At 27.0% G+C, this 57,671-nt stretch carries 61 protein-coding genes (1 of these 61 running past the window's edge); 14 read left to right on the plus strand and 47 right to left on the minus strand.

What is annotated here, in order from left to right; genetic code table 11:
- Positions 1 to 786 (minus strand): phenylalanine--tRNA ligase subunit alpha (locus AVBRAN9333_RS04590; protein ID WP_336609511.1); only part of this gene is annotated, 786 nt, incomplete at its 3' end.
- Between the two features lie 84 nt (positions 787 to 870).
- On the opposite strand from AVBRAN9333_RS04590, the gene AVBRAN9333_RS04595 reads away from it, so the two are divergent.
- Entirely contained in the window at positions 871 to 1,233 is a 363-nt protein-coding gene (locus AVBRAN9333_RS04595; RefSeq protein WP_214117523.1) for a histidine triad nucleotide-binding protein, read from the plus strand.
- A 31-nt stretch (positions 1,234 to 1,264) separates the two neighbouring features.
- Here the strand turns inward: AVBRAN9333_RS04595 and AVBRAN9333_RS04600 are convergent, their stop codons facing one another.
- The 13 genes from AVBRAN9333_RS04600 to mobB all read right to left on the minus strand — a co-directional run bounded on the left by AVBRAN9333_RS04600 (position 1,265) and on the right by mobB (position 14,103).
- Positions 1,265 to 2,293, minus strand: a complete 1,029-nt coding sequence (locus AVBRAN9333_RS04600) for a cytochrome-c peroxidase (RefSeq protein WP_214117524.1) — start codon at positions 2,291 to 2,293, stop codon at positions 1,265 to 1,267.
- Positions 2,294 to 2,557: 264 nt separating this feature from the next.
- Positions 2,558 to 3,751, minus strand: a complete 1,194-nt coding sequence (locus tag AVBRAN9333_RS04605; protein WP_336609512.1) for an argininosuccinate synthase — start codon at positions 3,749 to 3,751, stop codon at positions 2,558 to 2,560.
- A gap of 9 nt (positions 3,752 to 3,760) precedes the next feature.
- Positions 3,761 to 4,477 carry a transporter substrate-binding domain-containing protein gene (locus AVBRAN9333_RS04610; RefSeq protein WP_214117526.1) on the minus strand — a complete coding sequence of 239 codons (717 nt, stop codon included), beginning with the start codon at positions 4,475 to 4,477 and terminating at the stop codon, positions 3,761 to 3,763.
- Between the two features lie 308 nt (positions 4,478 to 4,785).
- On the minus strand, positions 4,786 to 5,481 hold the full coding sequence (locus tag AVBRAN9333_RS04615; protein ID WP_336607976.1) for a transporter substrate-binding domain-containing protein: 696 nt from the start codon (positions 5,479 to 5,481) through the stop codon (positions 4,786 to 4,788).
- A 9-nt stretch (positions 5,482 to 5,490) separates the two neighbouring features.
- Positions 5,491 to 6,192 carry a substrate-binding periplasmic protein gene (locus AVBRAN9333_RS04620; RefSeq protein ID WP_336607977.1) on the minus strand — a complete coding sequence of 234 codons (702 nt, stop codon included), beginning with the start codon at positions 6,190 to 6,192 and terminating at the stop codon, positions 5,491 to 5,493.
- A 283-nt stretch (positions 6,193 to 6,475) separates the two neighbouring features.
- Positions 6,476 to 6,940 (minus strand): ankyrin repeat domain-containing protein, encoded by a 465-nt coding sequence (locus AVBRAN9333_RS04625; protein ID WP_214120329.1) that lies wholly within the window; start codon positions 6,938 to 6,940, stop codon positions 6,476 to 6,478.
- 1 nt (position 6,941) lies between these two features.
- Positions 6,942 to 8,369, minus strand: coding sequence for a catalase (locus tag AVBRAN9333_RS04630; RefSeq protein ID WP_214120328.1), 1,428 nt, complete (start codon positions 8,367 to 8,369; stop codon positions 6,942 to 6,944).
- A gap of 108 nt (positions 8,370 to 8,477) precedes the next feature.
- Positions 8,478 to 9,878 (minus strand): UDP-N-acetylmuramoyl-tripeptide--D-alanyl-D-alanine ligase, encoded by a 1,401-nt coding sequence (locus tag AVBRAN9333_RS04635; protein ID WP_336609513.1) that lies wholly within the window; start codon positions 9,876 to 9,878, stop codon positions 8,478 to 8,480.
- On the minus strand, positions 9,875 to 10,714 hold the full coding sequence (locus AVBRAN9333_RS04640) for a hypothetical protein (protein ID WP_214117532.1): 840 nt from the start codon (positions 10,712 to 10,714) through the stop codon (positions 9,875 to 9,877). The genes AVBRAN9333_RS04635 and AVBRAN9333_RS04640 overlap by 4 nt, the downstream gene beginning before the upstream one ends.
- A gap of 3 nt (positions 10,715 to 10,717) precedes the next feature.
- Positions 10,718 to 12,589, minus strand: a complete 1,872-nt coding sequence (gene metG / locus AVBRAN9333_RS04645) for a methionine--tRNA ligase (RefSeq protein WP_336609514.1) — start codon at positions 12,587 to 12,589, stop codon at positions 10,718 to 10,720.
- A gap of 8 nt (positions 12,590 to 12,597) precedes the next feature.
- Positions 12,598 to 12,783, minus strand: coding sequence for a hypothetical protein (locus AVBRAN9333_RS04650; protein ID WP_214117534.1), 186 nt, complete (start codon positions 12,781 to 12,783; stop codon positions 12,598 to 12,600).
- Positions 12,770 to 13,633, minus strand: coding sequence for a class 1 fructose-bisphosphatase (locus AVBRAN9333_RS04655; RefSeq protein ID WP_214117535.1), 864 nt, complete (start codon positions 13,631 to 13,633; stop codon positions 12,770 to 12,772). Before AVBRAN9333_RS04655 ends, AVBRAN9333_RS04650 begins: the two co-directional genes overlap by 14 nt.
- The gene (mobB, locus tag AVBRAN9333_RS04660) at positions 13,633 to 14,103 is read right to left on the minus strand and encodes a molybdopterin-guanine dinucleotide biosynthesis protein B (protein WP_214117536.1); all 471 of its coding nucleotides are present in this window, start codon (positions 14,101 to 14,103) and stop codon (positions 13,633 to 13,635) included. The genes AVBRAN9333_RS04655 and mobB overlap by 1 nt, the downstream gene beginning before the upstream one ends.
- A 56-nt stretch (positions 14,104 to 14,159) precedes the next feature.
- Here mobB and AVBRAN9333_RS04665 point away from each other — a divergent pair, with 56 nt between their 5' ends.
- Positions 14,160 to 14,561 carry a hypothetical protein gene (locus AVBRAN9333_RS04665; RefSeq protein ID WP_214117537.1) on the plus strand — a complete coding sequence of 134 codons (402 nt, stop codon included), beginning with the start codon at positions 14,160 to 14,162 and terminating at the stop codon, positions 14,559 to 14,561.
- 19 nt (positions 14,562 to 14,580) lie between these two features.
- Here AVBRAN9333_RS04665 and AVBRAN9333_RS04670 read toward each other — a convergent pair whose 3' ends face one another.
- Genes AVBRAN9333_RS04670 through AVBRAN9333_RS04695 form a run of 6 tightly spaced genes read right to left on the minus strand, consistent with a single transcriptional unit; the run spans position 14,581 to position 19,943 of the window.
- Complete coding sequence (locus tag AVBRAN9333_RS04670) at positions 14,581 to 14,967, minus strand: hypothetical protein (protein ID WP_336609515.1); 387 nt, start codon at positions 14,965 to 14,967, stop codon at positions 14,581 to 14,583.
- A 33-nt stretch (positions 14,968 to 15,000) separates the two neighbouring features.
- Positions 15,001 to 15,438 (minus strand): DUF4149 domain-containing protein, encoded by a 438-nt coding sequence (locus AVBRAN9333_RS04675; RefSeq protein WP_214120461.1) that lies wholly within the window; start codon positions 15,436 to 15,438, stop codon positions 15,001 to 15,003.
- Complete coding sequence (locus AVBRAN9333_RS04680) at positions 15,425 to 16,228, minus strand: HemK/PrmC family methyltransferase (RefSeq protein ID WP_214117540.1); 804 nt, start codon at positions 16,226 to 16,228, stop codon at positions 15,425 to 15,427. The genes AVBRAN9333_RS04675 and AVBRAN9333_RS04680 overlap by 14 nt, the downstream gene beginning before the upstream one ends.
- On the minus strand, positions 16,212 to 17,399 hold the full coding sequence (locus AVBRAN9333_RS04685) for a M48 family metallopeptidase (protein WP_336609516.1): 1,188 nt from the start codon (positions 17,397 to 17,399) through the stop codon (positions 16,212 to 16,214). Before AVBRAN9333_RS04685 ends, AVBRAN9333_RS04680 begins: the two co-directional genes overlap by 17 nt.
- Positions 17,386 to 19,323: a ribosomal protection-like ABC-F family protein gene (gene abc-f / locus AVBRAN9333_RS04690; protein ID WP_336609517.1), complete on the minus strand. Its 1,938-nt coding sequence runs from the start codon at positions 19,321 to 19,323 to the stop codon at positions 17,386 to 17,388. The genes AVBRAN9333_RS04685 and abc-f overlap by 14 nt, the downstream gene beginning before the upstream one ends.
- A 50-nt stretch (positions 19,324 to 19,373) precedes the next feature.
- Entirely contained in the window at positions 19,374 to 19,943 is a 570-nt protein-coding gene (locus tag AVBRAN9333_RS04695) for a hypothetical protein (RefSeq protein ID WP_214150635.1), read from the minus strand.
- A 126-nt stretch (positions 19,944 to 20,069) separates the two neighbouring features.
- Between AVBRAN9333_RS04695 and AVBRAN9333_RS04700 the strand changes: the two genes are divergently transcribed.
- Positions 20,070 to 20,711 carry a thioredoxin domain-containing protein gene (locus AVBRAN9333_RS04700; protein WP_214117544.1) on the plus strand — a complete coding sequence of 214 codons (642 nt, stop codon included), beginning with the start codon at positions 20,070 to 20,072 and terminating at the stop codon, positions 20,709 to 20,711.
- A 56-nt stretch (positions 20,712 to 20,767) separates the two neighbouring features.
- Complete coding sequence (locus AVBRAN9333_RS04705) at positions 20,768 to 21,301, plus strand: hypothetical protein (protein ID WP_214117545.1); 534 nt, start codon at positions 20,768 to 20,770, stop codon at positions 21,299 to 21,301.
- Between the two features lie 27 nt (positions 21,302 to 21,328).
- Here AVBRAN9333_RS04705 and AVBRAN9333_RS04710 read toward each other — a convergent pair whose 3' ends face one another.
- From AVBRAN9333_RS04710 to nhaD, 5 genes are all read right to left on the minus strand, one after another.
- Entirely contained in the window at positions 21,329 to 22,069 is a 741-nt protein-coding gene (locus AVBRAN9333_RS04710; RefSeq protein WP_336609518.1) for a hypothetical protein, read from the minus strand.
- A gap of 16 nt (positions 22,070 to 22,085) precedes the next feature.
- On the minus strand, positions 22,086 to 22,709 hold the full coding sequence (locus tag AVBRAN9333_RS04715) for a hypothetical protein (RefSeq protein ID WP_214117547.1): 624 nt from the start codon (positions 22,707 to 22,709) through the stop codon (positions 22,086 to 22,088).
- Between the two features lie 15 nt (positions 22,710 to 22,724).
- Positions 22,725 to 23,042, minus strand: a complete 318-nt coding sequence (locus tag AVBRAN9333_RS04720; protein WP_336609519.1) for a hypothetical protein — start codon at positions 23,040 to 23,042, stop codon at positions 22,725 to 22,727.
- Positions 23,043 to 23,547: 505 nt separating this feature from the next.
- A complete protein-coding gene (guaA, locus tag AVBRAN9333_RS04725; RefSeq protein ID WP_336609520.1) occupies positions 23,548 to 25,083 on the minus strand; it encodes a glutamine-hydrolyzing GMP synthase in 1,536 nt (511 codons plus the stop codon).
- 12 nt (positions 25,084 to 25,095) lie between these two features.
- Positions 25,096 to 26,391, minus strand: a complete 1,296-nt coding sequence (gene nhaD / locus AVBRAN9333_RS04730; RefSeq protein WP_214117550.1) for a sodium:proton antiporter NhaD — start codon at positions 26,389 to 26,391, stop codon at positions 25,096 to 25,098.
- A 147-nt stretch (positions 26,392 to 26,538) separates the two neighbouring features.
- On the opposite strand from nhaD, the gene AVBRAN9333_RS04735 reads away from it, so the two are divergent.
- From AVBRAN9333_RS04735 to AVBRAN9333_RS04765, 7 genes are read left to right on the plus strand one after another with little or no spacing between them, the layout of a single operon-like run.
- Complete coding sequence (locus AVBRAN9333_RS04735; RefSeq protein ID WP_214117551.1) at positions 26,539 to 27,066, plus strand: hypothetical protein; 528 nt, start codon at positions 26,539 to 26,541, stop codon at positions 27,064 to 27,066.
- On the plus strand, positions 27,035 to 28,807 hold the full coding sequence (gene uvrC / locus AVBRAN9333_RS04740; protein WP_336609521.1) for an excinuclease ABC subunit UvrC: 1,773 nt from the start codon (positions 27,035 to 27,037) through the stop codon (positions 28,805 to 28,807). Before AVBRAN9333_RS04735 ends, uvrC begins: the two co-directional genes overlap by 32 nt.
- Before the next feature lie 51 nt (positions 28,808 to 28,858).
- On the plus strand, positions 28,859 to 30,022 hold the full coding sequence (locus tag AVBRAN9333_RS04745; RefSeq protein WP_214149969.1) for a hypothetical protein: 1,164 nt from the start codon (positions 28,859 to 28,861) through the stop codon (positions 30,020 to 30,022).
- Entirely contained in the window at positions 30,019 to 31,188 is a 1,170-nt protein-coding gene (locus AVBRAN9333_RS04750) for an ABC transporter permease (protein WP_336609522.1), read from the plus strand. The genes AVBRAN9333_RS04745 and AVBRAN9333_RS04750 overlap by 4 nt, the downstream gene beginning before the upstream one ends.
- A gap of 14 nt (positions 31,189 to 31,202) precedes the next feature.
- A complete protein-coding gene (locus AVBRAN9333_RS04755) occupies positions 31,203 to 31,592 on the plus strand; it encodes a hypothetical protein (RefSeq protein ID WP_214117555.1) in 390 nt (129 codons plus the stop codon).
- Positions 31,579 to 32,865 (plus strand): ATP-dependent DNA helicase, encoded by a 1,287-nt coding sequence (locus AVBRAN9333_RS04760; RefSeq protein WP_214117556.1) that lies wholly within the window; start codon positions 31,579 to 31,581, stop codon positions 32,863 to 32,865. Before AVBRAN9333_RS04755 ends, AVBRAN9333_RS04760 begins: the two co-directional genes overlap by 14 nt.
- Entirely contained in the window at positions 32,862 to 33,233 is a 372-nt protein-coding gene (locus AVBRAN9333_RS04765; RefSeq protein WP_214117557.1) for a flagellar basal body-associated FliL family protein, read from the plus strand. Before AVBRAN9333_RS04760 ends, AVBRAN9333_RS04765 begins: the two co-directional genes overlap by 4 nt.
- Positions 33,234 to 33,281: 48 nt before the next feature.
- Here AVBRAN9333_RS04765 and AVBRAN9333_RS04770 read toward each other — a convergent pair whose 3' ends face one another.
- The 22 genes from AVBRAN9333_RS04770 to nadD all read right to left on the minus strand — a co-directional run bounded on the left by AVBRAN9333_RS04770 (position 33,282) and on the right by nadD (position 55,345).
- The gene (locus AVBRAN9333_RS04770) at positions 33,282 to 33,719 is read right to left on the minus strand and encodes a hypothetical protein (RefSeq protein ID WP_214117558.1); all 438 of its coding nucleotides are present in this window, start codon (positions 33,717 to 33,719) and stop codon (positions 33,282 to 33,284) included.
- 60 nt (positions 33,720 to 33,779) lie between these two features.
- Positions 33,780 to 34,442 carry a 7-cyano-7-deazaguanine synthase QueC gene (gene queC / locus AVBRAN9333_RS04775; RefSeq protein ID WP_336609523.1) on the minus strand — a complete coding sequence of 221 codons (663 nt, stop codon included), beginning with the start codon at positions 34,440 to 34,442 and terminating at the stop codon, positions 33,780 to 33,782.
- On the minus strand, positions 34,439 to 35,605 hold the full coding sequence (locus tag AVBRAN9333_RS04780; RefSeq protein WP_336607143.1) for a pyridoxal phosphate-dependent aminotransferase: 1,167 nt from the start codon (positions 35,603 to 35,605) through the stop codon (positions 34,439 to 34,441). Before AVBRAN9333_RS04780 ends, queC begins: the two co-directional genes overlap by 4 nt.
- An 11-nt stretch (positions 35,606 to 35,616) precedes the next feature.
- Entirely contained in the window at positions 35,617 to 37,437 is a 1,821-nt protein-coding gene (gene speA / locus AVBRAN9333_RS04785; protein ID WP_214117561.1) for a biosynthetic arginine decarboxylase, read from the minus strand.
- Positions 37,434 to 38,678, minus strand: coding sequence for a histidine--tRNA ligase (gene hisS / locus AVBRAN9333_RS04790; protein ID WP_239803704.1), 1,245 nt, complete (start codon positions 38,676 to 38,678; stop codon positions 37,434 to 37,436). Before hisS ends, speA begins: the two co-directional genes overlap by 4 nt.
- Positions 38,662 to 39,246, minus strand: a complete 585-nt coding sequence (gene tmk, locus AVBRAN9333_RS04795; RefSeq protein WP_239803705.1) for a dTMP kinase — start codon at positions 39,244 to 39,246, stop codon at positions 38,662 to 38,664. Before tmk ends, hisS begins: the two co-directional genes overlap by 17 nt.
- The gene (coaD, locus tag AVBRAN9333_RS04800) at positions 39,243 to 39,704 is read right to left on the minus strand and encodes a pantetheine-phosphate adenylyltransferase (RefSeq protein WP_214120471.1); all 462 of its coding nucleotides are present in this window, start codon (positions 39,702 to 39,704) and stop codon (positions 39,243 to 39,245) included. Before coaD ends, tmk begins: the two co-directional genes overlap by 4 nt.
- Positions 39,701 to 40,243 (minus strand): UbiX family flavin prenyltransferase, encoded by a 543-nt coding sequence (locus AVBRAN9333_RS04805; protein WP_214117565.1) that lies wholly within the window; start codon positions 40,241 to 40,243, stop codon positions 39,701 to 39,703. Before AVBRAN9333_RS04805 ends, coaD begins: the two co-directional genes overlap by 4 nt.
- Positions 40,240 to 40,848, minus strand: a complete 609-nt coding sequence (flgA, locus tag AVBRAN9333_RS04810) for a flagellar basal body P-ring formation chaperone FlgA (RefSeq protein ID WP_336609524.1) — start codon at positions 40,846 to 40,848, stop codon at positions 40,240 to 40,242. Before flgA ends, AVBRAN9333_RS04805 begins: the two co-directional genes overlap by 4 nt.
- Entirely contained in the window at positions 40,832 to 41,998 is a 1,167-nt protein-coding gene (locus AVBRAN9333_RS04815) for a molybdopterin molybdotransferase MoeA (RefSeq protein ID WP_336609525.1), read from the minus strand. The genes flgA and AVBRAN9333_RS04815 overlap by 17 nt, the downstream gene beginning before the upstream one ends.
- Positions 41,995 to 43,248, minus strand: a complete 1,254-nt coding sequence (gene murA, locus AVBRAN9333_RS04820) for a UDP-N-acetylglucosamine 1-carboxyvinyltransferase (RefSeq protein ID WP_336609526.1) — start codon at positions 43,246 to 43,248, stop codon at positions 41,995 to 41,997. The genes AVBRAN9333_RS04815 and murA overlap by 4 nt, the downstream gene beginning before the upstream one ends.
- The gene (locus tag AVBRAN9333_RS04825; protein ID WP_336609527.1) at positions 43,245 to 43,994 is read right to left on the minus strand and encodes an SDR family NAD(P)-dependent oxidoreductase; all 750 of its coding nucleotides are present in this window, start codon (positions 43,992 to 43,994) and stop codon (positions 43,245 to 43,247) included. Before AVBRAN9333_RS04825 ends, murA begins: the two co-directional genes overlap by 4 nt.
- Entirely contained in the window at positions 43,991 to 45,043 is a 1,053-nt protein-coding gene (locus AVBRAN9333_RS04830) for an ankyrin repeat domain-containing protein (RefSeq protein WP_336609528.1), read from the minus strand. Before AVBRAN9333_RS04830 ends, AVBRAN9333_RS04825 begins: the two co-directional genes overlap by 4 nt.
- Before the next feature lie 211 nt (positions 45,044 to 45,254).
- Entirely contained in the window at positions 45,255 to 47,051 is a 1,797-nt protein-coding gene (mnmC, locus tag AVBRAN9333_RS04835) for a bifunctional tRNA (5-methylaminomethyl-2-thiouridine)(34)-methyltransferase MnmD/FAD-dependent 5-carboxymethylaminomethyl-2-thiouridine(34) oxidoreductase MnmC (protein ID WP_214117571.1), read from the minus strand.
- 9 nt (positions 47,052 to 47,060) lie between these two features.
- Positions 47,061 to 49,025: an N-acetylmuramoyl-L-alanine amidase family protein gene (locus AVBRAN9333_RS04840; protein WP_336609529.1), complete on the minus strand. Its 1,965-nt coding sequence runs from the start codon at positions 49,023 to 49,025 to the stop codon at positions 47,061 to 47,063.
- Positions 49,018 to 50,118, minus strand: coding sequence for a nitronate monooxygenase (locus AVBRAN9333_RS04845; RefSeq protein ID WP_214117573.1), 1,101 nt, complete (start codon positions 50,116 to 50,118; stop codon positions 49,018 to 49,020). Before AVBRAN9333_RS04845 ends, AVBRAN9333_RS04840 begins: the two co-directional genes overlap by 8 nt.
- A gap of 2 nt (positions 50,119 to 50,120) precedes the next feature.
- Positions 50,121 to 51,326 carry a tyrosine--tRNA ligase gene (tyrS, locus tag AVBRAN9333_RS04850; protein ID WP_214120370.1) on the minus strand — a complete coding sequence of 402 codons (1,206 nt, stop codon included), beginning with the start codon at positions 51,324 to 51,326 and terminating at the stop codon, positions 50,121 to 50,123.
- Positions 51,327 to 51,335: 9 nt separating this feature from the next.
- On the minus strand, positions 51,336 to 53,507 hold the full coding sequence (locus AVBRAN9333_RS04855; protein WP_214117575.1) for a RelA/SpoT family protein: 2,172 nt from the start codon (positions 53,505 to 53,507) through the stop codon (positions 51,336 to 51,338).
- A 4-nt stretch (positions 53,508 to 53,511) separates the two neighbouring features.
- Positions 53,512 to 53,724 (minus strand): DNA-directed RNA polymerase subunit omega, encoded by a 213-nt coding sequence (locus tag AVBRAN9333_RS04860; protein ID WP_214117576.1) that lies wholly within the window; start codon positions 53,722 to 53,724, stop codon positions 53,512 to 53,514.
- 14 nt (positions 53,725 to 53,738) lie between these two features.
- Positions 53,739 to 54,449 carry a UMP kinase gene (gene pyrH / locus AVBRAN9333_RS04865; RefSeq protein ID WP_250325143.1) on the minus strand — a complete coding sequence of 237 codons (711 nt, stop codon included), beginning with the start codon at positions 54,447 to 54,449 and terminating at the stop codon, positions 53,739 to 53,741.
- A 45-nt stretch (positions 54,450 to 54,494) separates the two neighbouring features.
- Positions 54,495 to 54,809, minus strand: a complete 315-nt coding sequence (rsfS, locus tag AVBRAN9333_RS04870; RefSeq protein WP_214117577.1) for a ribosome silencing factor — start codon at positions 54,807 to 54,809, stop codon at positions 54,495 to 54,497.
- A complete protein-coding gene (nadD, locus tag AVBRAN9333_RS04875) occupies positions 54,809 to 55,345 on the minus strand; it encodes a nicotinate (nicotinamide) nucleotide adenylyltransferase (protein ID WP_214117578.1) in 537 nt (178 codons plus the stop codon). Before nadD ends, rsfS begins: the two co-directional genes overlap by 1 nt.
- A 58-nt stretch (positions 55,346 to 55,403) precedes the next feature.
- Between nadD and gap the strand changes: the two genes are divergently transcribed.
- The 3 genes in view from gap to AVBRAN9333_RS04890 are tightly spaced (at most 1 nt apart) and all read left to right on the plus strand, a layout consistent with a single transcriptional unit that may run on beyond the window.
- Positions 55,404 to 56,405, plus strand: a complete 1,002-nt coding sequence (gene gap, locus AVBRAN9333_RS04880) for a type I glyceraldehyde-3-phosphate dehydrogenase (protein ID WP_336609530.1) — start codon at positions 55,404 to 55,406, stop codon at positions 56,403 to 56,405.
- A gap of 1 nt (position 56,406) precedes the next feature.
- Positions 56,407 to 57,600: a phosphoglycerate kinase gene (locus tag AVBRAN9333_RS04885; protein WP_214117580.1), complete on the plus strand. Its 1,194-nt coding sequence runs from the start codon at positions 56,407 to 56,409 to the stop codon at positions 57,598 to 57,600.
- Positions 57,600 to 57,671, plus strand: partial view of a triose-phosphate isomerase gene (locus tag AVBRAN9333_RS04890; RefSeq protein WP_214117581.1) — the 5' portion only. It continues 615 nt past the right edge of the window; only the first 72 of its 687 coding nucleotides appear in the window; the start codon lies at positions 57,600 to 57,602; the stop codon falls past the right edge of the window. The genes AVBRAN9333_RS04885 and AVBRAN9333_RS04890 overlap by 1 nt, the downstream gene beginning before the upstream one ends.

Below are 57,671 nucleotides of genomic sequence, written 5' to 3' on the forward strand. Positions count from 1 at the left end.
ACCACAACCGCCGCAGAATACACAAGATATATCAACTTCTGCACTAGGCTCTGTGAATGGGAAAAAGCTTGGACGAAATCTAACTTTTACATCTCCGAACATATATCTTAAAAATTCTTCTAAAACATATTTTAAATTAGCAAAAGATATTTTATCCCCATCTTCAACCACAAGCATTTCTATTTGATGAAACATAGGAGTGTGTGTAATATCAAAATCTCTTCTAAATACGGCACCAGGTGCAATCATTCTAATAGGTGGATTTTGTTTTTTCATAGTTCTTATTTGCACCGGACTTGTTTGAGTTCTAAGTAGTAATTTATCTATAAAATAAAAAGTATCTTGCATATCTCTAGCAGGATGTGATTTAGGTAAATTTAAAGCTTCAAAATTATGAAAGTCGTCTTCAATCAACGGACCTTCTTCAAGACTAAAATTTTGTCTTAAAAAATAATCAATTATCTTATCCATTGTGCTCATTACAGGATGAAGAGCACCAGAATTTGAACGCTCATCAAAATAAGCAAAATTGAAAGCATCTTTTTTAGCTTTTGCTTTTATAAATTCATCTTTTAAATATTTTTGCTTTTGAATAAATTTATCGTTAAATTCATCTCTTAATTTATTTAAAATTTCTGCTTTTTGTTTTTTTTCATCACCTTCTAAGTCTTTTAACTTAGCAAATTCACTTGTTAAATAACCTTTTTTACCAAGAATTTGCACCTTTATTTGCTCTAATTCTTCAAGCGAAGAACAATTATCTAAACTAATTAAAATATCTTCCAAGAGTTAGCCTTTTTATTGATTTTTTACAATTTTAGTGTAAATTACATAAATAAACGATTAAGACTATTAAAAAAAGGAAAGAAAATGAGCGATTTAAATGTTTTTGAAAGAATTGTAATAGGCGAACTCCCATCTAGTAAAGTTTTAGAAAATGATGAATTTTTAGCATTTCACGATATAGACCCAAAAGCTCCTGTTCATATATTAATAATTCCTAAAAAAAGATTTGTAAGTTTTCAAGAAGTTGACGGTGCTACAATGGCGAAAATGACAGATTTTATTCACGAAGTTGCAAAATTATTAGGACTTGATAAAAGCGGATATAAATTACTTACTAATGTAGGTGCTGATGCAGGACAAGAAGTGTTTCATTTGCATTTTCATATGCTAGGTGGATTAAAACTATTTATCCCAAAAGTTGAAGAAAATAAAGAAGCATTATTTTAATTTAAATTCCTAGCATTTAGCTAGGAATGTTTTAATATTCTAAATCAGGTTTGATTGTTTTAGAAGTTGAAGCAGGTAAGCTAGGATATGTAATATCAGGCATTTTACCTGTTAGTGATTTTAAGAATGTAATTATTAATTGTGATTCTTCATCATTTATTTCTATTCCTAATTGGATTTTTCCCATTAATTTAACAGCTTCATCCAATTCCCAAATAGCACCATTATGATAATAAGGTGCGGTTAATTCAATGTTTCTTAATGTAGGAGCTTTAATTAAACCATCGCTATCTCCTTTAAAATCACCTATATTTGCATATTTATATTTATTAGCAACTTCAAATGCTTGTAGTGTCCCACCAAGATTAATGCCTGTATGACAAGCAGTGCAACCTTTATCTATAAATAGTTTTAATCCTTGTTTTTCTTCTTTACTTAAAGCTTTTTCATTACCATTTAAAAATTCATCAAATCTTGATGGAGTTATTAAGGTTCTTTCAAAAATACCAATACTTGTAGCAATTAAATCAAAATCAATTTTTTTATCTCCATAAGCTTTTTTAAAATCATTAACATATTCAGGAATTGAAGTAATTTTGCTCACAACTTCACTTGGTATAGCTGCCATTTCTACTGATGATTGGATAGGTCCTTTTGCTTGGTCTTGTAAATGACCTGAACGACCATCCCAAAATTGTGAAGAATTAAATACAGAATTATAAACCGTTGGAGAGTTTAGATGATGTGGATTAGGAGACCATTTATGCCCTGTACTTGCTGGAACTCCATCAGTTCCACCTAAACCTAAATTATGACAGGTATTACAAGATATAATTCCACTTTTTGAAATTCTTGGGTCAAAATATAGTTTTTTACCAAGCTCAACTCTTTCTTTAGTGGTAGGATATTCTACATAATCAGGTGCATATTGTTTAATTAATTCTTCTAATTTGGCTTTATCGCTAGGTATAGCAACCAAACCTGCTTCTTTTGCTTCATCAATTAAACTAGCAGCATTTAAACCTACTAATAAACTTAAAGATAACATAATTTTTTTCATTATTTTCTCCTTTTAATTAAAGTAAAAAGATTATAAAGTTTTTTAGATAATAAAAAATATTATTTATATAAAATTTTATAGTTTTATAATTTATTTTTTGATAAAAAATATTATTTAATTCATCAATATGCTTTGTGTAAAAATTAAAATAAATATCGTAATAATAGTGTTTTGAATAGCTAGAAAATAGAATTAGATTGTAAATAAAGCAAATATAGAAATAGAATAATTTTAGGTCTTAATGAAAAGACCTAAAATATTAAATTAAGATTTTTTTAGTGCTCTAATTTTTGCACTTAAGCTAAATAGTCTTATAAATCCTGCTGCATCAAATTGATTATAAACTTCATCTTCACTAAAAGTTGCAAAATCTTTATCATAAAGACTATTAGGAGAGCTTTTACTCATTGCATTGCAATTACCTTTATATAATTCTATAATTATTTCTCCATTTAAATCTTTGCTAAATTCATTAATCGCAGCACTAATAGCAGCTCTTGTAGGGCAAAACCACTTACCATCATACACTAAATAGCTCATTTCAAGTCCTAACATAGCTCTTAATTTTAAGCTATCTCTATCAAGAACGATTTGCTCTAACGCTCTTAAAGCAGTATTTATAATTGTTCCACCAGGTGTTTCATAGCATCCCCTTGATTTCATTCCCACAAGCCTATTTTCCACAATATCAATCCTACCAACTCCGTGTTTTGCCCCTATTTCATTAAGCTTATTTAACGCTTCGTAAGGACTTAAGCTAATATTATTTACCTTTGTAACCACACCTTTTTCAATGCTTAATTTTACTAATTCAGCTTCATTAGGAGCTATTTTTGGATTTACACTTAGACAAAAACAATCTTCATTATTAAAAGTTGTTGTGTCTTCTAAAACTCCACCTTCAGTTGAAATATGCCAAGCGTTTGCATCTTTGCTATAGATTTTTTCTTTACTCGCTGTTGTTTTAATATTTTTTAACGCTAAAAAATCAAGCAAATCTTCTCTTGATTTCATATTCCAAATTCTCCAAGGAGCTATAACTTCTAACTTAGGTGCTAGTGCGTTTATAGTATATTCAAATCTTACTTGGTCATTTCCTTTTCCTGTAGCTCCATGTGCGATAGCATCAGCATTAATGCTTATTGCATAATCAACTAAAGCCTTAGCAATTACCGGTCTTGCCATTGAAGTGCCTAGTAAATATGTGCCTTCATATAATGCCCCGCTTAAAATTGTAGGATATATATAGTTTTTAACAAAATCTTCTTTTAAATCAACTACCACACAATCTTTTGCCCCTGAATTAAACGCCTTTTGTTTAACATCTACTAATTCATTTTTATCTTGACCCACATCAGCTACTAAAGCATACACTTCACAATCATAATTTTCTTTAAGCCAAGGAATAATTGCTGAAGTATCAAGACCCCCGCTATAAGCTAAAACAATTTTTTTCATACTTTCTCCTTAATTATCTAAATCGTATTTTTGTAATAATTTTACATAAGTTCCGTTGTCTTTTAGAATTTTTAAGGCATTATTAAAATCATCTTTTAATTTTGTATTACCTTTAGCAAATGCAAAACTCACTCCATCACCTAAAATTGGTGTTTTAGCAAATACGCTAAGTTCAGGATAAGTATTAATATAGCCTTTAGCCACAGCAGCGTCTAATACAAAACCATCTATTTTTTTATTAACCGTTGCTAAAACAAAAACTATTAATTCAGAATTTAAATATGGTTTTACGCCTTTAATTTTACTAACTTCATCAGCTTGTAAAGTGCCTAATTGAGCTCCTAATTTAGCCCCTTTTGATAAATCTTCTAAAGAATTTATATTAGTATTTTCTTTTAATTTAACATAATAATTTACCCCGTTATAATATGAATTAGAAAAATCAACACTTTTTGCTCTTTGCGGAGTTTCATTCATTCCAGAAGCTATAACATCAATTTTTCCCGCTTTTAAAGCATTGATTAAACCATCAAATTCAATAGCAACAAATTCAACTTTAATATCTAGTATTTTTGCTATTTCTTCCACTAAATCCATATCAAATCCAACAATTTTACCATCTTTCATATATTCAAATGGTGCATAACCAGGAGATGTTCCTACTTTTAAAATATCTTGAGCAAAAATTTGTGCAACTAGCGCAAAACCTAAAAATAACTTTTTCATAATTAATCCTTTTAATAAAAATAAATAACTAAATTGCTTAAAGCAAAAAACTAAAATAACCTAAATAACAATGATAAAACTAACAATAATAAAAATTAACAATGATAAAATCTGGGAAATTAAAAAATAGTAGTAAGCATCAACGAAGTCTTAAAAATAATTTAGCAACACTCTTTTGCATTTTTTCTCCTTTAAAATAATTTAAATAATAATATCAATATTTTTTGTTAATGATGATAAAAAATTATTTTTTTTGTTAATTTCGTTACGATTTGTAACAAAATTAACAAAATTTATATTAAAAAATATCACATTTCATATTTTTCTAATAATTTTTCATAAATTCCTTGACTTTTTACAATTTCTAAAGCCTTATTAAAATCATCTCTTAATTTAATATTGCCTTTAGCAAATGCAAAGCTAGTGCCACCTTTTTCTTTTATATCTTTAAATATTTCAATTTCTTTATAGGTATTTAAATATCCTCTAGCTACTAATTTATCAACTATAACAGCATCTATTTTGCCATTTACTAATGCTAGGATTAGATTTGAAATCTCAGAATTTAAAAATGGTTTTGCCGAAGGAATTTCATTAAGCATTGCAGCTTGAATTGAACCTAATTGCACTCCTACTACTAAATTATTTAAATCTTTAATATCAGTTCTTGATTTTAATCTTAAAAAACAATTTGAACCAGTGTAATAAATATCACTAAACTCAACATTTTTTGCCCTTGCAGGAGTATTGCTAAGTCCTGAAGCTATCACATCAATTTTGCCTAATTTAACAGCGCCCATTAAAGCATCAAAATCCATAGGAACAAATTCTACTTTAATATCCAACACTTTAGCTATTTCATTTACTAAATCTATATCAAAGCCAACGATTTTTTCATCTTTTATATATCCAAACGGAGCAAAACCAGGCGACATACCAACTTTAATCAAATCTTGTGCGAAAATTTGCATTACAAATGCTAATAAAATAATTAATTTTTTCATAATTTTTCCTTATTCCATATCATATTTTTTTATTAAATTATCATAAATTCCACTATCTTTTATAATTTTAAGTGCCCTATTAAATTCATCTCTTAACTTTGTATTTCCTTTAGCAAAAGCAAAACTTAGACCATCAGTTTTTTCTTCAGTTTTCTTAAATACAACTAAATTTTTATAATTTCTTAAATATCCTTTGGCTACAGTTTTATCTACTAAAACAGAATCAATTTTGCCACCAACTAATGCTAAGATTAAATTTGAAGTATCAGCATTTAAAAATATTTTTACATCTTTAAATCTAGCTAATATATCAGCTTGAATTGAGCCTAATTGTGCTCCTATAGTAAGTCCATTAATTTCATTAATATCAGTTCTTGAAGATTGTTTTAAAAAATAATTACTACTTATGTAGTAAAAATCACTGAACTCAACGCTTTTAGCTCTTTCTGGTGTATTTCTAAGCCCTGAAGCTATCATATCAATTTTTTTAAGTTTTAAACCACTTATTAAACCATCAAAATCCATAGGAACAAATTCCACTTTAATATCCAATATTTTAGCCATTTCATTTACTAAATCTATATCAAATCCATATGCTTTACCATCTTTCATATATCCAAATGGTGCATATGCTGGGTCAATTCCAACTTTAATCAAATCTTGTGCGAAAATTTGCATTACAAATGCTAATAAAATAATAAATTTTTTCATAATTTTTCCTTTAAAAACAATAAAACAAATTTATTTTCAAGCAAATAAAATAAAGCTATAAAGCTTAAAATGCTAAAAATAAAAAACTAAAAAAAATAAACAATAATAAAAATTGGGAAATTAAAAAATAAGAGTAAGGGTCAATGGGCTTTAGTTAATAATACAAAAGAATTTAGATTGTTACAATTTAACATTTTATCTCCTTTAAAATTTTTTGCAAAATATATCATAAAATAGCAAATAATATTAATTATTTATAAAAAATATTATTTGCTTTTAAATTTTATACTTTTTTGAAGAGTTTTAAGAGTTTTAACGTTAATTTTTTTAATATACTAGATTTTTGCGAAGCTAAATATTCAGCAATTTCAGTTCTTCCAAACATTAAAGCAAATGTGTAAGGAGTCATTCCTAAACCATTGTTTTCATCAATATTCGCTCCATTTTCTACTAGCAGTTTTACGATATTTAAATAACCTTTAAAGCAAACTCCAGCTAGTGGAGTTTGACCTTTATCATTTTTCATATCAACACTTGCACCATTGCTAATAAGCATTTGAGCGCATTCGTAAGAGCCGTTATAACAAGCCAACATTAAAAGTGTGTTTCCACGATGGTCTTTAAAATCAACATTAAATCCTGCCTTTATCATGTTAAGGAGAGTGTTGTAATCATTATTTCTTGCAAAATCCAATGCCATTTTACATAATTCATCGTATCTTGCTAATTCGGCACTACTTAATTGCATTTTATTTTCCTAAAGCTTTTCTTACGCCATTTGCATATTCAGGGCTAATTTTTTCAAAATGTGCTAGAGCTTTTGCAATGATTTCATCTTTTACACCATCAAAACTTGCTGCTAGATTTTTATATAGTCTTTCTTTTTCATCAGCAGGTAAGATATTAAATAGATTTCTTGGTTGTGTATAAAAATCATTATCAAGCGGAGCATATCTAGCTGCACTATTACCTATTGCCAAATCAGGCTCAAGATATTTAGCATTTTCACTTGCACCACCTAAAGTATTTGGCTCATAATAAGCACCATTAGCTAAATTATCACCTATACCAAAATTCATAGCACCTGCAACATTATATGTGCTAACTTCATTTCTAGCTCTATTTACAGGTAATTGATGATAGTTTGCACCAATTCTGTATCTTTGTGCGTCAGGATAACTAAAAATTCTAGCTTGAAGCATTTTATCAGGGCTAAAGCTTATACCTGGAACGATATTGCTTGGGCTAAATGCAGCTTGCTCTACTTCATTAAAGTAATTTTGTGGATTGCGATTTAATATCATTTCTCCAACTTCAATTAATGGAACAATACTATGAGGCCATACTTTTGTTAAATCAAATGGATTAAATCCAAGTTTTTCAACTTCGTTTTCTGCAAGGATTTGAACTTTTACACTCCAAACAGGGAAATTTCCTTTTTCAATATTCTCATATAAATCTCTTTGATGAGATTCTCTATCTTTTGCTATAATTTTTTCTGCTTCTTCATTTGTTAAGCACTTAATTCCTTGTTTGGTTTTAAAGTGAAATTTAACCCAAAATCTTTCATTTTTATCATTAATAAACGAATAAGTATGAGAACCATATCCATTCATATGACGATATGATGCAGGAATTCCTCTATCACTCATAAGAATTGTTACTTGATGTAGTGCTTCAGGAGTTAAAGTCCAAAAATCCCACGCAGCATTATTGCTTCTTAAATGAGTTCTTGGGTCTCTTTTTTGAGTATGAATAAAATCAGGGAATTTGTAAGCATCTCTTAAGAAAAATGTAGGAGTATTATTACCTACTAAATCCCAAATACCTTCTTTTGTGTAAAACTTAATTGCAAAGCCACGAACATCTCTTTCAGCATCAGCTGCACCTGCTTCACCTGCAACTGTTGAAAAGCGTAAGAAAAGTGGAGTAACTTCACCCTTAGCAAAAACTTTTGCTTTTGTATATTTGCTAATATCTTGTGTTATTCTTAATTCTCCATAAGCTCCACTTCCTTTTGCATGAACTGCACGCTCTGGAATTCTTTCTCTATTTTGATGAGCAAGTTTTTCAATCAATTGGTAATCTTGCATTAAAAGCGGTCCCATTGCACCTGCACTAAGTGAGTTTTGATTTGAACCTATTGGGTTACCAAAATCCGTTGTTAATTGTTTCATTATATCTCCTTTTAAAAATGTGAAGTAATAATAAATAAGATAGGATAATAATTGGTAAATAATAAAAATTATTATCTAAAAAATTTTTTAGCTAATAATTTTATTTTTTCATATGAAATTAGGAGCGTCATTTGAGAATATTATTAAATCCTTTTCTTTAGTTTCATTAGCTAAAGTTTCAATTAATTTTGCTTTATCTTTTAGAATGATTTTTTTAATTTTTAAATTCTCATCATATATTCTAGCATTAGTCTCACTTGTAATAATTGCTAAATCAAAACATTCATTAATTACTTCACATAGTTTTTTGTTCAACTCTTCACTTGCTTCAATTATGCCTGGACTAACTAAGACTTTTTTACCTAAGTTATAATCTTTAATTATTCTATAACTATCACTCATACCATCATAATTACCATTAAACCCATCATCAATTATAAATTTTGGCTCACGAGAGATGATTTGTAATCTATGTTCTGTAGCTTTTAAATTAGCTATTTCTTTGCTAATTTGCTCGTAATTTAAACCTAAAGCCTTAGCTAGGTAAATACAAGCACATAAATTACTAGCATTAAAACTACCTAATAAATTAGCAAAATACTTTTCATCATTGCATTTAAAACTAAGCCCATCTAAACTAGCCTTTATCTCACTTAAAGCACTATCATAGCTAAAGCTCTCCCCTACACTACTATGAGTGATTGCTGATTTTAATCTAGTGCTTTTTAGGGCTTCTTTTTTAACTTCTTTAGTATTTTCTATATTTTTAAAATATTCTAAATGAGCTGTGCCAATTTGTCCTATTATTACATAATGTGGGCGAACTAATTTTGTGATTTCTTCTATATCACCCTTTTTTCTAGCACCTGCTTCTATTATTAATAAATTTGTATTTGGGTCTAGGTTTTCATTAATATCTTTAATAAGCCCTAAAAGAGTGTTAATACTACCTTTAGCATAATGAATTTTAAAATAGTTTTGAGTAATACTAGCTAGGTAATGTTTGATACTTGTTTTGCCATAACTTGCAGTGATTAATACTACTTTACAATCTTTTAAATTGCTTATTTTATTGTAAGCTTTATCATAAAAACTCTTATTTACAAAATACTCACAAATATACGAAAGTAAAAATGCAAAAATTATAATATCTAAGGTATGTGGGTTAAGTTTGTAATAAAAATGAATTGGGGTAAATACAAAAGCACCTAATAAATTAAATAAAAATAATCTCTTAATCCTAGCTGTAAATACTAAAGGTTTATCAATATTTTTTGCTAAAAAAATTAAAGCTAAAAGATAAATTATAGCCACTCCTAAGGCTAAAAAATGATTAATATCACAAGTAATTACATAGAGTAAAAATGGTGCTATTAGATAATAAAAATGCCAACGCTTTTTAGAAAAATTAAATAAAACTCTTTTAAATTTATAATTATTTAACTGCAATACTAAAGCTAAATAATAAAGCATCAAAAAAGAAAACGCAAAAGAAACTATATAAATCATAAAAATAACCCTTCGTTAAATACATTTAATTCATTAATAAATTTATTTTTATCGCCTTTATATAACATATAAGTATGATTTTTTATTTCGGTGATTTCAAATAAATTTAAATGTTTTTTGATTTCGCTAATGATTAATTCGTTATTTTCAAAAAACACAACTTTAGAGCCTTCGCTCATTTTGACTATTTCATTATTATCATTTAAAAATATAAAATCTAATAATTTAAGATTTGAATAATTGATATTTAGTTCTTTAAATACATTGATTTTTGCAAATTGTTCTGTAAATATTATAGGTATAAAAACATTGTAATAATACTCATCATTTAATATTAAATCTTGATAAAAAAAACTAGAGCGTTTAATAATTTCATAAGAATACTTTACATTTTCATAGCTTAAGCTTAATTTATCTAAATATTCCTTGCTTGAGCAAAAGATTAAGTTATTTTTTAAAATATTTTCAAAATCATAAAATAAGTCATTTTTTAAAGTAGTAATATTTAGCCTATTTAAACATTCTATGCTTAATTCATCTAATAAAACTACCCTTTTATCAATTGAATAAAACGCAAGCAGTCTTGTTAAAGCAAATTCAAAATCATTTATTTTTAAAAATGCTACTTCTTTATCACTAATTGATAAATCCTTAGTGCTAATTATCGCATAAGCACCTTTTTTAATAGCTTCATTTGCCAATGCTTGTTCATTGGTAAAAAACGCACTAGCATTAGTAACGCTATTTAAATTAAGGCAAAAATCTTTAAGCCTAGAAACACTAGGCTTATTAATAATTTTTGCATTAATTAATTCTGAAAAATTAGTTATTTCCAATTTTTATCCAATCACTGCACCATTTTCACATTTAGTAAGCGGTGTTAATAAAACTAAGCTTTCATCTGAATTTTTAGCACTTAAAATCATACCTTCACTTAAATGCTTAAATACTTTTCTACTCTCTAAATTAGCAAGTAAAATAATTTGTTTGCCAACTAAGTCTTTAGCATTATAATATTTCGCAATTCCGCTTAAAACTTGTCTTTTTTCAGTTCCTAAATCAAGTTGGAATTTTAATAATTTCTCACTACCTTCTACATTTTCACATTCTAAGACGGTTGCTACTTGCATTTTGATTTTTGCAAAATCATCAATTTTGATTTTTGGCTCTTTTAATTCTTTTTTTACTTCTTCTTTGCTTTCAACTTTAAGCTCAACTCTTGAGAATAAATGTTCGCATTCGTTTAAATTAAATTCTTTTTGTAAATTAAACATATCGTTATATGTTTTAGTATCAATATTTACTCCTAAAGCATTAGCTATTTTTGCACTAGCTTTTGGCATAACAGGACTTAATAAAATACTAGCATTTTTTAAAATGTTAAAAATTACTGCTAATAAGCTTTGAGTTTGTTTGCTTTCGTTGTTTTTCATCATAGTCCAAGGCTCATATTTTGAAACCATCGCATTTGCTATACTTAAAGCTTTCATAATTTCGCTTATATATTCATTCATTCTAAGCTCATTTATAGCATTTATACTTGCTTTAAAATATTCATTTGCCTTATTTAATTCTTCGCTAAATCCTGATTCAAATTCCACTTTTAAATCAAAATATTTTTTAGCCATTGATATGCTTCTGCTTAATAAATTACCTAATTCATTTACTAATTCAGCATTTATTTTATTAACCATTGCAAGTTTGCTAAAATCTCCATCATTTCCAAAAGGCATTTGAGATAATAAAAAATATCTTAAAGGCTCATTGCCAAATTCGTTTTTAACATCAATAGGATTTATTACATTTCCTACACTTTTACTCATTTTTTCGCCTTCAACCGTCCACCAGCCGTGCGCTCCTATCATTTTAGGCAACTCTAAATCAAGGCTCATTAAAAAACAAGGCCAATAAATTGCGTGGAATTTTAAAATATCTTTACCAACTAATTGAATATTTGCAGGCCAAAAAGACATTTTTTCATCATTATCTAAATACCCTAAAGCACTCAAATAATTACTCAAGGCATCAAGCCATACATAAACTATATGCTTACTATCATTTAATTCATCAGGTATTTTTATACCCCAAGAAAAGCTAGTTCTAGTTACCGATAAATCCCTTAAGCCTTGTTTTACGAATGCTATTACTTCGTTTTTTTTGCTAGCTGGCATAATGCAAGTAGGATTATCTTCATACCATTTTAATAATCTATCTTGGTATTTGCTTAATCTAAAAAAATAGCTTTCTTCTTTTAAAATTCTAGTAGGCTTTTTGCAATCAGGACATTTATCATTATCAAGTAATTGAGTTTTTGTATGAAAAGTCTCGCAAGATACACAATAATGACCTTCGTATTCATCTTTATAAATATCGCCTTTTTCATACATTTTTAAAAAAATCTTACGAACACAATTTTTATGATTTTCATCAGTTGTTCTAATAAAATAATCATTACTAATTTCAAGTTCAGCCCACAAATCTTTAAAACTTTTGCTAACTTTATCAGCATAAGCTTTTGGGCTTTCGTTATTTTTGATAGCGCTTTCTTCTATTTTTTGACCATGCTCATCAGTGCCTGTTAAAAAGAAAGTCTCATCTCCTTTAAGTCTAGCAAATCTAGCAAGCGTATCAGCAATTATAGTGGTATATGCGTGACCTATATGAGCTTTGTCATTTACATAATAAATTGGAGTTGTAATATATGTTTTCATCTAAATCCTTAAAAATTAAAATCTTGTGAAGCACCTTGCGACATATTTTCATAAGTAGCCTTTACAAAAGCATTTCTTATATCGCACTCACAGAGCTTTTCACAATCTATACAAGATAATTTATTTTGTGTTTTTTGTTGGCAATCTTGCAAATTCTTTTTAGCAATTTGCAAATTACTCTCATAAATATTCATCTAAATATGCCTTTTCACTGATTGAACCAAGATAACAAGGTGTGCTTGCGTGAATTGTGCTAAATTTTAAATTAAGCAAACTCTCATATCCTTTAGAGCCTTTTATCCCATCACTTGAAAATCCACCAGCTTTTTCGTAAATATAAGCGAAAGGAAATACTTCAAATAAAGCCCTAAGTTTTCCTAATTTACCATCATTTAATGTAGCTTCACTTGTATTTGGATATGAAAACAATCCCCCGCCTTTTATTAAAATCTGATGCAAATCACTAACCATAGCACCGCTATATCTTAAGCGGTATCCATCACTAAATATTTTATCAATCATTGCTTTATGAGCTTTACTCCAATCTTTTTGAGTGCCGCCTGTTGCGTTTAATTTGCCTTTTTCATTTAGTTTTAAATCTTTTAAGAATTTAAATTCTTTTCCATCGTATTCATATAATTTTGGCTCATTTATACAAACCACTAATTGGGTTCTAGGACCATAAATTGAATAAATAGCTGCTTTTAAACTATTAGGCTCTGCAGTATTTTCATAGATAGCAAATATACTTCCTACTGCAAAATTAACATCAAATAAAGAAGAGCCATCAAGTGGGTCATACGCAACTATATATTTTGCATCATCGTATAAAAATTGCGGATTTTCTTTTTCTTCACTGATAATTGCTTTAATTGAGCCAATTTTACTAAGCTCGTTTGTAATTATCATATCGCTTAATACATCTTGTTTTAGTTGTAAATCCCCGCTAGCATTGCTTAATTCTGTATAGCCATATTCAGGGTTATCAAAGCTTTGCTTAATCTTTAAAACGCTTTGTTTTATAGCTTCTATTATTTCTTGCATTAAATCTCCTTAGCATTATTCAAAACAAATTCACTAATACTAGCAATATCATCTAAATTAAATTGCTTTAAACCATAATCTTTATTAGAATAACTAGCTAATGCTAAAGAATATTCTAAATAACTCTCATCAACTTCTTTGCAAAACACACATAATCTTGGTAAAGGCAAACTTTTAAGTCCTTCAACTAAAACAATATCAGCACTAAATTGCTTAATTATTTGCTCTATTTCTAAGCTTTCGTGATAAAAAATAGTGGTTTTTACAGGACTTAAAACTGCAACTTCAGCACCCGTTTGATAGAATTTAAAACTATCTTTACCATTTGTATCAAATACTGCTTTATCTTTTGGGTCGTGCTTAATTATTGCTACCTTTAAGCCAAGCTTTTGTAAATGCTCTGAAATTTTACAAATTAGTGTAGTTTTGCCCGAATTTGATGGGCCAGTAAATGCGAATGCTTTTTTCATTGATTAACCTTTTTTATTAAAAATTATAAATTTATAAATTAAACGAAAGAGAAGTAATGAAAAAAGCTTTATTTTTAGTAATTTTGATATGTTTTACAGCTTGTGTTAGGCAAAATGATGAATTTTATAATTCAAAAGAAGAAATAATGCTAAGGTCTTATTATGTAAATGATTGCATTATTAGTTATTTAGGAGTTAAGGATAATAACGATTATTTTGTGATTGCTAGTAAAAATGAAATTGAACATATAATAATTGAAGGGTATTTGGTTCAATTTTTAAAACTGCCAAAAAATGAATTTAATTTGCCTTATAAAAATGATTTTTTATATTTTTACAAAATAATAAATACTGCTAGTAAAAAGACAAATATTGATATGGAAATTACTTTAAATAATGAAGAAACAAGAAGCGCTAAAATACAAAGAATTTCAAAATCTCTTGAATATCAATTTTAAGGGCAAAAAACCCTTAAAATTACGCTAATAATGATGCTATTTGAGTTTGGTTAAAATTAACTTGTTGAGCGTTTTTAAAATTTTCTTCATTTTGCTTTAAAAAATTAGCGTTTAATTTAGAAAAATCTTCATTTTTAAATCTATCGTTATTGTTATTTGCTGTTTTTAAACTATTTTCTATTTTTTCTAAATCATTTTTCAAATCAACTTTATTTGTATTATTATTTTGAATTTTTGAAATCATTTCATCTTGTTGAGTGCTGATTTCTTGATATTTTTTCTCGCTTAATTTTTCTTCACTTACTTTTTTCTCATTTAGTTGTTCTACCGAAGTATCTTCAACTTTTTGAGTAGGTTTATTTTGAGCCATTAAGACATTGCTTTGTATGTTATTGTTAATTTGCATACTAAACTCCTTTTAAATTTTGCCGATTATAGCCTATTTTTCTTTTTTCTTAGTAAAAAATAATATTAATTGTAAAATAACCATAACTTTAAAAATCATTTCACTTTGCTTATGATTATCATTAAAATCTTTACTATCAGTAATGCCTAAAGCCTGCATATCAAGCACATTAGCTGTATGATAAAATACAAACACTAAGGCTAAAATCAAAATTATTAGGCTTAAAATTGGCTTTAAACTAAATAATTTATTTGAAATACTTTCATAAATAATATTTAAAAAGCTTACGAAAAGTAACAAATAATTAAATTTTACAAACACTTGTGTCATCAAAAGTCCGCTTTGAAAGTGGCTTAAAATCCCATCTCCAATAATTGCACTAGGATAAAAAATAATAGGAGCAACAACAATTCCTATGAATAATTCTACAAAAATTATTCCAGCTAATAAAAAATCATTAATTTTTTTCATAATCTAACCTTTCTGCTATAAAAACTCTATCAAAACCATTTAAATCTTTATAAAAACTAGCCTTAAAATTCTTTTCTTTTAGATAATCATTTAGGATTTCTTTTTGATCATATCCAAATTCGCACATTAAAAATCTCACATTTTCTAAATAACATTTATCAATTATTTTAAATAATATCTCATATCCTTTTTTACCACCAAAAAGCGCTGTTTTAGGCTCTTTTAATACTGATTTATCTAAATTATATTCGGTGCTAATATATGGAGGATTTGAGATAATTAGTTCATAGTCTTTAAAATTAACTTTCATAAAATCGCTAATAAAAAAATCACAATTTACATTATGCAATTTAGCATTTTCATTGGCTAGTTTTAAGGCTAATTTGTTTATATCACAAGCTTTTATATTTGCTTTTGTAAATAATTTTAAAAATATACTAATAATCCCACTTCCAAAACCTATTTCAAAAATATTTTTTATATTATTTTGATTTATTAGATTTATTGCTAAATCTATTAGTATTTCAGTATCATTTCTAGGAATTAACACTCCTTTAGCACATTTAAATTCTAAATCTTTTATATAAGTTTTTGAGAATATGTATTGCAATGGAGTGCCGTTTTTGTATTCGTTTGCAATACTTAAAAGTTTAATTTTATCGCTTGGATTTATCACATTTGCCCTTGCGACTGAATATTCAAGCATTGAATATGAAAAATACTCCATTATAATCTGTCTTGCAATTACTTCATTGCTTAGGGCTTTTAATTCGTTAAATGTGGCTATCATTTAATGCACTTATTCTTCTACTTAAACTCGGATGAGTTTTATAAATCATTTCATAAATAGCGTTATGATCTAGCAAGGCTTTATTATGAATAGCTAATACCTTTAAAGCACTTATCATATCGTTTTTGCTAGTTTTTATTGCTCCGTGTTTATCTGCACTAAATTCATTTTTTCTTGAAATAGAATTTAAAATAGGACTTAAAATAAACGAAATTGCCGAGCCTACCATAATAAAAGCAAACAACGGGCTAGACACAAAGCCTTCTAAATTAAATTGATTTTCAAAAAAACTTGAAAAATATCCAAAAAACGCAAAGGTAATTAATAGATTTAAACCACTTATAAAAAGCATTTTTAAAATATCTTTATGTTTAAAATGCCCTAATTCGTGAGCTAATACGGCAAGTAATTCATCTTTACTCATAGCATTGATTAAAGTATCATAAAGAACTACTTTTTTTGCTCCAAACATACCCGCAAAATAAGCATTAAGTCTAGTATCATTTTTACTAGCGTCCATACTAAATACCCCATTACTTTTAAAGCCACATTCATCTAATAATTTTGCAATATCATCTCTTAATTCACCTTCTACAGGGCTTAATTTGTTAAACAACGGAACTATAAAATTAGGATAAATAACCATAGCTAAAAGACTAAAAATAAATAAAATAGCAAAGCCACCTATCCACCAAAACTCGCCTAATTTAGCAATAGCAAAAAGCAAAATATAAACTAAAGCTCCACCTATAATTACTAATAAGATTAATGATTTTAAAAGGTCTTTAAAATACATTTTAGGAGTTTTTTTATTAAAGCCGTGCTTGGTATCAACAACCATAGTTTTATAATAATCTAAGCAAGTTAGAATGCAAGAATTTATAATAAAATACAATAAAACTAAAATAGTATTATCAAGCAATGAATTAGGCTCAAAATGAACCTTTAATACATTAAATAACACCAATATAAATACGCAATTTAAAATAAGTGCTAAAAAATTATTTAGTATTGAAAATTTATGCTCAACTATGGCTATATTTTTAAATTCTATAAATTGCTCATCACTTAAAAAACCTTTATTTGTTTTTGTTTTAATATGATTTATTTCAAGTAATTTAAGTATTGTTTCAATCACAAAAATTACACTAATTATACTAATTATCAACATTTTCTAACCTTTCTGTAAGTTCTAAAACTTCGTAATACTCATTTTCTAAAAGCTCTAATTCCTGATTTAAATTCTCAAGTCTTTCATTAAGAGCCAATATCCCATATTTTTCATATTTTGCAGGGTCACTTAAATATTCATTTAATAATCTAATTTCTTTTTCAATTTCTTCAATCTTAACTGGGTGTTCTTCTAGAATTTTATTTTGTTTATAGCTTAATTTTACGCTTTTTTTACGCTCAACTTTTACTGGTTTTTCTTTATCATTTTCTATTTCACTATTTAACTCGCTTAATTCATCGTTTAATTCTAAAAGTTCACTAAATTTCATAGTTTCAATTTCAATTGATTGATTTGAAAAGGCAAAAAGCTTAGTAGCAAGTCTATCTGTAAAATATCTATCATGACTTACAAATATCAAAGCACCTTTAAAATCCATTAAATACTGCTCTAAAATATTAATCGTAGCAATATCTAAATCATTAGTAGGTTCATCTAAAACTAGTACTTCATAATCTTTTGTAAAAAGTTTTGCTAAAGCCACCCTACTTTTTTCGCCACCACTAAGTGAGCCAATTTTATAAGTAAGTTGTTCTTTAGGAAATAAAAAATGCTTTAAATATCCATATACATGCATATTAGAGCCTTTCACATTGATAGTATCACCGCCATTTGGACAAAAATACTCAATCAAAGTTTCATCATCTTTTAAATCACTTTTTTTCTGGTCAAAATATCCTATATTTATCTCACCTTTTTTTATAAAACCACTGCTAGGGCGAAGCTTTTCAAGTAGAATTTGTAAAAAGCTAGATTTTCCACAGCCGTTTTTGCCTACAATTGCTATTTTTTCACCTTGCAAAATCCTTGCATTAAATGGCTTAAATAATAATTTTTCGCCTAGTGTTAGGCTAATATCGTGTAATTCAAAAAGCATTTTTTTCTTATTTGCTATGAGTGGATTTGATTTTATATCACTTGCACGGGTAAGCTCAACTCTTAGTCTATTCAAAATACTAGGATTTTTTTTAGCCTCTTCACGCATTTTAAAAATACGCTCTTTCCTACCTTCGTTTCGCTTAAGCCTTGCTTTTACCCCACGACGCAGCCATTCTTCTTCGCTTTTTAATTGTTTTACTAAAGTTTCATAGCTTTTATTAAGGCTTTCTAGTAATCTTGCCTTAGCTCGTAAATAATTTGAATACCCACCTTCAAATTCTCTTAATTTTGCATCTTCTATTTCTACGCATTTACTTGCAATGTTGTCTATAAAATATCTATCGTGACTTATAAAAATAACACATTTTTTACTAGCTTTTAACATATCTTCAAGGTATTTACACATAGTTACATCTAAGTGGTTCGTAGGCTCATCTAAAATCAAAACATCAGGAGATTTAAGCAACATACAAGCAAGGCTTAATCTTCTTAATTCCCCACCACTAAGACTTGCTAGATTTCTATTTATAAAACTACTTAATTCAAATTCTTTTAAAGCTCTATTTATTTTGCTATCAATACTCCAAGCGTCCTTGCTCTCTATTAAATCAAATAAAATTTGTTGTTTTTGTAATAATTCTTTATCATTTGGATTAGTTGATAGTTTAGAATTAATCTCATTATATTCGCTTAAAGCATTAAAAATATCGCCTAATTCTAATTTAATATATTCATCTACACTAAGATTATAATCTATATTAATGCTTTGAGAAAGCATAGAAAAATTTATACTTGAATTAATCAACACCCTACCATTATCAGGTTCTATTTCTTTAGTAATTATTTTTAAAAATGTAGATTTGCCCTGCCCGTTTTTACCTATTATTGCGATTTTTTCGCCATCGTTTATACTAAAATTTACATTTTTTAAAATAACTTTTTCGCCGTAAGCTTTATCAATATCAATACAATCTATTAAAATCAATTTAAATAATCCTTAAGTTTTTTAAAGGCTAGTATTCTAGCCTTTAAAGATTATTTAACATCTACATCAAAATAAATTTCAACTTCTTCGTGAGTTTTCTTTCCGTGAAGTGCTGAGATTTGTTTATCAGTTGAAAGTGCTGTGAATGCTTCAGTTGTATTAAAATCAGTATTCATATTGATTACTCCTTTTACAACTAATTTACCATCAGCTACGCTATAAGTCATTGGAATTTCTTTTGTAATATCATTAAATGTGATTACACCTGTAGCACTTCCGCTTGTTTCATCACCTTTTACATCTTTTAAACTAGCTTCAATTTTGCTATTTTTTAGATTTGCAATATATGTTCTATGGATATTGTTTTCACGAATTTTATCTTTTGTATTTTCGTTAGCAAAATCCATACTTGCTTTAGTTCCGTTTAAAATATCTACAACAGAGCCACTTGTTTTGCTAAATTCAAATTTAGCATCATCAATAACACCAGGAACACCTAATTTTTTTTCCATTTTAAAACCAGTAAAATGAGCTTTTACACTAGCTTCATCAATAGTAATTGCATAAGCACTTGAGCCTAAAATCGCAGTAGCGATGATTGAAGAAAATATCTTTTTCATTTTTTTATCCTTTTTTTTAAATTGGACCATTATTATACGATATTTTGTTAATCATTATCATTTCTAATAGAAAATTTTTATTAATTAAAATTTTATATATTTATGCAATTTTTTTAAGGAGAAAAAATGTTAAAACAAATTAAAAAGTTAGCTTTAGTGTTGCTTGTTAGTTCAAACTTATTTGCCTTAAGTGAAGGTGTAGAATACAATGTGCTTGAAAATCCAATTCCAAATTCTGATAATTCTTTAACAGAAATATGGTCTTATCAATGTTCGCATTGTTATTTACACCACAATCACAATACTTTAGGACTAATAAAAGAGCAATTAAAAGATTTGGATATTAGATTAATGATGGTAAAAACTTGGGGAAAATTTGGTCAAGAAATGGCTAATTTACTTGCATACGCACATTATCAAGATGAAAAAAATAAAATTAGTTTGATTGATAAAAATAGCCTATATGATAAAATTAGTAGCGTTTATTTTGTTGAAATGTTTAAAAATAAATCAACTTGGAATAATAATCCTGATGAATTTTATAAATCTGGTCTAAGTATTCTTGGAATTTCAAAGAAAAAATTAGAAAGCTTCTTGCAAAGCCCTGAAGGAAAATATTTGTTAAGCTCAACTGATATTGCAAATGAAATTGCTAATACTTACGGAACTCCAACTTTTATTGTAAATGGAAAATATGTAATCAATTTAGCTTATGCAAAATCTCCACAAATGCTTATAGATATGATAAACGAACTATCTAAAAAATAAGGATTTACTTAGGTAAATCCTAAATATTTCTAATACTTGTATTATGAAGTAGTGAAATGTTGCATAAAATTATAAAACTCTTACAATATTTATCTTATTATTTATCTTGGTTATGCGTAGTTGTTGGTTTGATTGAGCTTTTTATGGGCTTTAATTTTGCTTATTATTTTATATCTGCAATTTTGCTTTCTGCTATTTATGGAAGTATTAAAAAGAGATTAGATGAGATTAAATTTAATAAATACTTTTTAATAATTTTAGCTTTAGTATCTGCTTATAAATACTATGAATTTTTTATAAAAGAGCCAAGTGATTTAATAGCAAAAATCATAAAAGCTAATAAAACTTGCCTAGAAAATCAAAGATATTGCATAACAAATGAAGTTACTACAAAAGAACTCAACGCTGTATTATTAGATAAAAACAATGATGAAATTCTTAAATATCTAAAAGAATATGGATTTAGAAAAAATGAGAAAAATAATATGCTGTATTTTCAAGATACTATTTATAAAAACCCAGTTGATATAGCAATAAAATTGCAAGATAATCAAATAAATAAAATATATTATAAAGCAGATAGAAAATAAATCTACTTTACGCAAAATAAGCAAATCCTACTTATATACCTTATAATGAATTTCTTGGATTACTTTATTTTTATAAATTAAAGTTATAAAAACCATTTTTCCAAATACTACATTTTTATAACAAATATTAGCGTTTTTATAACACCTTAGCATTTTAAATTCTTTAAAATATTCATAAACTTCATAAGGGCTTTTATCCTTTATGTTTTTATTAAGTGCATTGATTAAATCAATATCATCTACTAAAAAATAATCATCAAAATTAATCGTTTTAGCCTTTATAATCTGCATTACAAGTTCATTTGGCAGTTTTAAAAAATAATCATAATATTTATAGGCGCAAAATACTAGCAAGATAGCTAAAACAAGTGCTTGGTATTTAATTGTATTTTTACCAACTAATTTATAAATTATGAAAAATAAAATCGCATAAATAATATCTAAAATAAAATCATTTTTTACATAAAGATTAAATAAAGCATTAGCTAAGGCAATAAACATTATATTAAATGAAAAATATTTTAAAACACTAAAAAATCTATCTTTTAAATATATTTCAAAGTTTTTTAGCCTTTTAGAAATTATGTAATAAAGCATAAAAGATAGACTTGAAATTATCAAATAAATTATAAAATCCAAGTGATTATTAAAACTCAATGGATTTATATAGATTAAATAAAATAAAGCTAAAGCTACGAAAAAGAAAAACCAAGCTAGATAAAAAAGTATATTTTTTATAAATACAATAAAATCATTTTTAAAAGTCATATTTTCTCGCATTATATTATTTTAGTTTTGAAATAATTTTATTGTAAATATAATTTATTGCAAGAGCTAAATACATATAAAACAAATTAATATTTAAAATAACTTCTTTTGAAAATATTTTATAAAATTGTTGATAGTAAGTAATAAAAATAGCAATAGTTAAAAAAAATAAATAAATTGTCTTAACTCTAAAAAAATAACACACAATATGTATTATTAAAGATATAACTAATAAGCTAAAACTAGGAAAAATATTATAAAAAAGATACAATAATGCAACAATAAAAATCAAACTTATATACGCATATTCAATATTGATTTTATGTGAAATTTTATTTTTAAAACTAGCAAAAAACCACATATAAGGTAAAATGAAAAAATGAATAATTGTAAAAATTATGTTGAAAAATATATAGCTATCATTTGAGTTATGTGAAAATGCTTTAGTCAAAAGTCCTAAATCAACAGAATAATAAAGTGATAAATAAAACAAGAATAATAAAAATCTATAAATACTAATCTTCAAATAAGAAAATGGAAAAAACATAGCTTTAAAATAATCAAAATCTATTAAAGCTTTATCCTTGCTATTTAAATTAATAATAACCCAAGATATTAGCATATTAATATAGTTTTTCATTACTTTCCTTTTTTATTAAAATAAATCTTGTATATATTCTATTCCAAGAAATGGCTCGTATTCTATTACAATATATTTCGCTACAATACCATTGTCTGTTTCATTACTAACGAATGTTATATCATAATATTGACCTTTTATAATCTTCTTGCAAGAATAAACATTATTTTTAAATTTAATTTGTTTAAATCCACTATCCTCAAAATATTTTTTAGTATTATCTCTTATTTTTGTATTAACATAATCAAATAAATCTAAATCATTTTTTATCACATAGATATATCCGCCTTTCTTTCCATCTGTAAAATACCCTTTATTAGAACTTATAATCATTTTTATTAATTCATTTGGTTCTTTTATATGTGTTATATAAAATTGTGAAATTATTAGCAAAGTTGATAAAGTAATAAAAATATATAAAACTTTTTTAGAAGGTTTATAATCTCTTATAATCATTGACATTAACAAATAAAGAAAAGCAAAAACTATCGTGCAAAGCAATAATATATCATTACAAACATTGATATAAATTAAAGATACAAGATGTATAAAAAAAATTATGAATAAAGCAAGAAAAATATTTTTCAAAATACCTATGATAAGTTTTAAAATATTAAAAATTTTACCAATACATTTCATAGTTTTACCTTTTTTGCTTGAATAGTATTTAAAATACATAAAATACAATTAAAATTCTAATTTTTATTAATATAATTTATTTTATATTAAAATCTTCTCATTAAAAAGCTTGATATTTTTATAAAAGGATTTAAATGTTTTTAAAAGAGTTTTATTAACCCTAGCTTAGGTATTAATTAAGCTAGGGTTATTTGGAATTTTATTCCCATTCTATAGTTGCAGGTGGCTTACTAGAAATATCATAAACTACTCTATTAATTCCATTAACTTCGTTTATAATTCTTCTACTTACATTCTCTAATAATTCATAAGGTAAATGAGAAAATGTAGCTGTCATACCATCACTTGCATCAACTGCTCTTAAAGCTATCGCGTTATCATAGGTTCTATTATCACCCATTACTCCAACGCTTCTTACATTTAATAATACGCAAAATGCTTGCCAAGTTTTATCATAATAACCATTTGCTTTAAGCTCTTGAATGAAAATATCATCAGCTTCTTTTAAGATATTTAGGCTTTCTTCATTTACTTCACCCATAATTCTAATTGCAAGTCCTGGACCTGGGAAAGGATGGCGATATACTAAGTCTTTAGTAAGACCTAATTCAAGTCCAAGCAATCTTACTTCGTCTTTAAATATTTCTTTTAAAGGTTCAACTAATTTTAAATTCATCTTTTCAGGTAAGCCACCTACATTGTGATGGCTCTTAATTGTTTTTGAGCTACCTACAACGCTACTTTCAATAATATCAGTATATAAAGTGCCTTGAGCTAAAAATTCAACACCTTCTTGTTTTTTTGCAAAATCTTCAAATATTTCAATGAAGGTATTTCCGATAATTTTACGCTTAGTTTCTGGGTCTGTTACACCTTTTAATTTTTTTAAGAAAATTTCTCTTGCATCAATAGTATTTAATTCTATTCCGAATTTTAATTTAAGCATACTTTCTACTTGCTCTTTTTCATTTTTTCTAAGCAATCCAGTATCAACAAAAACTAAAATAGTTTGTTCTTTAATAGCACTAGCAAGCAATGCAGCCACAACGCTACTATCTACACCACCACTAATTGCACAAAGAACCTTTTTATCTCCAACTTGCTCTTTAATTTTTTCAATTTGTGTCTTAGCAAATGAACCCATATTCCAAACGCTTTCGCAATTGCAAACATATTTTGCAAAGTTTTTAAGAATATTTTTACCAAATTCACTATGTTGAACTTCAGGATGAAATTGTAAGGCATACATTTTTTTCTCATCATTACCATATACACAAAATGGACTATTATCACTAACAGCAATAGTTTTAAATCCTACTGGTAAATTCTCAACCTTATCAGAATGGCTCATCCAAACCACTTGAGATTTAGGTAAGTTTTTAAATAAACAACTATCTTCTTGAATGCTAATTTTAGCTTTACCATATTCTTTATGCCCTGCAGGTGCAACAACTGCTCCAAAATGATGAGCCATTAACTGCATTCCATAACAAATCCCTAAAATCGGCAAACCTAAATCAAAAATTTCTTTATCGCAAAAATAAGCATCATTTGCATAAACACTAGCAGGACCACCACTTAAAATAATACCTTTAGGCTCATAATTTTTAATATCATTCGCACTAATATTAAATGGTAAAATAAGTGTATAAACTCCTTGCTCTCTAAGTCTTCTAGCAATAAGTTGGGTATATTGCGACCCAAAGTCAAGCACTAAAATATCTGCTTTTTCCATTAATTTCCTTTCCTAATATAAATCAAAATATTCAAATTGTAACCACCAAACAATAACACTTAGAACATAACCTAATAAAACAGTCCAAGCATATTTCATATGAGAGCCAAAGGTATAAATTCCACGCATTTTTCCCATTACTCCAACCCCAGCAGCAGAACCAAAACTAATTAATGAGCCACCTATTCCAGCTGTTAAGGTTACTAAAAGCCAATCATCTATATTCATATTTGGATTTGCTTTTAAAACCGCACTCATTACAGGCACATTATCAACTACCGCACTTAAAAATCCAACTCCAATATTTGTGCTCATAACTCCAGCAAAATCATATAATCTTGAAGCATAAGCTAGCCAACCTGCAAAATGAAGCGCTCCAACAGCGGCTAAAATACCGAAGAAAAACAACAATGTATCCATTTCAATTTTAGTCATATATGAAAATATATTTATATCTTTTTTGCCACGAGCGACATTAAATCTATAAGTATAAAGACTTAAAAGTGATAAGCCAAACATCATTCCCCACATAGCAGGTAAGCCAAATAATGAGTGCATTAAAACTGCACTAAAAATCGTTAAAGCACCTAAGAAAATAATGATTTTTCCACCATCTTTTATACGCTCAACTTTTAAAGATTTTTCATCAAAATTAGGTTTTACATTTGGAACAAATTTACTTAATAAAAACGCAGTAAGCCACCAACCAAGGAAACTAGCAGGAAATAATGCGAAAAAGTCTATAAAAGGACTTTTACCAGCAGTCCAAACCATAAGAGTTGTAATATCTCCAAAAGGACTCCAAGCTCCACCTGCATTTGCAGCTACAACTATATTTATAGCACCAGGAACTAAAAATTCCTTTTTTTGATTGTCAATTGTAAGTAAAACGGTTGAAAGAATTAAAGCCGTAGTTAAATTATCAGCAACAGGAGATATGAAAAATGCTAAAAGCCCAGTTAGCCAAAATAATTTTCTATAAGTATATCCCTTTGTTACAAGCTTATATTTTAAGGTATTAAATACATTACGCTCAATTAAAGCTTCAATATAAGTCATAGCAACCATTAAGAAAAACACTATTTCAGCAATCTCTTCTATTAAATCCTTTACTTCATGTTCTAATGGCTCTGTGCTTTTTCCATTTAGACACAAATAAAGCCCTAAAATAATAAACATTAAAGTTCCAATAAATATTGCAGGTTTTGTTTTGTTTATATGATATTTATCTTCAGCTGCGATAAAATAGTAACCGATGATAAATATCACTAAACATAAAATTCCCGCCCATGAAAATGTAATTTCCATAAAAGCTCCTTTTAAAAAAATGATAGATATTATTTACTCTAATTCAACAAAGGGTAATTTTTGCGTTTGCGTTGACTTGTTATTATAATAACTTGGGTCGCTTTTATACCCACAAGCAGAAAACAACAAGGCAGCAAGTAAAACAATATGGTGGAATTTAAAAACATTGAAAATATTCATAATATTCTTTCTTCTCATAATAAAAACCTTTTATTTTTAAAGATTAATAAGCAATTAAAATTATTTATTTTAAGTATGCCACCTGACCTTAAATATAAATTAACTCAAAAAGGTGTAGTTTGTGATGTATTTAAAAAATATAATAAAAATTGCTTTAGGATTAGAGTTTATCATCCGACTTTAGCACAAGATTTAAGAAATGATTCAACTATAAAAACATTAAAAGAACATATTAAAATATATAAAAGAATTAATCCAAAGGACGCTGCTATTTTAAATCTATTTGAAGAAGAAATTATAATTAATTCCAATGCTATTTTAAAAGCATATATTGATTATGAAAAATCAAAACAACCAAAAATATTTTTAAAAGATTTAATGTGTGAGAATTTTCAAAATCTAGCGATATATGAAGAACAAAAAATATTAATCAATAATCTAAAAGAAAGTATCAAAAAAACAAATGCAAAAATCAAATCTCTTAGACAAAATTAAATCATTACCAAATTCTTCTGGAGTTTATAGATATTATCATAATAATACCTTGCTTTATGTAGGTAAAGCAAAAGATTTAAAAAAAAGAGTTAAAAGCTATTTTGCCTTTACTCCAAGCCTTAGAGCAAATCCTAAAAACTCTCCTAGAATTATAAAATTAATTGAAGAAGCAAATAATTTAGAATATACCGCTACAAATAGTGAATTAGACGCACTGATTTTAGAAAATTCATTAATTAAACAAATGCGACCAAAATATAATATTTTATTAAGAGATGATAAGACTTATCCATATATTTGCTGTGATTTAAAAGAGACTTATCCAAGATTTGAGATAACTAGAAAGGTTAAAAAAGACCCACTGACTAAATATTATGGGCCTTATGCTAGTGGGGCTAAGGATTTATTAGAAGCATTGTATTTATGTTATCCATTAAGACAAATGAAAAGCTGTAAAAAAAGATGTATATTTTATGATATGTCAAGATGTTTAGCTCCTTGTGAGTTTAGTGTTAAAGATGAATATGAAAATATCTTAAAACAAGCCTTACAAGCTCTTAAAAATCCAAAACAAATGCTACAAATTTTAAATGAAAAAATGTTTAGATATGCTGATAATGAAAACTACGAAGAAGCGGCAAAAATAAGAGATATGATAAATCATATAAAGAATTTAAATCAAGAAATTGAAGTGGATTTAGCAAAAGATGTTAGTTTTGATGTATTTGCAATAACCAATAATAATGAATTCTTATCAAGCACTAGATTAGTGATAAATCACGGAAAAGTAATAAGCGTAATAAATGAAAAAATATCTAATAAAGAAGGTGATTTTTTAACCCAATTAATACTAGCAAATTATAAAGAAGGAATAATTCCTATTAATATTTATATAGAAAATCACAATGAAAATATAGAACTCTTAGAAGAATACTTAAGCAATCTTGCAAATCATAAAGTAAATATAAAAATAGCAAAAACTTTAGAGATAAAAAAACTAATTCAATTAGCTAAAAACAATGCTTTAATAAATCTTGAAAAGACTGAAAATAATATAGCAAATAAATTAAAAAGCTTTTTTAATCTTAGCAATACTCCTTATAATATTGAAGTATTTGATAATTCACATTTTCAAGGTCAAGCAATAATCGGAGCTTTAATTAGTTATGATGTGTTTTCTAATAGTTTTAATAAAAATAATTATAAAAGATTTAATCTTACTAGCAATAACGATTATGAACAAATGAGAGAAATGCTTACTAGAAGGATAAATTCTTTTGATAAATCAGCCTGTCCTGATTTGTGGATTATAGATGGTGGAAAGGCTTTATTAGATTTAGCAAACGAGCTTTTAGCTCAAAATGAAATCAATTTAGATGTAATTGCAATTTCTAAAGAAAAATTAAATCATTTAGCACATAGAGCAAAAGGTGCTGCTAGGGATAAAATACATTTTAAGGATAAGGAATTTAATCTTAAAACAAGTGATGAAATATTGCAATTTATTCAAAAACTAAGAGATGAAGCTCATAGATTTGCAATTACTTGCCATCAAAACGCAAAAAGAAAGCAAGATATAAAATCATCAAAATTAGAGCAAATTGGAATTTCAAAAGCTAGTATCGTAAAATTATTAAAATACTTTGAAAATTATGAAAATATATACAATGCAAGTTATGATGAAATAGCAAAAGTGACAAATAAAAATGTAGCAACGAAAATTAGCCAAATTATTAAGTAATCATTTAATTTAATAGACATAATTATGCTCTAAATTATATAAAGGATTGTTGTGTTCCCAAGCTTGTTTAATATATTATTATGTGCTATTTTAATAGCAAGTTTATTTATAGAAAACCTATTAAATCAAACAATTTTTACAATTATTCTAGCAATAATTTTGATATTTAATGCTGTTAGTTTTATGGCTGCATTAATTAGAAAAAAAAGTGCTAACCAAAAAATAAATATTTTAAAAGAAATTTTAAAAAGTTTAGGTGCTAATAGCGATAACTTAGATTTGAATAAGAATTTAAGATTAATCGTTGATGAGGTTGGTAAAATCAAACAAAAAATGATGGCTTTGCAAAATCACAACGAATTTTTACATAAGCATTTAATTGATAATGCTAAACAATTAAAGAATATAAATGCCGTGTTATCTTATACAAATGATAAGAATTTAAATCAAATTAAAGAATTAATAGAAAAGCATAATGAAGATAATATTCAAAATATATACTCTTTAACAAAAACTACAATTACATACGAAACTAATTACGATAATTTTGATAATGAGTTAAATCCTAATTTTGCAAGTGCAAAAATAGCTATTTTAAATAATGATTTATTAGAAAACTTTTTGCTAGAAACATTACTAAATCAATACGGAATTAGTGTTGATTTTTATACAAAAATTAATGATTTTTCAAATTATGCCTGCGTTATAGCTGATGAAAATTTTAATTATAAAGAAAAAAATACAATTATCTTAAGTGAAAATTGCAATAAAGATAGTTTTTTAAAAAGACCTTTTAATAAAAATAAATTAAAAAATATTTTAGTAACAATACTAAATGATTATAAGAGTGATATGAATACAACAAATTATCAAAACGATGTATTAATATTGCTTAGTTCTGATATGCAAAGTGATTATTTATATCATATCGCAAATAAACACGCAAAATTGAATAAAAAAGTAGATAGTATAAGTTCATTTAAAGATGAACTAAAAAATAATTATAAAATCATTGCCATTGGATATGAGGCTATTTTATTTGATTATGAAAGTTTAGTTAGCAATATTAATCAAGTAAAAAGCGAAAATCCAAATACTTTTATAATGTTATTTTTAGGCAATAAACACGCTAAAAAGAATTTAGATTTTGCAGATTTGATTATTAAAGATGCTACAGAAACACAAATTGCAGAAGTAATGAAGAAATATTTATGATTAGATACTTGCTTTTTAAATACCTAAGATTTGATAAATCAATGCCATTTATTATGATTACTAAGCTACTTGCTTTTATCGGAGTAGCTTTAGGAGTTTGTGTTTTAATAATAACTATGGCAGTAATGAATGGAATGAATAAAAGCTTTATTGATAAATTACTTACTATGAATTATCCAATTACTTTATATCCTAAAACCACATTAATTGATGAAGAATTAATAAATGAATTAAGTAAAAATTATAAAATCAGTCCTTTTATTCAAACACAAGCCGCTATTAAATATGGTAATGAAATGAGAGGTGCTATAATTTTTGGGATTGATTTTGAAAAAGAAAAAGAAGTAAATAAAATTTTTAAAGATTATTATTTAAATTCTAATTTGAAATTCCCCGCAATTTTAGGCAATTTACTAGCTTCAAGATTAGAAGTTAATAAAGAAGATAAAATACATATAATTTTTACAAATCTTAATGCAAATGCTTTTAGTATTACACCTAATATAAAAAGTTTTTATGTAAATAATACTTTTCATTCAGGTCTAAATGCTTATGATTCATCATATGTGTATGTAGATATTAAAGATTTACAAAAGGTATTAAAAAATAATGAGATTACAGGCATTCACATAGATACTGCAAACCCTAAAGAAGAAATTAAAAAATTAAATGAAAAATACAAAAATAATTATTTTTTAGTTGGCTGGTGGGAGCAAAACGGCAATATTTTAAGTGCAATTGACTTAGAAAAAAAAGCATTATTTTTTATTTTAATGATGATAGTAATTATTGCTAGTTTAAACATAATTACTTCTTTATTTATGATAGTTTTAAATAGAAGAAATGAAATAGCCCTACTTTTAGCGTTAGGAACAAGCAAAAGCGAAATACAAAAATCATTTTTTACCATTGGTTGTTTTATAGGATTTATCGGAATTATTTTTGGTTGTTTATTAGGATTTTTTGGACTTTGGTTTTTAGATACTTTTGATATTATTTCTTTACCAGCTGATGTTTATGGTAGTTCAAAATTACCTATTAACTTAAGTATAAGTGATTTTTGCTTTATTATTTTAGGTGCTAGTTTAATAGTAGTGTTATCATCACTTTATCCAGCATATAAAGCAAGTAAAATTGATGTATTAAAAACTTTAAGAAATGAATAAAAAGGAGTTGTGTTATGCAAATGTTTAAAAAAGAAGATATGAGAAAAGTTGTAGAATTTTTTACTGCTAATATTTATAGGTATTTTTATGATATAGATTTTGAATTTTGTCTTACTTATATCAAAAGCCCTGATGAAGAGCATAGAAAAGTAATTGCTAGTATTTTAAGAAAAACTGATTGTGTATTTGAACTAGATAGTGGAATAATAATATTATTTTCTGGAACAAGTAAAGAAAAAACACAAATAATAAGTAATGAAATATATGATTTTTTAAATACTAAAGCAAGAGATTGTGTAGCTTTTTATCCTTATGATGGAGATAATTTTGATGATTTAATGTTAAGATTAAATAATCTTACTACTAAAAACTATAAAGTAAATATCTTAGATGAATCAAATTAAACATATCATTGATTTATTAAAGCAAGGAAGAAATGTATTTTTAACAGGTGGTGCAGGAGTTGGAAAATCCTACACCATAGAAAAAATAATAAAAAGTGAAGCTTTTAAAACCATAGTCTTAGCAAGCACTGCACTTGCTGCTATTAATATTGGCGGAGACACTGTTCATAGATTTTTTAAACTAAGACTTGCAAAAAACATTAATGAGCTAAAAACAAGTAAAGATGATTTAATGGCTTTAAATAAGTCTTTATCAAATATAGATTTAATAATAATTGATGAAATTTCAATGATTAGTAGTGATGTTTTTGATATGATTTATTCAAGGCTTTTTGGTTATAGCAATATAAAATTACTAATAGTTGGAGATTTTTATCAACTCGAACCTGTAAAATCCGATGGAAATTATGCTTTTTGCTCTAAATATTGGAATGAATGTAATTTTAAGGTGATTGAGTTAATTACCCAGCACAGAATGGAAGATAAGGAATTTTATGAAAATCTAAGAAGTATTAGGATTGGCAATATAACTAATACTTGCATAGAGTATTTTAAAAAGTATAAAATTCAAGATGATATAAATAATTATGATGATTATACAATTATTTGTGGCACCAATGAAGAAGCAAAAAATATAAATAATGCTAAACTTAAAAAAATTGATGATGAAGAATATGTTTTTAACTCAAGTATTAAAAAAAATACAGAATTAAATGAAGAACAAGAAAAAGAATTTAAACAATGGCTAAAAGCTCAACCAATTGAAGAAGAATTTATTTTTAAAATTGGAGCTAAAGTTATTTTTACTTATAATTCTGATAATTATTATAATGGAATGCAAGGAGAAATAATTGCGTGGGATAAAAGTGAGCAGGAATTAAAGATTAAATCTAATAGAATGATTTATTCAGTTTACCCTAAAGAATTTTTATACTTTAATGACCCTGAAATAGCAGCTAGCTATAGGGTTAATCCTAATTTAGTTGATACCAAGCCTGATGCTATATTAAAAGCATTCCCGCTAAAATTATCATATGCTATTACTATACATAAAAGTCAAGGAATGAGTATTGATAAGTTAATTTGCAAATGCGATAGGATTTTTGCACAAGGTCAGCTATATGTTGCATTATCAAGAAGTTCAAATCCTAATAATTTTAAAATTATTTTTAATGGAAGTGATAAATCGTATGAGAATTTGTTTAGACTAAAGGCAAAGACAAATCAAGTGGTAAAGACATTTTATCAATTTTGCGATAAGGAACAATTATGAAAAAAATAATGCTAATATTTTTTAGTATTTTTGCATTTGCAAATAGTATAGAAATTAATAATTTTGAGACCGATTTGTATTCAAAATCAAACGGGCTTAAAAAAATTACTTTAAGTTTAAAAATCATAGGAGATAATGTTAATAACGAAAATGATTATATACAAGATAGTATTAATATGGTGATTTCTAGCTATTATTACGAAGATTTATTTACAGAACTTGGTAAGGAAAATCTCAAAAAAACCATAATAAAGTACGCAGGTAAAAAATACTCTGTAAATATTGATGATATATTAATCATAAATCTAAAAAGCAAAGATAGTGCAGAAGCAATAAAAGAGATATTAAAAGACGCAAATTTAATATAAAAATTAATAAATAAGTTCATAAATTTTAGAACTTATTTAAAATTATTATCATAAATTATTAGCTAAATCTTTATCTTGAGAGTATTTAATATAACCCAAAACAAAAGCTAAAATAATTATTAAAATTACGAAAAATAAAATATTTAAAAAAGAATTTAAAAAAACAATAGGAAATTTAATAAACAAAAAGCTCATATAATTAGTAAAAAAAGCTTCGTAAAAATCCACACATAAAAAATATAATAAAATAGCTGGCAATAAGCCTATTTTAAACATAGAAAAAATCTGATTTTTATTTTGTATATTTTTATATTCTATTTTTAAAAATTGTTGATAGGCTAGTTTGATTAAATACATAAACACAAATGATAAAAGAATTTGAATTGAAACATTTGAAGCAATATAATCAGACAAATATTTAAAAAACATCAAAAAAGACATATAAGAAATGATATATCCATCAATCTTAGAAATAACCTTTAGCATAACTTTTCCTTTTAATAGAATTTAAAATAAGAATTTTAAATTCTTATTTTAAATCTTATCTTACTGATATTTTATCAAATCATTAAATCCAGCTTCGCTAAAGCCTTTTAGTCTTAATTGGCAAGATTCACATTTACCACAAGCTAAATTATTACTATCATAACAACTATAACTAAGCTCTAAAGGTGCTTTTAGGCTCATTCCAAGTTTTACTATTTCTGATTTTTTTAGCTTGATTAAAGGAGTAATTATTTTAATATCTTCTCCACTACCTTCTTTTATAAACGAAGAGGTTTTTTCAACGAAATCTAAAGTAGTATCAGGATAATTACTAGAATCCTCACTAACTAAGCCTGTATAAATCGCACTAGCATTAAATCTTTGTGCAACAGCAGCAGCAATACTATAAAAAATCCCATTTCTAAAAGGCACATAAGTATTTGGTAATTTACCATTTTTACCTAATTCATCTTTTGGAATTTCTAAACTCATATCAGTTAAACTAGAGCCACCAATTTGTTTGAAAAAATCCATATCCACAACTAATTTTTCTATATTATAAAACTTGCAAATTTCATTAAAAGCTTGCAATTCTCTTTGCTCTGTTCTTTGACTATAATTAAAATGAAGGGCTATTACTTTATAGCCTTCATTTATAGCACAAGCAGTGCTAACGCAGCTATCTAGCCCTCCACTTAAAATACTTATAGCGATTTTACTCACTTATATTCCTTTACAAATTCTGCGATTTTTTCTATACCTTCTATGATATTTTCCATTGAAGTTGCATAAGAAATTCTAAAATACCCACTCATGCCAAATCCACTTCCTGGCACGCAAGCTACTTTTTTATCATCTAAAAGCTTAGCACAAAACTCAACATCATCAGGATTAATACTAGAGCAATCAATAAATAAATAAAACGCCCCGCTAGGTTTTACGCTTAATTTAAGCCCATTAATGCTATTAATCATTTCACAAGCTTTATCTCTTCTTTTTTTGAATTCTTTTTTCATCATCTCAATATCTTTATCAATCTCTCCAACTAAAGCAGGAACTGCAGCAGCTTGAGTTATGCTACAAATATTACTTGTGCATTGACCTTGAAGATTTTTCATTAATTTATTTAATTCTTTATTTTTACTAGCACTATAACCAAATCTATATCCTGGCATTGCAGCACATTTGCTAAGTCCATTTATTGTAACCGTGCGTTTTAGTGCATCTTCGCTTAAACTTGCAAACGCTACAAATTCTCCATCATAAACTAATTTTTCATACATTTCATCAGCTAATACAACAATACTAGTGCCTTCTAAAACTTTAGCTAATGCCATTAATTCATCTTTTGAATATAAAGCTCCACTAGGATTACTAGGATTATTTAATATTAATATTTTCGTTTTAGGTGTAATTGCAGCTTTTAATTCATCAGCACTGATTTTAAAATCTTTTTTAGGAGTTACAATCACAGGAACTCCACCTGAATACTTAACTTGCTCTGGATAAGTTACCCAATAAGGAGCTGGGATTATTACTTCATCACCATCACAAACAAGTGCTTGAATTGCATTAAATAAACTATGTTTAGCTCCAACATTTGCTATTACTTCACTTATCTCATAATCTAAATTATGGTCTTTTTTAAGCTTAGTGCAAATTGCTTTTAAAACTTCAGTAGTTCCAGATACTGGAGTGTATTTTCCGCATCCATCATTTATCGCTTTAATAGCTGCATTTTTTACAACTTGCGGAGTATCAAAGTCAGGCTCTCCTGCACTAAAACTAATAACTCTTACACCTTGCTCTTTTAGTAATTTTGCCTTAGCTGTAATTGCTAAAGTTATTGATTCTTCCAAACCTTTAATTTTTTCTGAAAATTGCATATTCTCTCCTTTTAAATTTTCTTTAAATATCCATTATCGTGCATAAATATGAAAAGCTCACCTAAAATATGTTTTTTAGTTTTTTCATTTATTAATTCCGAAGAATTTATTTTATCTTGAATTTTTTCATCAATTTCACGAATATCGTAGTCTAAATCTTCTAAAATATCCCTAATTGATTGACTTTCAATAATACTTTCAATCTCATAACCTTTATCATCAATATCAATACTAACTTGAGTTGGATGGGTAAATAAATTATGCTTCATTCCTAATACTTCTTGATAAGCACCAACTAAGAAAAATCCTAAGAAATAATCTTCTTGCTCTACATCAACATCGTGTAAAAATAAAGGACGCTTAGCAGCATCAAACGATATTTCTCCATCACTATCACAAGTTATATCCCAAATACTAGCTGATCTTGTTGGTTGAGTATCTAATCTATCAAGTGGCATTATAGGAAATTCTTGCCCTAAGCCCCAAAAATCTGGCAAACTTTGAAACATTGAAAAATTGACCAAATATCTTTCTTGAACTTCTTTTTGAGTTCTTAATAAATGTTTTGGACTTAGCATAGAAACTGCTTTTTTACCTATTAAATGAACCAATATTTCAGCATTTGAGCGGTCTTGTAAATCTACATATCCTAAGTCAAATAAAGTTAAAATACTATCTAAATGATCATAACTATCGTGCATATATTCTACTGCATTGCTTGGCTTTATATTTTTGTATAAATCACATAATTCATCTATTAATTGTGGGTTTTTTTCTTTTAACTGCATTTTGCTTTCTGAATATTCTTGAGAAAATAGTTCAAGAACAGGTGCTACTAATACTGCGTGAGAACCGCTTACAAAACGACCACTTTCTATATAAATATTTGGCTCTATTTCTTGTTTTTGTGCTGCAAGAGTTTTTAGAATAAATACAATATCATTTGCATATTCGCTTAAAGTATAGTTTCTTTGAGAAGTCTTTTGAAATTGTGAATACTCAATTGCTAAACCACCACCAATATCAATATTTTCAAGGTTATTTGCACCCATTTTGCGTAATTCAAAATAAATATTTCCTGCTTCACTTAAAGCTTTTTTTAAAGGATGTATTTCATTAATTTGTGAGCCTATATGAAAATGTATCATAGTAAAACAATCTAATAAATCATTTTCTTTTAAAAGTCCTACTGCTTCTATTAATTCAGTTGATGTTAGACCAAATTTTGAATTAATCCCACCACTTTTAGCCCAAGTGCCACTACCTAAAGAATGTAGCCTTACTCTAAGACCGATTTTTGGTTTTATCCCAAAACGCTCTTTTGCTGTTTTGATAATTACTTCAAGCTCATTAATACCTTCAATAGTTAAAGTTATATTATGCCCCATTTCAGCAGCGATAAAGCCCATTGTTATTAGTTCTTTATCTTTAAAGCCATTAACAGTTATTGGAGCATTTTCATTGTTATAAGCCATAGCTAATAATAATTCTCCTTTACTACCAGCTTCAAGACCATAATTTAGATTTTTACCAAGTTTTACAAGACTTTTTACAAAACCAGGAAATTGATTGACTTTTAGTGGATAAACAGCATTAAAACTACCACGATAATCAAATTCTTTAATGGCATTATTAAAATTTATATAGATTTGTTCTATTTGTTTTTTAATCAAATGATTAAATCTTAAAATTATAGGACCTTTATATCCATCATCTAAAAGAGTATTTACTATATCAATAATGGCAGGTTCGCTTCCGTATTTTAAACATACCTTGCCATTTTTAATGATAAAATTATCATCTCCCCAAATATCTATGCCATAATCATTCATAAAATTTCCTTTAATTCATCGTATTTTATACTTTTTTGTTCGCCACTTTCTAAATCTTTAAAAAATACTTCATTTTTACTAGCTTCATCACTACCAATTGCAATAAAGTATTTATAGTTTTGTTTATTTGCTATATTTAAATGTTTTGCTAATTTTTTTGCTTCGTAATTTAGATTAATTGTTTTTCCGTTTTCTCTTAAATTATCAACTAATTTATAAGCAATTGGCAATAATTCTTCATCTAATATACAAAAATAAGTATTTTGTAATTTTTGCTCTATATTTTTACTTCTTAAAATATCCATAACACGCTCAACACCCATAGCAAATCCAACGCCATAGCTTTTAGCTCCGCCTAAATACTCAACCAAATAATCATATCTTCCACCACCAGCTATTGCAGCCTTTGCACCTATTTCGCTACTTTCAAACTCAAATGCTGTTTTTGAATAATAATCAAGCCCGCGAACCAATCTTTCATCAATTACAAAACTAATCTCATTATCTTTTAAAATCTCTTGTAATTTAATAAAATCAGCCCTACTCTCATCGTCTAAAAACTCACTTAATTTAGGAGCGTTTATTAAGTGTTTAGCACATTCATCGTTTTTACAATCTAATACTCTAATAACATTAGTTTGTGTTCTTTTAGCACAATCAGCACAGAATTTAAAACCAGAACTATTTTCAATGTTTGCAATATATTCTCTTAATGCTTTTCTATAGTTTTGAAGGCATTCAGGCGAGCCTAAAGAATTGATTTTTAAAGTATAATTAATATCAAGTTTTTTAAAGATTTTAGCAAGTATCATAATCACACTAGCGTCTTCATAAACATTAGCTATATTAAAACACTCTAAGCCAAATTGATGAAATTCTCTATAACGACCTCTTTGTGGTTTTTCATAGCGAAACATTGAGCCGTGATAAAACCATCTTTTAACAACTCCAGCTTTATCCATCTTATGTTCAATAAAAGCTCTTACAACCCCAGCAGTTCCTTCAGGTCTAAGACATACACTATCCCCGCTTTTATCTAAAAACTCATACATTTCTTTACCAACTATATCGCTACTTTCTCCTACGCTTCTTTTAAAAAGCGGAGTAACTTCTAAATGTGGCACTTCAATATAGCTATAACCATAAGTTTTTGCTACTTCTTCACAAGTTTTTATAATCTTTTCGTAAATTAACGCATCATCATCTAATAAATCATTCATTCCTTTAATTGCATGTATCATTTATATACTCCTTAATCATTGTATTTATTTTATCTATACTAAGACTTGCATCTATTGTAAAAACTTTTAAATTTAAAGCCTTAAAAATCGCTTCATAATTTTCTTGAACTTTTAAAAAATATTCTACGCCTTTTTGCTCTATTTTATCAAGGCTTTTATTATTTAATCTACTTTCTAATAATTCCTTACTGCCTTTAAAAAATATTATATGATTAGGTAAAACATTATTAGTTGCAAATAAATTAAAATCCAATAATTGTTTGTAATCACTATCAACTTCATAAGCTAAATGAGAAAACAAACTCCTATCAGCTATAATAAATTCTTTAGCAAAATCAATTTTTGAAAATAATTCAGCCCTATCAGCTAAAAACAAAAACATTCTAGCCTTTTTACTCATTTCGTCATTTAAAATCAATTCTCTTAATTTTATTCCTAAAGTAGTTTCGCCGGGTTCTTTTACAAAAATCGGCTGGAATTTAAAATAAGAATTTGGTAATTCTTGTAAAAGCTTAATTTGAGTGCTTTTGCCTAGAGTGTCAATTCCTTCAAAAGCGTAATAATTCATTTTAAATCCTTTAAAATACTAGATGGAACTAATTTTGAAATATCTCCACCATGAGCTTTAATGCTTCTTACAATTGAGCTTGAAATAAAGGCATTTTTAAGGCTTGGCATTAAATAAATAGTGTCTATCTCTTCGTTTAATTCAGCATTTGCATAGTGCATTTGTAGCTCGTATTCAAAATCACTCACAGCCCTTAAACCCCTTACAATAGTATATATTTTTTGCTCTTTTGCAAAATCTACTAATAAATTATCAAACCCTATTACTTCTACATTCAATCCACTTGTTGCATTTTTTACTAAATTAATCCTAGTTTCTAAATCATAATCAGGCTTTTTTTTATCATTTTTAGCAACTGCTATTATTAATTTATCAAAAATTTTTAAAGCCCTTTTTATTACATCTAAATGCCCATTTGTTATCGGATCAAATGTGCCTGGATAAATTGCTTTTTTCATTCGCTTTTCCATCTTTTAAATTTTTTATATTCAACTCCAAGCAAATCACACCATTTACCTATTACAAATTCTTTAAAAGAACTCTTAGAATATTTAGCGTAAATTGCAGGGGCTATTATACAGCCTAATTTATTTAATTTTAAAATATTTTTAAGCATTAATTCATTTAATGGCATTTCTCTTGGAGCTATTATGATTTTTCTATTTTCTTTAAGATTTACGGCAAAACTTCTTAGAATTAAAGTATCACTAAAACCATAACTAGCCTTTGCTAAAAAATCACTACTAGCATAATAAAACGCCGCATCAAGCTTAAAGCTTCCACTTGATACAGGTGCAGCTAAATCATCATTTTTTAAAAGAGTAATATTTGTATTTTTAATGTATTTTTTTAATTTTTTATTATTTTCTTCTTTTAAAACCTTTAAAGCACCTTTACTAAGGATCAAATACACTTCATTTTCTTTGCTTAATACCTTAGCTAGTTTTAAAGCCAAATTAACTCCACTAGCTCCATTAATCGCTACTAAAAATCTCATTTTATTAAGACCTGTTTTTCATTAATTATTTCGCCAGTTAGATTGTGTCCTTGAGTGTTTTTAAGGCGAATTCTTTGACCTTTTACTCCACTTTGCAAGGCTATTAAATCAACAAACACACTCAAATCTCCATCATCTAAAATACCAACTACACCATCATCTTTATTGATTAAATAATTTGGCATTAGCATAGAGGTTTTTATAATACTACCTGCTCTTACTTTGCTTTTAAACTTAATACTATTATCAAGTGTTCTTAAAGCATTATAAGGTAATTTTGAAAAATCAATTTTTTCACTTTTTAAATCAAATAGCCCTATTTCTTCATCCTTTAAGACATCTTTTTTTAAAATATAAACCTTAGTAAGAGCTTGTAATTTAAAAGATATTTGCATATCTTTATCATTGCAATTTGCTTTAAAAAATCCTTGTTTGCTAAGATTTGGATATGTAATAATTTTGCAATTATTAATATTAGGATTAAAACTAAGACTTTTTATTTCTAAAAATTCATCTTGTTTTTTCCAATGTTTTAATAATTCATCGCTTAAATTATTAGCAAACAAAACCCCACTTAATACAAATAAACTAAATACTTTGTTCATAAACTCTTACTTTATCGTTTTGTTTAATATCACAATTAATAGGACAAATTATGTAATGAGTGCATTTGTTTAATGGAGTAATTTGTCCGCTACTAAGTTTTGCACTATTAAACGGAACAAAAGTATCATTTATAATATTTCCAATAACTACATTTTCTTTATTATTTTTAATTTTTAAATCCATTGATATAGGATATAAAAAACTTGGCTTTTCATATACAATTCCTTGCATTTTATAAATTAAAGCTCTTGCATAAATTAAAGCCCCAATATAAGCGCTCATAGGATTACCCGGTAAAACCAAAATATATTTATTATCTTTAAAATATAAGCTAACAGGACCTGCAGGTTTCATTTTTACCTTAGTAAAAATAGGCTTAAAACCTAGCTCATCTAAAGCTTTTTTGATAAAGTCAGCATCACCTACACTTGCAGCTCCGATACTTACAACTAAATCAAAATTATCTAAAGCACCTTTTAAAGAATTTAAAACAAACTCATATTCATCTTTTAAAACCCCTAAATAATAAGGTTTAGAAAAACTCTTAAAAGCAGAATAAATTCCATAAGCATTAGAATTATAAACACCAAATCCATTTGAATAAGGCTCAATAATCTCAAGACCACTTGCAAAAATACCAACTTTTATTTCTTTAATAACTTCAATATTAAAAACTCCATTACTAGCTAAAATCATAATAATTTCATCAGTAATTACGCCTTTTTTGATAATTAATTCGCCTTTTTTGTATTCTTCGCCTTCATATCTTATAGCTTCACCTACTTTTAAATTATCACTTGTAGCATACATTAAATCATCTTTAATAATAGAGTTTTCAACCATTAAAACACTATCAGCACCCTTTGGCACTCTTGCACCTGTCATAATCTTTACACATTCGCCACTTTTAATCTCGCATTCATTCATATCTCCTGCAAAAATAGTCTTTAAAACTTTAAGACCATTTTTAAACTCACTAGCCTTTAAAGCATAGCCATCCATTGCAGAATTTGTAAATAAAGGAGCATTGCATTTAGCATAAAAATCATTCGCTAAAACTCTTCCTTTTGCATCAAATAAATTAATAATTTCGGTGCTTTGAGTGTGATTAAGTGATTTTATATTTTCTAACGCTTCATTAATTGTCATTCTTCTTCCTTTAATTCAACTAATTTCGCACCTAATTTACTTAATTTCTCGCACAAATTCTCATATCCACGCTCTAAATGATAAATTCTATGAATATTAGTAGTCCCATTTGCAGCAAGTGCAGCTAAAATTAATGCCGAACTAGCTCTTAAATCAGTTGCCATCACTTCAGTACCTTGTAAATTAGAAGTCTTAACATTGGCAATATGTCCATTTAGCTTGATATTTGCACCCATACGATTTAGCTCACTTACATGCATAAAACGATTTTCAAATAATCTTTCATCAATAATACTTTCTCCATTTGCCTTAAGACATAAAGCCATAAATTGAGCTTGCATATCGGTAGGAAAGCCTGGATATTCGCTAGTTTTGATATTTGCCGCTTTATAATCGCTTGAATATACTTTAATACTATTTTTTAAAGTTTCGTATTTAATCCCCATTTCATCAAATTTTGATAATAATGCACCCAAATGCTCTGGAATTATATTTTTAACTTCTATATTTGATTTTGTAATAGCACCTGCACAAAGATATGTTCCTGCTTCAATTCTATCAGGAATAATCTCGCAAGTAAAATCAGTATTTAATTTGGTTACTCCTGTGATTTCAATAGTATTTGTCCCTATACCTTTTATATTAACACCTGCTTTTACTAAAAACTCGCATAAATTAACGATTTCAGGCTCACAAGCTGCATTTATTATAGTAGTTACACCTTTAGCATAAACTGCTGCTAAAATTGTATTTTCAGTAGCACCAACAGAAATTTTATCAAAATGTATTTTAGCTCCAACCAACTCTCCACTAGCTTTTACATAGCCATCAACTAATTCAATATTAGCACCCATTTTCTCTAAAGCACTTAAGTGCATATCAATTGGGCGTTGTCCTATAGCACAGCCACCTGGTAAAGATACTTCGCAAATTTTAAATCTACTAAGCAAAGGTCCTAAAACCAATATGCTAGCACGCATTTTGCGAACAATATCATAAAGTGCTTTTGTATTAAATACATTGCTTGTATCAATTGTAACGCTATGATTATTTAGTTCATATGTAGCTCCTAAATTCTCAAGCAATCTTAACATAGTCTTAATATCTGATACTAAAGGAAGATTTGTTAAAGTGCATTTTCCTTTAATAAGTAAAGCAGCAGCAAGTAATGGTAAAGCTGCATTTTTAGCTCCACTAATTTCTACGCTACCGCTTAATTTTGCATTACCTTCTATTTTTAAATATTTCATTCATTATCCTTTTGTATGTGAAAACCTGCCCAAGTTTGAGTAACAGGCATTAGTTCTATTCTATTTATATTTACATGGTCTTTTAAATTAATAATACTAATAACTGCATCAGCAATATCTTCTGCATCAAGGTATTTTGTATTTTCATAAACTTTATCAGCTGCAATTTTATCGCCTTTAAAACGCACTTCGCTAAATTCTGTCTTACATAATCCTGGTGCAATATCAGTAATTTTTATATTATTTTTTCTTACATCATTTCTTAATGCGTGACTAAATTGACCTACAAAAGCTTTAGTTCCTGCATATACATTACCACCAAAATAAGGATTATTAGCAGCAACTGAACCAAAATTAAATATGTGTCCGCCGTTTTCAAGCATTCTTGGTAAAATCAAATGAGTTACATATAAAAGCCCTTTTATATTAGTATCAACCATAGTTTCAATATCTGCTAAATCTAATTTATAAAACTCTCCTAAACCTAATGCTAATCCTGCTGAATTAACTAAAACATCAATTTTATTAAAATCATTAGGCAAATTATTTACAACATTTTTTAAAGCATTTATATCTCTTACATCAGCTTCTGCTATATATACATTATTTTTAAATTCATTTTCAAATTCTAATAATTTTTCCTTGCGTCTTGCAAGAACTACTACTTTATAATTATTCTTTAAAAGTCTTTTAGCAGTCGCTTTTCCAAAACCACTACTAGCACCTGTTACAAACGCTGTTTTCATTGTTCTTTCTCCTTTAATCCTAATTTTTTTAAATACTCAATATTTTCTTTATTGTTATAAATCATCGCATAATCTAGTGCATTTAATCCAAAATTATCGCTTATCGTATAATCAGCCTTATTTTCTATAAGCAATTTTAAGGTATTTAAATTCGCTAAAGACGCTGCGTGTATTACTAAAGTCTTTGCAGGATGAATGTAAGAGCAAAAAGAAATATAATAAGGAAGATTTGTTTTTAGCTCTTCTTCACTATCAATTTGTTGTAAATTAAGATTAGCCCCATATTTTATAAGTAATTTTATAGTTTTAATATCACTGATTTCAACTGCATAAAAAATCGCACTTTTACCAAGAGCATTTACATAATTAACATTAGCTTTGTTTTCTAATAAATATTCTAATGCTTCATAATAATCAAGTGCATAAAAAATCGCACTCTCATAACCTGAATTAATATTTGTATTATTTTTAGCTAAAAACTCTATTATTTTCATATCTTTTTTAGCTAATAAAGCTATTTTTAATAAAAAATCTAACTGATAATAATTTGGGCTAATTTCGTTAAGATATGCAATGCTATCTTCTGGATTTTCTATCTTTAAAAATTCAATATAAATATCATCAAGCTTAATAAATTTATTAATAGAGCCAAAAGCCCTCATTCCTAGCCTTTGAGTAAAATTCTCACAAGATTTTTGATAATTTTTAGAAGAAAGCTTTATAAAATGCTCCTTGTTATTGCTACAAAAATTATTTATTTCATTATTAAACTCATCAAATAATCTTTTATTGCCAATGCTTTGATAAGCCCAATATTGAAAATAATCATAATATTTATCATAATCTTTTATAGGATTTTGATAAATATTTTTATCATTATAAGCTTTATTTAGCTCATCTATATAATTATTTAAATTTACAAAATAATCATGTCCGTTACACTCAACATTTCTTCCGCTAATTGTCTCGGCTAATTTAAATACCTTTTCATCACTTAATTCCTTTGAAAAAACAAAAGCACTAATTAATAAAAATACAATCTTTTTCAATACAAATCCTGATAATTTAATAGCCCTAACTTTAACATTTTTAAATAATTATTTGGTATTTTTTCGCACTAGTTTTAAATAAAAAATATAATTAAGTTTGTGCTAAATCAATATATATTTTTAATACTAAAATATAAAAATTACGCTTTTTTAAAGAAATTAATATTGAATTGTTATTAGTTTTTAATAGCAAAATTAGAAATTTAAATTCCTAATCTTTAACTAAGCCTTTTTTTAAATCCCTTATTAAAAATCTAGCAGGATGAAGTGCGTGTTCGTATCTTTTAAACATTCCACTAGGTGTGTTGTTAAAATAACTAGCAATTAATCTTGCAGATGTTATCGCACTAGATAAACCCCTTGAACCATGAGCTGTATTTATAAAAATCCTACTTCTTGGAGAATTTACTTGCGGTTTATGTTTATCAAATTGTAAAGATTTATAAAGATTTTTATATTTTTCTTCATTAAAATAAGCTCCAACAATAGGAAATCTATCTGAAGAATAACTTCTATAACCAACCCTATTACCTATTACCAAATCACTAAAATCAGCTTTAAAAATTTCTTTAAAATTATTTATATTAATATCATCATACTCTCTACTTGCTTCAGCAATTAAGTTTCTATCATAAGTAGCACCTAATAAAATAATCCCATCTTTTGCTCCAGTTATATAAGCTTTTGAGCTAATTGGGTGCTTATATTTAATTTTGTTTTTTAGCCAAGTTGCCTGACCTCTTACTACTGATAATGGTAAATTACTAAAGATTTCTTTAGAATATGCACCACTAGCAAATATTACAGCATCAAAAATCATAGTCTTATTATCAAAATCAAGCTCAACTCTATCATAAAATTCTCTAAAACTATTTAGTTTATAATTTAAAAATATCCTAGTATTAGATTTTGCAAAAATTTTAGGAACTAATTTACAGGGTTCTAATGTCCCACCATCTTTTAAATATGCAAAATCAAAATGTAATTTAATTAATGGATTATCCTTTTGTAGTTTAAATCTTTCTCTTAATTCATCAGTATATGCGTGCTCTAATATCCCTTCTAGGTTATAGCCTAATTTTTTATAAAATTTTGAGCTATGCCAAAACGAAAACTGACTAAATTCTCCTAACAAACTTGATGGATTTTGAATTAATGCTGTTAATAACCCTATTTTATTTCCACTTCCTTCGTTTGCTAAAGTATGGCTTTGCTCAAATACACTAATAGTTTTACCTAACTTTGATAGTTCATAAGCTATTGTAGCGCCTGCAATACCACCACCAATAATTGCTATATTATTAACTTCTAAATAATTTTTATGAAAATATCCTTCTATATCATCTTGCAAATCTTTATGTTTTAATATAGCAAGAGTGCTTTCTCTTTTTATTCCCAAATTAATATCGTGTATTTCAAATCCTAATTCAATTAAAGATTTTTTAAAATCAGAATTTGAACTATAACTAACCAATTTACCAGTTAATTTTAATAGCTTTTTGACATATTTTAAAGTCTCTTTAGAAAACATTTCTTTATTTTTATTAGGAGAAAAACCATCAGCATATACAACATCAGCTAAAAAATCTAAATCTTTTAAAGCAATATTTACATCTTGAAATACTAAGTCAAGAACAACACCATCAAATTCTATTCTATAAATTCCATCTTTACAAGGTGGGTAATCATTAATAAAATTATTATTTAACTCTATACCAAATTTATTACAAAAATATCTTATATCATCAATACTTTGGTAATAATTTTCAATCGCTACATAATGGAGTTTTATGCCTAAATCAATAGCTCTTTTTGCACTTAAAAAGAAATTTAAACCCAATCCAAAACCAAGTTCTAAAATAGTTAATTTATTAAATGCGTTACTAAAAGCATTATCTATATAAATTCCATTTCTTTCTTTTAAAGGTTCTTTTATGTTGTAATAAAAATCATCAAAATCTAAAGAAAAAATCTCATCATTTTTTAAAATCCAATTCGCCTTTTTCATAAAACTTCCTTATTTGTTTTTAACAAAATAACTCTCAATTCCATTTACAATACCATTTACCAAATAATCCTGATAAGCACTATCTGCGATATTTTTACCTTCAATAGGATGTGATATATAGCCAACTTCAATCAAAACAGCAGGCATTAAAGCACCAACTAAAACCCAAAAAGGAGCTTCTTTTACGCCACCATCTCGCTTTAAATATCCCTTAGGTATATTATTTAAAATACCACCTTGTATATCAATAGCTAACTTATTAGATGAAATAATTTTTTCTCTATTTAAAAAATTCAAAAAAGTTTGTTTAGAAAAATAATTCATCTCTTCAATATCACTTTTATTTTCTATTGCAGCTGCGTTTTTACTTCTTTCGCTTCTAGCTGGAGAGAGAAAATATGTCTCAATTCCATATATTTTATCAAATTTTGTCTTATCCCCGATAGAATTTGCGTGAATACTTATAAATAAATCACTTTTTTTATCATTTGCCATTTTAGTTCTATCTCTTAGATTTATATAAACATCTTTTTTTCTTGTTAAAAATACTTTATACCCTTTGTTTTTTAGAGCTTTTTCTAATTTTAGAACTATTGATAGAGTAATGTTTTTCTCATATCTGCCAAAAGCAGTTGCACCTACATCTTTTCCACCATGACCTGCGTCTAAAGTAATTAATAAATTTGATTTTTTAAATCCAACTTCAACTTTTTCACTAATCTCATCAGTGCTTACTTCTAAAGAATTATTATTTATATTAAAAAATATTTTTTTAGTATTCTTAGAGTATAAAACCACTCTTACCTTTTTAGGATTAAATTGTAAAACACTAATAGAGTATGTTTTAAAATCATAATTTTTCCTACCACCATTTAAAACTGCGTCAAATTCTAAAATTTGATTGTTGTTATAGCTAAAAGTTTTAATATCATCATTTGATAAAGAGTTGTTTAAAGTCAATAAAACCCCATTATCTTTTTTAACGGCTTTTGTAATTGTTATAGGTTTTTTGCTTTTATCATTTGCAATATTATTTGCAGCATTATCATTACTATCTAGCTTCGTATTTATATTACTTTCTTGTTTGTTTTTATCGTTAGTAGTAGCGTTTTTTGCATTATTATTTACTTTAGTATTATTATCTAATTCTTTTTTATCTTCAACTAAAGATTTTTTTATTTGAGTAGTATTTTCTTGCTTATTTTGCTCTTGCAAATTACCATCTATAGTAATGAGTAAAACATTATTATCAATCTTATAATCTAATTTCAAATCAGATTTTGACCTTAAGACAAATCTTACTTTTTCCGGATTGAATTGAACTAAACTTACTTCATAATTTTTATCTATGAAATTTTGTTTTCCTATATCTAAAGCAGCATTAAATTCCAATATTTTATTTTTTAATTCTTTTGTATTATAGATAATACTTTTTATATTATTATCAAAATCTCCTTTTAATGATATTTCTATTGTATTATTTGCCTTATTAATTTTAGTTATATAAGTTTTTTTTACTTCTTCTTGTTTTGTTTCTGGCTTATTTTGACTATTTATATTTTTAGAATTTAAAGTATTTGTTGTAGTTTTAGTATTTTGTGTTTTGGTATTTTGAGTATTAATTGATTTTTGCTCTTTAGCTATATCTTTAGTCTTTTTTGCATCAGTATTATTTATATTATTAAATGAAATCTTATTAGGATTAATACCTAAATCTTGTAATTCTTTTTGATATGTAGATGAATCAAGTTTTAATGTTTTTGAACTTAAAATAATTCTTTTTAAAACTTCTTTTTTGGTATCAATATCATCAGAAATTATACTTTTAATATATATAGTTTTTAATCTCTGATGAATTGCTAATTGTTCTGTTTTGCTAGATAATAAAAAACTCTTATCAAAATTAACAAATTCTTCATTTAAACTACTAGCAAACAAAACAACGCTTAGTAATAATAGTAAGATTTTATTCATCTTCACCATTAACTAATTTTTCAATCAACTCTTTAACACTAATTAACTTATTTAATCTATATCCATTAGCACCTGTAAAAAATAATCCACTTTCCTTTTTTCCACTATAAGCATCATAAAGTCTTTCGGCAATACAATATCCTACCTTTTTAGCACCCCTACCACGCTCACATGGTGCAACACAATTTGCTATACAAGAAATTTTAGGAGCAGTGCCTTCTTCTATCATTTTTTGAAGGTTTGTTCTAATACCACGAGCAGGATAGCCAACAGGACTTTTTAGCAATTCTATATCTTCTTTTTTAGCATCTAATAATACTTGTTTAAATTCAAGTGCAGCATCACATTCATAAGTTCCTATAAATCTTGTTCCCATTTGAACCCCATTTGCACCTAAACTAATAGCATTTAAAATGTCATTTTTATTCCAAATTCCACCAGCTGCAATTAAAGGAATATTATCTCCCCATTCATTAAGTTCAGCTCTTACTTCAGGAATTAATTTTTCTAATTGATAATTTGGGTCTATACATTGCTCGTATGTAAATCCTTGATGACCACCACTTAAAGGCCCTTCAAGAACAACTGCATCAGGTAATCTATCGTATCTTTGAGTCCATCTTTTACAAATTATTTTAAGTGCTTTTGCTGATGATACAATAGGAATTAATGCAACATCAGGAAAGTCTTTAGTAAATTCTGGCAAATTTGTAGGTAATCCTGCACCACTAATAATTGCATTAAAACCGACATTGCAAGCGTCTTTTACTATTCTTTCATATTCATTTGACGCATGCATTATATTACAGCCTAATGGTGAGTCATTGCAGATTTTTCTAGCATTAGTAATTACAGCATTAAGTCCTTTTGTAGAATAAAAATTCTCACTTCCATAAGGTTTGCCATTTAGCTCTTTGTTAATATGTGCTCTATTTTCATAAAACCCAGTTCCAACCGAACTAATAATACCTAAAGCTCCATTTAAACTAACATTACCAGCTAATTTATCCCAACTTATTCCAAGTCCCATACCTCCTTGAAATACCGGCACTTTTAATGTAAAATTTCTTATTTTTAATTCTGGTAAGCTCATTATTATCCTTTTATTATTACTTTTGCAAATTTTCTTTTTCCAACTTGAATTATAAATTCACCATTGCTTAATTTTAGTTGTTCATCGCTAATTTTTTCTCCATTAACACTTACAGAATTAGCTTTTATAGCTCTTCTTGCTTCACTGCCTGAACTTGCCAAATTAGTATCTTGCATTAGTTTTATAATCCATTGTTCTTCATTAAAATTAAACTCCGCAATATCACTTGGAATTTCATTTTTACTATGAATATTATCAAACTCATTTTTCGCATTAATTGCTAAATCTTTACCCCAAAATCTCTCAACTATTTCTAAAGCCAAATTTTCTTTAGCAACCTTTGGATGTAGAGTATTGTTTTTAATATTGTCAAAAATATCATTAATTTCTTTTGTTGTCTTAAAACTTAAAAGATTGTAATATTCCTTCATTAATTCATCACTTATACTAAGTAATTTTGCATACATAGAATTTGGTTCTTCACTAACTCCGATATAATTACCCAAACTTTTACTCATTTTATTAACACCATCAAGACCTACTAAAAGTGGTAACATTATAATACCTTGTTCTTTACCTGTATTATAAGTTCTTTGTAATGTTCTTCCCATTAATAAATTAAATTTTTGGTCAGTTCCACCCATTTCAATATCGCATTTTAATGCAACGCTATCATAACCTTGTAAAAGTGGGTATAAAAATTCGCTAATTGATATAGGGCTTTGTTCTTTAAATCTTTTCGTAAAATCATCTCTCTCAAGCATTCTAGCTACACTAAAAGTTGATGTAAGTTCAACTATGCCAACTGCTCCTAAAGCATTAAGCCAAGTTGAATTAAATTTTAATTCAGTTTTTTCTTTATCTAAAATTTTAAAAACTTGCTCTTCATAAGTTTTTGCATTTTTTAAAACTTCTTCCTTGCTTAATTGTTTTCTAGTAGCACTTTTACCTGTTGGATCACCTATTTGAGCAGTGAAATCTCCTATTAGGAATTGAACTATAGCACCATGATTTTGTAAAAATCTCATTTTGTTTAAAATAACACTATGACCTAAATGTAAATCAGGTGCAGTTGGATCAAACCCAGCTTTTACATAAAATACTTCGCCCTTTTCATAGTAATTTTTAATCAAATTCTTAATTTTTTCTAAATCAATAAATTCTGATACACCGCGTTCTAAATCATTATAAATTTCATTCAAATTCATCTTTATCCTTTATTCACTATAAGCGTCTTTTAATGATATAAACTCATAGATTTTACATTTTGTTTTGATTTTTTCTTTTGCTATTTCTATATTTTGATTATCAGGTACTTCAAAAACTATTTCAAAATACTCCAATAAACTATCAGCATTTTTTGTAATATTAATACTATTAACATTGATTTGTAGTTTTAGTAATTCTGTTAATAATGCTAATAATGTGCCTTTTTTATTCTCTAAAGAAAAAATCATTTTATAATTTTTAGGAGCATGCTTAGACCATTTAATTAGCACCATTTCTTCTTTAGAATCTTCCATTAATTTACTTGCTCTTTCACATAATTTATTATGAATTGTAACAGAATGATTATGTTTAAAAGCAACTATATCATCACCTCTTTTTGGGTTACAACAATAATCAAAATCCACATTATTTATTTTGTAGTTTGAATATACAACAAGATTTTCTATTCTTTGTTTTTTTAAATCATAATTTTTAACTAGCCAAATTCTTTTTGAATATTTTTTAAGACTATCTATAACCTTACTTAAAGTAATATTATCTGTAGTGCATTTTTTAACATTTTTTGATAGTTTTTCATTTGCAATCCAAGTATTTATTTTGTCTTCATCAGCACTAAAAATAGTTTGCAAAATTCTTAACCCAGCTTTTTGGTCTATACTTGAAATTCTTTGCTTGCAATGTGATTTAATCATAGCTTTGGCTCTAGCAGTAACTACACTATCAAGCCAAGAGCATCTTGGTTTTGCGTTATCATCTATCTCAATTCTTACAATATCCCCATTTTTAAGACTTGTAAGCAATGGAGATTTTACTCTGTTTATATAAGCATGACTTGCTTTAAGACCAATTTGTGAATGAACTTCAAAAGCAAAATCAAGAGCAGTCGAACCTCTAGGTAATGTAAAAATCTCTCCTTTTGGAGAATAAACCGCAATATCTTCAACATATAAACTATCTTTTGCGTATTCATAAAATGCTAAATCATTGTCTTTTTCTTCTAAAGAACTATTGGTTGCTATATCATTTACCCAATCAGCTTTATAGTCTTCTTTATCATTTTTATATTTCCAATGTGCTGCAATTCCAAGTTCTGCAGTTTCGTGCATTTTATATGTTCTAATTTGTGCTTCTATTATTGATTGCGCGTCAAATAAAGTAGTATGGATTGTTTGGTAACCATTTTGCTTAGGTAAGGCAATATAGTCTTTAAATCTTGAAGCAAGTGGATTGAAATGCACATGTAAAAGCCCTAAAACTATATAACAATCTTTAACATCTTTTACTAAAATTCTAATACCCAATAAATCAAGCACTTCTTCAATACTAACGCCTTTTCTTTGCATTTTTAAAAAAATAGAATATACATGTTTTATTCTTTTTTCTATTTTAAAATCTACATCTTCAATATATCCATTATCACGCATTAAATTAATTATTTTTTCAATAAAATCATTTAATGTTAATTGTAATTGCACATTATTTGCCTTTAAATAATCTGCTATTTCTTTAAATTCTACTGGCATTAAATATTTAAAACTTAAATCTTCTAAGTAATTTTTAATACTAGAAATTCCTAGCCTATGTGCAATTGGTGCATATACCATTAGAGTTTCTTCAGCTATTCTTTTTTGTTTTGCTTCTCTTAACGCATCAAGAGTTAGCATATTATGCAATCTATCACATAATTTAACAAGCAATACCCTACTATCTTCAATGCTAACCATTAGCATATTTCTAAAAGTCATTGCTGATTTTCTAAGTTTTTCGTTTGATTCTGAACTAGCTAAATTATCTCCCCTAATCTCAACTATTTTAGTCATACCTTCAACTAAAATACCCACAGAATGTCCGAACATTTTTACAAGTTCTTCCTGAGTGCATTCGGTATCTTCTACAACATCGTGCAAAAGTGCTGCTAAAATCATACTTTCATCTTTTGAAAAGAAAGCTACAAAACACGCAACTAAAATAGGATGAATAGAATAAGGTTCTCCACTTTTTCTAAATTGTCCTTCATGTGATTTTATACAAAAATCTAAAGCTTTTTCAAGCATAGGAGTGCTTGAAAAAAGTGAATACAATAATTCCCGTGCTTTATTTAAATCATTACAATGCTTAATGTCTTCTAATAATGTTTCAAAACTTAGAATATTTTTCATTTTTTTATTCGTTTATTACACCATCAAATATAATTTTTTCTTCAGCAACTTCTAACATTGCTATATCAGTAAATTTCATTTTTCCTTTTTCAACCTTTACTAAAGGTTCAGCACCATCGCTTAATTCTCTAGCTCTTTTAGCTACTATTAAAGATAGAATATATCTATCATTTCCTACTTTTTCTAATGCTTTTGCTGCTACTTGTTCAGTTCTCATTTTATTCCTTTTAATTAATTTTTTACGATTGAGCAATTGCTAAAATCATCTTTAATAATTTTTAAAATATTACCTTCTTCAAACATATTGCAAACTACTATTGGTAATTTATTATCCTTAGCAAGTGCTATTGCTGTATCATCCATTACCTTAATATCATCGCCCATAGCAAGTTCGTAACTTAATTCATTATATCTTTTTGCATCTTCAAATTTCATAGGGTCTTTATCATATACACCATTAACTTTTGTTGCTTTAATAATCATTTCAGCATTAATTTCAATAGCTCTTAAAACTGCTGCAGTATCGGTAGTAAAAAATGGATTACCTGTTCCTGCTGCAAAAATTACAACTCTACCTTTTTCTAAATGTCTTTGCGCTCTTCTCATAATATAAGTTTCGCAAAAAGCTTCCATTTGAATAGCACTCTGAACTCTTACACTAATTCCACAACCTTCTAACGCTTCTTGCATAGCAATTGAGTTTATCACGGTAGATAACATTCCCATATGATCGCCACTAACACGCTTAATTATCCCATCTTTAGCAGCACTAACTCCACGAATAATATTACCGCCACCGATAACAATTCCTACTTGAGTCCCAGCATCTACTAATTGTTTAATTTGTCCTGCAATAAACTTTAAAATATGAGTATCTATTCCAAAGCCTTGCTTTCCAGCCAAAGCTTCACCTGAAAACTTAATTAAAATTCTTTTAGCCATAATGATTTCTCCTTAATTGATAAACGCGATACTACAAAAAAATTTTTAACGCTTAAACTCAAGTAAGAATTTTTCAATCTGATATCTATCTCTATAAGCAGGGCTCATTAAATGAATTAAACAATCTCCTAAATCAAGAACACTCCAATCATCAGTGCATTCTTCATAATAAACTTTACTATTATGTTTTTTTAACAATTCTTTAATATCTTCAATTATTGCAAAAGATTGTTTAGTAGAAATCATAGTTGCAATAATTACTTCATCTACAAAATATTCACTTCCTTTAATATTAATCAACTCAACATTCTCTGCTTTTTTTTCATCTAAAAGCTTAATAATATCTTCATTTCTATTCATTACTTTCCTTTATAAAATTCTTTTACCTCATCTTTAATTTTAGGATTTACTTTTTCCAAAATCAAATTATTTCTTATAAAACTTGAAGAAATATCTTCATTTATTTCAAGTCTTAAATAATTATCTGGTATAAAAATATTATCCCTACTAGCTATAACAAAAACGACATTTTTAGATAATTCATCAAAATTATGCCATTTATGTAAAGTTTTTAAATGATCAGCCCCTATTATAAAATAAATTAAGCTAGAATTTAGTAAATTTTTAAAATACATAACACTCTTAAAACTGGGAACTGGCTCATTTTGAGATATTTCATAATCACTTATTAATAATTTATCACTTTCAACAAACACGCTCTTTAGCCATTTTAATCTAAGTTCTGGACTAGCATTAAAATTATTTTTAAATAAACTAATATATGTTGGCAATATTATTAATTTATCAATATCTAATGTATCTAAAGCTGCTTTTACTACTTTTTCATGACCTAAATGAACTGGGTCAAAACTACCACCAAAAATTGCTATTTTCAAAATCTCTTAACCTTTTTTTATTAGTATTATCTCAAATATTTTAAATAAAGGGTTAAAAATGGGAGTAAATGTAGCGATTAATGGATTTGGTAGGATTGGTAGATGTCTTAGTAGAATAATTATTAATGAAAACAAAATGAATTTAGTAGCAATAAATTGCTCGTGGGATATGAAAAGTATTAAATACCTTCTAAAATACGATAGTGTTCATGGGAATTTCAATCAAGAAATTGACAATGATGGAGAAGATATTTTAATAGTAGGAAATAAAAGAATTCAAATAATTAGAAGTAGAGAAATTGAAAATATTGATTTTGCTAAATATGGAGCTAGTTTAGTTTTTGAATGCACGGGAGCATTTTTAACACAAGAAAAAACTAAAGCATATTTAGATAATGGTATTAAACAAGTAATTATGTCAGCACCACCAAAAGATAATACACCTATGTTTGTAATGGATGTAAATCATACTAAATATAATGGCGAAGCTATTATTTCAAATGCAAGTTGCACAACAAACTGCCTTGCACCAATGGCAAAAGTTTTAGATGAAAATTTCGGTATTAAAAAAGCTTTAATGAATACAATTCACGCATATACAGCAACTCAAGAACTATGTGATACAAAATGCCCTAAAGACATTAGAAGGGGTCGCGCAGCAGCACTAAATCTAGTCCCATCAAGCACAGGTGCAGCAAAATCAATAGGTAAAGTTATACCTAACCTTTTAGGTAAAGTTGATGGTCAAAGTGTTAGAACTAGCTTAGCAAATGTATCAATGCTTGATTTAACTTTATTGTTAGATAAAAAAACTACAAAAGATGAAATAAATGAAACTTTTATAAAAGCAAGTAAAACAATGAATGAAATTCTAGCAATTGATTACGATTGCTGCGTTTCAAGTGATTTTTGCACTAGCACTTATGGATGTATATTTGTCCCTGATTTAACTCAAATAATTGATGAAGATTTTGTAAAAGTTCTAGCTTGGTATGATAATGAATACGGATATTCATATCAATTAAATAGATTAGCTCAATATATTAGCAAGGAGAAATAATATGCCTTTAATTTCCATAAAAGATGTAGATTTAGTAAATAAGTGTGTTTTTATTAGATGTGATTTTAATGTCCCACAAGATGAATTTGGAAACATTAGTGATGATAGAAGAATAAAATCTGCAATTCCAACTATTAAATATTGCCTTGACAATGATGCTAGAGTGATTCTTGCAAGTCATTTGGGTAGACCAAAAGAAATAAGTGATAAATATTCTTTAAAGCCAGTTGCAAAAAGATTATCAAAACTTCTTGGAACTGAAGTTATAATGGCAAACGATATAATCGGAGAAGACGCTCAAAATAAAGCTAAAAACTTAAAAAAAGGTGAAATTTTATTACTAGAGAATTTAAGATTTATAAAAGGTGAAACAAAAAACGATGAAGATTTGGCTAAGAATTTAGCTTCAATGTGTGATGTGTATTGTAATGATGCTTTTGGGGTTTGCCATAGAGCACATTCAAGTGTAGAAGCAATTACTAGATTTGCAAAAGAAATTTGCGCTGGGTTTTTATTGCAAAAAGAATTTAATTTCGCACAAGATTTATTAAAATCTCCTGCTAGACCTTTTGTTGCTGTTGTTGGTGGTAGTAAAGTTAGTGGAAAATTACAAGCTTTACACAATCTACTTCCTAAAGTTGATAAGATAATAATTGGTGGCGGAATGGCTTTTACTTTCCTTAAAGCAAACGGATTAAATATAGGAAATTCAATTGTAGAAGAAGAACTAATTGAAGATGCTAAACAAATTATGCAAACTGCAAAAGAACTAGGCGTTAAGTTATATTTACCTGTTGATGTTCTTGCTGCACAAAGCTTTTCAAATGATAGTGTAGTAAAGAAAGTAAGCGTTCAAGAAATACCAAATGGTTGGATGGGGCTTGATATTGGACCTGCTAGCTCAATTTTATTTAAAGAAATTTTAAGTGATGCTCAAACTATATGGTGGAATGGACCTATGGGGGTATTTGAGTTTGATAAATTCTCAAAAGGTAGCTTTAAAATGAGCCATTATATAAGCGATTCTTATGCTACTAGCGTTGCTGGTGGTGGAGACACTGCTGATGTTATTAATCGTGCAGGAGATGCTGATGATTTTAGTTTTATCTCTACTGGCGGTGGTGCTAGTTTAGAACTAATTGAAGGTAAGGAATTACCTGCTATAAAACCACTTATATTAAAGGAAGAATATTAATGATAATTGCCGCAAATTTTAAATGTAATCATACTAGAAAAGGTTTTGCTGAATACGCTAAAAAACTTAAT

Origin of the sequence: Campylobacter sp. RM9333 (genome assembly GCF_020137705.1) — a bacterium.
In the GTDB taxonomy this organism is placed as follows: domain Bacteria; phylum Campylobacterota; class Campylobacteria; order Campylobacterales; family Campylobacteraceae; genus Campylobacter_E.

Coding starts and splice junctions, on each gene's coding strand:
- AVBRAN9333_RS04825 (WP_336609527.1), bottom strand. CDS start 43,994: ATGAAAACAGCGTTTGTAACAGGTGCTAGTAGTGGTTTTGGAAAAGCG.
- AVBRAN9333_RS04675 (WP_214120461.1), bottom strand. CDS start 15,438: ATGAAAAAAATTAATGATTTTTTATTAGCTGGAATAATTTTTGTAGAA.
- uvrC (WP_336609521.1), top strand. CDS start 27,035: ATGCAAAAATCAAATCTCTTAGACAAAATTAAATCATTACCAAATTCT.
- AVBRAN9333_RS04635 (WP_336609513.1), bottom strand. CDS start 9,878: ATGATTTATATAGTTTCTTTTGCGTTTTCTTTTTTGATGCTTTATTAT.
- AVBRAN9333_RS04670 (WP_336609515.1), bottom strand. CDS start 14,967: ATGCAAATTAACAATAACATACAAAGCAATGTCTTAATGGCTCAAAAT.
- AVBRAN9333_RS04840 (WP_336609529.1), bottom strand. CDS start 49,025: ATGAATAAAATCTTACTATTATTACTAAGCGTTGTTTTGTTTGCTAGT.
- AVBRAN9333_RS04655 (WP_214117535.1), bottom strand. CDS start 13,633: ATGCAAGAAATAATAGAAGCTATAAAACAAAGCGTTTTAAAGATTAAG.
- AVBRAN9333_RS04595 (WP_214117523.1), top strand. CDS start 871: ATGAGCGATTTAAATGTTTTTGAAAGAATTGTAATAGGCGAACTCCCA.
- AVBRAN9333_RS04780 (WP_336607143.1), bottom strand. CDS start 35,605: ATGCAATTTTCAGAAAAAATTAAAGGTTTGGAAGAATCAATAACTTTA.
- AVBRAN9333_RS04680 (WP_214117540.1), bottom strand. CDS start 16,228: ATGATAGCCACATTTAACGAATTAAAAGCCCTAAGCAATGAAGTAATT.
- AVBRAN9333_RS04760 (WP_214117556.1), top strand. CDS start 31,579: ATGAATCAAATTAAACATATCATTGATTTATTAAAGCAAGGAAGAAAT.
- pyrH (WP_250325143.1), bottom strand. CDS start 54,449: ATGGCTAAAAGAATTTTAATTAAGTTTTCAGGTGAAGCTTTGGCTGGA.
- flgA (WP_336609524.1), bottom strand. CDS start 40,848: ATGAACAAAGTATTTAGTTTATTTGTATTAAGTGGGGTTTTGTTTGCT.
- AVBRAN9333_RS04695 (WP_214150635.1), bottom strand. CDS start 19,943: ATGAAAAAGATATTTTCTTCAATCATCGCTACTGCGATTTTAGGCTCA.
- AVBRAN9333_RS04750 (WP_336609522.1), top strand. CDS start 30,019: ATGATTAGATACTTGCTTTTTAAATACCTAAGATTTGATAAATCAATG.
- AVBRAN9333_RS04720 (WP_336609519.1), bottom strand. CDS start 23,042: ATGATTATAAGTTCTAATAAAGGGTATTTTACAGATGGAAAGAAAGGC.
- coaD (WP_214120471.1), bottom strand. CDS start 39,704: ATGAAAAAAGCAATTTATCCAGGCACATTTGATCCGATAACAAATGGG.
- AVBRAN9333_RS04650 (WP_214117534.1), bottom strand. CDS start 12,783: ATGAATATTTATGAGAGTAATTTGCAAATTGCTAAAAAGAATTTGCAA.
- metG (WP_336609514.1), bottom strand. CDS start 12,589: ATGAAAACATATATTACAACTCCAATTTATTATGTAAATGACAAAGCT.
- AVBRAN9333_RS04735 (WP_214117551.1), top strand. CDS start 26,539: ATGGTGGAATTTAAAAACATTGAAAATATTCATAATATTCTTTCTTCT.
- AVBRAN9333_RS04770 (WP_214117558.1), bottom strand. CDS start 33,719: ATGCTAAAGGTTATTTCTAAGATTGATGGATATATCATTTCTTATATG.
- mobB (WP_214117536.1), bottom strand. CDS start 14,103: ATGAAAAAAGCATTCGCATTTACTGGCCCATCAAATTCGGGCAAAACT.
- gap (WP_336609530.1), top strand. CDS start 55,404: ATGGGAGTAAATGTAGCGATTAATGGATTTGGTAGGATTGGTAGATGT.
- AVBRAN9333_RS04805 (WP_214117565.1), bottom strand. CDS start 40,243: ATGAGATTTTTAGTAGCGATTAATGGAGCTAGTGGAGTTAATTTGGCT.
- AVBRAN9333_RS04625 (WP_214120329.1), bottom strand. CDS start 6,940: ATGCAATTAAGTAGTGCCGAATTAGCAAGATACGATGAATTATGTAAA.
- AVBRAN9333_RS04705 (WP_214117545.1), top strand. CDS start 20,768: ATGTTGCATAAAATTATAAAACTCTTACAATATTTATCTTATTATTTA.
- AVBRAN9333_RS04685 (WP_336609516.1), bottom strand. CDS start 17,399: ATGTTGATAATTAGTATAATTAGTGTAATTTTTGTGATTGAAACAATA.
- AVBRAN9333_RS04845 (WP_214117573.1), bottom strand. CDS start 50,118: ATGAGCTTACCAGAATTAAAAATAAGAAATTTTACATTAAAAGTGCCG.
- AVBRAN9333_RS04600 (WP_214117524.1), bottom strand. CDS start 2,293: ATGAAAAAAATTATGTTATCTTTAAGTTTATTAGTAGGTTTAAATGCT.
- AVBRAN9333_RS04755 (WP_214117555.1), top strand. CDS start 31,203: ATGCAAATGTTTAAAAAAGAAGATATGAGAAAAGTTGTAGAATTTTTT.
- speA (WP_214117561.1), bottom strand. CDS start 37,437: ATGAATGATTATGGCATAGATATTTGGGGAGATGATAATTTTATCATT.
- tyrS (WP_214120370.1), bottom strand. CDS start 51,326: ATGAATTTGAATGAAATTTATAATGATTTAGAACGCGGTGTATCAGAA.
- mnmC (WP_214117571.1), bottom strand. CDS start 47,051: ATGAAAAAGGCGAATTGGATTTTAAAAAATGATGAGATTTTTTCTTTA.
- AVBRAN9333_RS04855 (WP_214117575.1), bottom strand. CDS start 53,507: ATGAAAAATATTCTAAGTTTTGAAACATTATTAGAAGACATTAAGCAT.
- AVBRAN9333_RS04605 (WP_336609512.1), bottom strand. CDS start 3,751: ATGAAAAAAATTGTTTTAGCTTATAGCGGGGGTCTTGATACTTCAGCA.
- AVBRAN9333_RS04815 (WP_336609525.1), bottom strand. CDS start 41,998: ATGACAATTAATGAAGCGTTAGAAAATATAAAATCACTTAATCACACT.
- AVBRAN9333_RS04715 (WP_214117547.1), bottom strand. CDS start 22,709: ATGAAAAACTATATTAATATGCTAATATCTTGGGTTATTATTAATTTA.
- AVBRAN9333_RS04630 (WP_214120328.1), bottom strand. CDS start 8,369: ATGAAACAATTAACAACGGATTTTGGTAACCCAATAGGTTCAAATCAA.
- AVBRAN9333_RS04700 (WP_214117544.1), top strand. CDS start 20,070: ATGTTAAAACAAATTAAAAAGTTAGCTTTAGTGTTGCTTGTTAGTTCA.
- tmk (WP_239803705.1), bottom strand. CDS start 39,246: ATGAATTATTACGCTTTTGAAGGAATTGACACTCTAGGCAAAAGCACT.
- rsfS (WP_214117577.1), bottom strand. CDS start 54,809: ATGAATAGAAATGAAGATATTATTAAGCTTTTAGATGAAAAAAAAGCA.
- AVBRAN9333_RS04620 (WP_336607977.1), bottom strand. CDS start 6,192: ATGAAAAAATTTATTATTTTATTAGCATTTGTAATGCAAATTTTCGCA.
- AVBRAN9333_RS04765 (WP_214117557.1), top strand. CDS start 32,862: ATGAAAAAAATAATGCTAATATTTTTTAGTATTTTTGCATTTGCAAAT.
- AVBRAN9333_RS04885 (WP_214117580.1), top strand. CDS start 56,407: ATGCCTTTAATTTCCATAAAAGATGTAGATTTAGTAAATAAGTGTGTT.
- guaA (WP_336609520.1), bottom strand. CDS start 25,083: ATGGAAAAAGCAGATATTTTAGTGCTTGACTTTGGGTCGCAATATACC.
- nhaD (WP_214117550.1), bottom strand. CDS start 26,391: ATGGAAATTACATTTTCATGGGCGGGAATTTTATGTTTAGTGATATTT.
- AVBRAN9333_RS04665 (WP_214117537.1), top strand. CDS start 14,160: ATGAAAAAAGCTTTATTTTTAGTAATTTTGATATGTTTTACAGCTTGT.
- AVBRAN9333_RS04860 (WP_214117576.1), bottom strand. CDS start 53,724: ATGAGAACTGAACAAGTAGCAGCAAAAGCATTAGAAAAAGTAGGAAAT.
- AVBRAN9333_RS04710 (WP_336609518.1), bottom strand. CDS start 22,069: ATGACTTTTAAAAATGATTTTATTGTATTTATAAAAAATATACTTTTT.
- AVBRAN9333_RS04610 (WP_214117526.1), bottom strand. CDS start 4,477: ATGAAAAAGTTATTTTTAGGTTTTGCGCTAGTTGCACAAATTTTTGCT.
- hisS (WP_239803704.1), bottom strand. CDS start 38,678: ATGATACATGCAATTAAAGGAATGAATGATTTATTAGATGATGATGCG.
- AVBRAN9333_RS04615 (WP_336607976.1), bottom strand. CDS start 5,481: ATGAAAAAATTAATTATTTTATTAGCATTTGTAATGCAAATTTTCGCA.
- murA (WP_336609526.1), bottom strand. CDS start 43,248: ATGAAATATTTAAAAATAGAAGGTAATGCAAAATTAAGCGGTAGCGTA.